Raw genomic sequence first — 57671 nt, forward strand, 5'->3', positions numbered from 1 at the left:
GATAACATCATCCACAACCTTCGCGTTGGTCAGCTTATCGCCGTACAGACGTACCGCTTCTTCGGTCAGCGTTTGCAGATCGAGGTTGAGGTTCTTCTCTACGATGATTCGCAGCACGCCCAGCGCAGCACGACGCAGCGCAAACGGGTCTTTATCGCCTTTCGGATGCTGACCGATACCGAAGATACCCGCCAGGGTGTCCATCTTATCGGCAATCGCCACGGCGCAGGCAACCGGGTTAGACGGCAGATCGTCACCGGCAAAGCGCGGCTGATACTGCTCGTTCAGGGCTACCGCCACGTCTTCCGCTTCGCCATCGTGACGCGCGTAGTGCATGCCCATCACGCCCTGGGTGTCGGTAAATTCGAACACCATGTTGGTCATCAGGTCGCACTTGGAGAGCAGGCCCGCACGGGTAGCGTGATTAACGTCGGCGCCAATTTCACGGGCAATCCAGCCGGACAGCTCCGCGATACGGTCGGTTTTGTCGCGCAGCGTACCCAGCTGCTGCTGGAACAGTACGGTTTGCAGACGCGGCAGGTTATCTTCCAGACGTTTTTTACGGTCGGTGTTGAAGAAGAACTCGGCATCCGCCAGACGCGGACGCACCACTTTCTCGTTACCGGAGATAATCTGGCTCGGATCTTTCGATTCGATGTTCGCCACGAAGATGAAGTTTGGCAGCAGCTTGCCGTCGTTGGCGTAAACCGGGAAGTACTTCTGGTCACCCTTCATGGTGTAAACCAGCGCTTCTGCCGGAACGGCCAGGAATTTCTCTTCGAATTTCGCGGTCAGTACAACCGGCCATTCGACCAGCGAGGTCACCTCTTCCAGCAGGCTGTCGCTCAGATCGGCATTACCGCCAATTTTGCGCGCCGCGTCTTCTGCGTCCGCTTTGATTTTGGCTTTACGCTGTTCGTAGTCAGCAATGACCTTGCCGCGCTCCAGCAGGATCTGCGGGTACTGGTCAGCATTGTCGATAGTGAACTCCGACTCGCCCATAAAGCGATGGCCGCGGATCACGCGATCGGACGCCACGCCCAGAATGGTCGCCGGGATAACGGTATCGCCCAGCAGCAGGGTCACGGTGTGAACCGGACGCACAAAGTGTACGTCGGACGCGCCCCAGCGCATCAGCTTAGGAATCGGCAATTTTGCCAGCGAGGTCGCGATCATGTCAGGCAGCAGCGCTTCGGCGCTTTCGCCTTTCACATGGGCACGGTACAGCAGCCATTCACCTTTGTCGGTGGTCAGACGCTCAGCCTGATCAACGGTGATGCCGCAGCCGCGCGCCCAGCCTTCTGCCGCTTTGCTCGGCTTGCCTTCCGCGTCGAACGCCTGAGCAATGGCCGGGCCACGTTTTTCAACTTCGCGATCCGGCTGGGACGCCGCCAGGTTTGCCACTTTCAGCGCCAGACGACGCGGCGCAGCAAACCACTCAATTTTACCGTGCGCCAGGCCAGCGTTATCCAGCTCAGCAGTGACGTTCGCAGCGAAAGATTCAGCCAGGCTGCGCAGGGCTTTTGGTGGCAGCTCTTCAGTGCCGATTTCCACCAGGAAAGTTTTCTCAGACATGGCCGCCTCTTATTTGTTTCGGTTGCACATCGGGAAGCCAAGGGCTTCACGGGACGCGTAGTAAGCTTCTGCAACGGCTTTGGTCAGGGTACGAATACGCAGAATGTAGCGCTGACGTTCAGTCACGGAGATCGCTTTGCGGGCATCCAGCAGGTTGAAGCTGTGGGCAGCCTTCAGAATACGCTCGTAGGCAGGCAGCGGCAGCGGAGTCTCCAGCGCCAGCAGCTGCTGGGCTTCTTTCTCATACTGCTCGAAGCAGGTGAACAGGAAGTCCACGTCCGCGTATTCGAAGTTATAGGTGGATTGCTCCACTTCGTTCTGATGGAACACGTCGCCGTAGGTGGTTTTACCCAGCGGGCCGTCGCTCCAGACCAGGTCGTAAACGCTGTCTACGCCCTGAATGTACATGGCCAGACGTTCCAGACCATAGGTGATTTCGCCGGTAATCGGTTTACATTCCAGACCGCCAACCTGCTGGAAGTAAGTGAACTGGGTCACTTCCATGCCGTTCAGCCACACTTCCCAACCCAGACCCCAGGCACCCAGCGTTGGGTTTTCCCAGTTATCTTCCACGAAACGAATGTCGTGAATGGTTGGATCCATACCCAGCTCTTTCAGTGACCCGAGGTACAGTTCCTGAATGTTGTCGGGTGATGGCTTAATCACCACCTGGAACTGATAGTAGTGCTGCAAACGGTTCGGGTTTTCGCCGTAACGGCCATCGGTCGGACGACGAGATGGCTGCACATAGGCGGTCGCCATTGGCTCTGGCCCTAACGCGCGCAGGCTGGTCATCGGGTGTGAGGTGCCTGCGCCAACTTCCATGTCCAAAGGTTGAACAATGGTGCAGCCCTGACGAGCCCAGTAATCCTGTAAGGTCAGGATCAGGCCCTGGAAGGTCTTGGTATCAAACTTTTGCATAGTATTTCGTGCTGGATACGTGTGGTTTTAAATGGAAGGGATCAGTATACCCGCTGGCTGCAAGATATACAGTACGAAACGGGGTTGTTTAGGGAAAATTGGGGAATAAGCCCTACAGCCAGAACCTGCGAAGGCTCTGGTTGCTGCTTATACGAGCAATTTAACGCATTGAGAGATGTAAAAACTGGCCGTCTGCATCAAAAGAGCAGACAAAGCCCTCTTTACGCGCCGTATAGCCTTTCAGTTCATAGCTGCCCTGAAAGCGCTCGAAGCCGTTTATATGAATTTTCTGTGCTTCGGAATTATAGCGGTGAGCCGCCTGATCCCTGCACAGCTGTTCCATATTCAGAGAACGCTCCGGGCTCATTTTCCCCTGCTGCGCTTTTTGGACAGGTATCTCCTCAGAAGCACTGCATCCTGTTAATAAGAGCAGCAGAAAGAGTGACACCCCACGCTTCATCATCATTTTTATTACCGCCCTGGTCAGTGGCTGTTATTTTTAGTAGCAACACGTTTATAGATTAAAGTCCGTCATTCTGCGAATCTCGCCAGCTCCCTACAAGTTAGCCTGGCTAAACTCAGAATTTTCCAAGGGAAAAGTTTTACACAATCGCAGTCACACTTTTTTTATCAGGAATACAGAGGAACTGATGCAGTCAAAAATTAACTGGATTGATAACCTGCGGGGAATAGCCTGTCTGATGGTGGTGATGATCCACACAACGACCTGGTATGTCACGAACGCGCACAGTATCAGCCCTGTTAACTGGGATGTCGCCAATATTCTGAACTCGGCCTCCCGCGTGAGCGTCCCGCTGTTCTTTATGATTTCCGGTTTTCTCTTTTTTGGCGAGCGTAGCGCACAGCCGAGACATTTCATCCGTATTGTCTCCTGTCTGCTGTTTTACAGCGCCATTTCGCTGCTCTATATCGTCCTGTTCACTTCAATTAACGCTGAACGTTCCCTGCTCAACTTGTTGCAAAAACCAGTGTTCTATCATCTGTGGTTTTTCTTCGCGATAATCGTTATCTATCTGGTGTCACCGTTAATTCAGGTAAAAAACGTCAGCGGTAAAATGCTGATGGCCTTGATGGTAATAATCGGGATCGTGGCCAACCCGAATACCGTTTCACAGAAAATTGATGGCTTTGAATGGCTGCCCGTTAACCTTTATATCACCGGGGATACGTTTTATTACGTGCTGTACGGCATGCTGGGGCGCGCCATTGGCATGATGGAGACGCAAAAGCGAGGAATAAACTGGCTATGCGCAGCCGCGTTTCTCGTCGGTGTGTTTATTATCTCTCGCGGGACGCTGCATGAGCTGCAATGGCGCGGCAACTTTGCCGATACCTGGTATCTCTACTGCGGGCCGATGGTCTTTATCTGCGCGATCTCTCTGCTGACGCTGGTTAAAAACACCCTGAATGCCCGCCCGCTTCCGGTGCTGGGGTTTATCTCTCGCCACTCGCTGGGCATTTACGGTTTTCACGCGCTGGTGATCCACGCCCTGCGCACCCGCGGCGTTGAGCTTAAAAGCTGGCCGGTGCTGGATATTGTCTGGATATTTACCGTTACGCTGGTTGTCAGCCTGCTGCTGTCAATGTTGCTGCAAAGAATCGATACGCGCAGGTTTGTAAGCTAACCCGGTTGAAGGCTGGTAGGCCGGGTAAGCGTTAGCGCCACCCGGCTCCTGTTTATGACATTAGCGGCAAAAGCTGCTGATAGATTTTGCGGAACACGTCTCGTCTTTCAGCATAGCGAGCATGATTTTTCGCATCAGGACGATGCTGCCGTTCAAGCGGCAGCTGGGGCAAAAGCTGGTGCAGTGGTTTATCCGGGTTCAGCGCAATTTGCGCCAGCCGTGCCGCACCGAGCGCCGGGCCGACATCGCCTCCCGTACGATAGTCCAGCTGCAACCCGCTGATATCGGAAAGCATTTGCCGCCAGTAGCTGCTTCGTGCACCGCCGCCAATTAACGTAATGCTGGATGGCGTCAGTCCACAGTCATGCACGACATCCATTCCGTCCGCCAGAGCATAGCCAACGCCTTCAAGCACCGCGCGCGCAAGCTCTGCCGGGCCGTGCTGATGGGTAAGACCGAAGAACACCCCTTTCGCTTCCGGGTTGTTATGCGGCGTCCGCTCGCCGGAAAGGTACGGTAAAAACCAGACCGCACCGGCATTATCATCTGCCTGCTGTGCCGCTGTGATAAGCGCCGGGACGTCCGCCATTCCGGTTAGCTTTGCCGCCCAGTCAAGGCAGGAAGCCGCGCTCAGCATCACCGACATCAAATGCCATTTACCCGGCAACGCGTGGCAGAAGCTGTGTACGGCGCTTCCCGGGTTGCTACGATACCCGTCACTGACGGCAAAATAGACGCCGGAAGTGCCGAGCGAGAGCATGGCCTGCCCTGCCTCGACCATCCCCACGCCGACCGCACCCGCCGCATTATCGCCGCCGCCGGCGACGACAGGTACGGCTGGCATGTTCCAGCGTTCAGCAACAGAAGGCTGCAAAGCGCCCGTGATTTCACTGCCTTCAAACAGCGCAGGCATATGGTCGCGCGTCAGCTGGCAGGCATCCAGCATCGCCTCGCTCCAGTCCCGTTTCGCCACGTCGAGCCACATCGTGCCCGCGGCGTCAGACATGTCGCTGGCAAAATCCCCCGTCATGCGAAAACGCAGGTAGTCTTTCGGCAACAGAACCTTCGCCACCTGACGAAAAATCTCAGGCTCATGACGCTGCACCCACAGGAGTTTTGGCGCGGTAAAACCGGGCATCATCAGGTTGCCCGTAATTTCGCGGGACGCAGGCACACGCTCCTCAAGGATCGCGCACTCTTCCGCACAGCGGCCATCGTTCCAGAGAATAGCCGGGCGCAGAACGCGATGCTGACTATCCAGCAACGTTGCGCCATGCATTTGCCCGGCAATGCCCAGCGCCTTCACGTCGCGCAGGCTGTGCTGCTCGCCTAAGGCTTTCATCGCACGCTCTGTCGCCTGCCACCACTGCTCCGGATCTTGTTCCGACCATAGCGGATACGGACGTGAAACCTGCAACTTTTCAGTCTGCGTGGCTAATACATCGCCCTGCTCGCTTAACAGGATGGCTTTCACCCCCGACGTGCCAAGATCGATCCCGATATACATGTGGTGACTCCTTTGACAGAAATGCCCGGTGGCGCTGCGCTTACCGGGCCTGGATGCTGTTATTTATCGAACAGGTAGTGATTGACCAGGTTTTCCAGCAGCTCCTGATGGCCGCTCTGATGCTGCGGCGCAAGCTGATGCTGTTCAGCGTACTTCGCGATCTCCGCAAGCGATAACTGACCTTTCAAAATTTGCTGGCCCAGCTCACTGTTCCAGCCGCTGTAGCGCTTCGCCACGCGCTTATCCAGCTCACCGTCTTCAATCATACGGGCCGCTACTTTCAGCGCCAGCGCCATGGTGTCCATCGCGCCAATATGCCCGTAGAACAGATCGTATTTGTCGGTGCTCTGGCGACGCACTTTGGCGTCGAAGTTCAGGCCGCCGGTGGTGAAACCGCCCGCTTTGATGATCTCGTACATCACCAGCGCATTCTCTTCCACGCTGTTCGGGAACTGGTCGGTATCCCAGCCCAGCTGTGGATCACCACGGTTAGCATCGACAGAGCCGAAGATGCCCAGTGCAATCGCAGAGGCAATTTCGTGATGGAACGAGTGGCCCGCCAGGGTAGCGTGGTTAGCCTCAATATTCACTTTGATCTCTTTTTCCAGACCAAACTGCTTCAGGAAGCCATACACGGTGGCGACATCATAATCATACTGATGCTTGGTTGGCTCCTGTGGTTTTGGCTCAATCAGCAGCGTGCCGCGGAAACCGATTTTGTGTTTGTGGTCCACAACCATCTGCATAAAGCGACCAATCTGCTCACGCTCCTGACGCAGGTCGGTATTCAGCAGCGTTTCATAGCCTTCACGACCGCCCCAGAGTACATAGTTCTCACCGCCCAGCTGATGCGTGGCGTTCATCGCGGTCACGACCTGGGTTGCCGCCCAGCTGAAGACTTCCGGGTCCGGGTTGGTTGCCGCACCCGCGCCATAGCGAGGATTGGTAAAGCAGTTAGCCGTACCCCAGAGCAGCTTCACGCAGCTTTGCTGCTGTTTTTCAGCCAGTACGTCGACCATCTGCGCGAAATTGTTCAGATACTCTTTCAGCGATGCCCCTTCCGGCGACACGTCCACATCGTGGAAACAGTAGTACGGCACGTTCAGCTTATGGAAGAACTCGAACGCGACGTCGGCTTTACGCTTCGCCAGCTCAATGGCCTCGCCCGGCTGTTGCCATGGACGGTCAAAAGAGCCCACGCCGAACATATCGGCACCGTTCCAGCAGAAGGTGTGCCAGTAGCAGGCGGCAAAGCGCAAGTGATCTTCCATGCGCTTACCCAGCACCAGCTCATCCGGGTTGTAGTGACGAAATGCTAAAGGATTGGTCGTTTTCGTGCCTTCGAAACGAACGCGATCGAGTTGGTCGAAATAAGCTTGCATATTGAGCTCCATAATCAGGGTATGCGGCGTGGTCTTGCTTCTGGAGTAATAGTGAATAGACATTGGAGGTTGCTCAATTACGTTATTTCACACTGCTATTGAGATAATGCGCAATTGTGCGCTGGCTCGCAAAATAATGCGCAGACAAACTATTTTTCGGCGCGCATTCCAGAATCAAATGTAATTAATAGGTTACGCTTTTTAAAATCCGATCGCGGTCATAAATTCAGAAATAAACCAAATATCGTAATGAGAAGATAAAAATCTGTAATTGCCAGCAGGCCTTTCCACGTTAAAAATTTGCTGCGTCTCAGCAGTGAACGTTTCTTTTATCTCAGCTACACATACCCCTACAAAAAGGCCTAATAATTATGAAGATAAAGAACCTGACCCTAACGCTCTGCACTACTCTCCTGCTTGCAAGCTTTGCCGGACATGCCAAAGAGGTCAAAATCGGCATGGCGATTGATGACTTACGCCTGGAGCGCTGGCAAAAAGATCGCGATATATTTGTTAAAAAAGCGGAATCTCTCGGCGCGGAGGTGTTCGTTCAGTCCGCTAACGGCAACGAAGAGACGCAAATGTCGCAAATCGAGAATATGATCAACCGTGGCGTCGATGTGCTGGTCATTATCCCGTATAACGGCCAGGTATTAAGCAACGTGGTGAAAGAAGCGAAACAGGAAGGGATAAAAGTCCTGGCTTATGACCGCATGATTAATAATGCCGATATTGATTATTATATTTCGTTCGACAATGAAAAGGTGGGAGAATTACAGGCTAAAAGCCTGGTCGCAAAAGTGCCTCAGGGAAATTATTTCCTGATGGGCGGCTCGCCTGTGGATAACAACGCCAAACTGTTCCGCCAGGGACAAATGAAAGTGCTGAAGCCGTATATCGACGAGGGCAAAATTAAAGTCGTCGGCGACCAGTGGGCTGACGGCTGGTTACCGGAAAACGCGCTGAAAATTATGGAAAACGCGTTGACCGCAAATAACAACAAAATCGATGCGGTGGTGGCCTCTAACGATGCCACTGCGGGTGGCGCCATTCAGGCGCTGAGCGCGCAGGGACTGGCCGGGAAAGTCGCTATTTCCGGACAGGACGCCGACCTTGCGGGTGTAAAACGCATCATCGCGGGTACCCAGACCATGACGGTGTATAAGCCCATTACCGAGCTTGCCAATACGGCCGCCGAAATTGCCGTTGAGCTGGGCAATGGCCAGCAACCTAAAGCAGACGCGACGTTAAATAACGGCCTGAAAGACGTACCTGCTCGCCTGCTTACCCCTATCGAAGTCAACAAAGAGAATATTGACGCCACCGTGGTGAAAGACGGTTTCCATAAGAAGAGTGAACTGTAATCCAGCGCAGCCCCTGCCCGGCAGGGGCGCATTGACCTGCCCTGTTCATCTGTTGGGCTATGCGGAGCAGTTATGTCTTATTTACTTGAAATGAAAAGCATCACCAAAGCCTTCGGGGCGGTGAAAGCAGTCGATAACGTAAGCCTGCGGCTGAATCCCGGCGAAGTGATGTCGCTGTGCGGTGAAAATGGCTCGGGAAAATCTACGCTGATGAAAGTGTTGTGCGGGATCTACCCGCACGGCAGCTACGAGGGCGAAATCGTTTTTGCCGGTGAGGTGCTCCAGGCCACGCACATTCGCGATACCGAACGTAAAGGCATCGCTATCATTCACCAGGAGCTGGCGCTGGTGAAGCACCTTACCGTGCTGGAAAATATCTTTCTCGGTGCCGAACTCTCACGCCACGGCGTACTGGATTACGACACCATGACGCTGCGCTGCGAAAAACTGCTGGCTCAGGTGAGCCTGGCTATCTCACCGGATACGCGCGTGGGCGACTTAGGTTTAGGCCAGCAGCAGCTGGTGGAGATCGCCAAGGCGCTGAACAAACAGGTGCGCCTGTTGATCCTCGACGAACCAACCGCTTCACTCACCGAACAGGAAACCGCCGTTCTGCTCAATATCATCCGCGATCTGCAAAACCACGGTATCGCCTGCATCTATATTTCGCACAAGCTCAATGAGGTGAAAGCCATTTCCGACACCATCTGCGTCATCCGCGACGGGCAGCACATCGGCACGCGTGAAGCAGAAGGCATGAGCGAGGATGACATCATAACCATGATGGTGGGTCGCGAACTCACCGCGCTGTATCCCAACGAACCGCACACCATCGGCGAAGAGCTCCTGCGCGTGGAAAACCTGACGGCGTGGCATCCCGTTAACCGCCATATCAAGCGCGTGGATAACCTCTCCTTCTCGCTGCACCGCGGCGAAATTCTCGGCATTGCGGGTTTAGTGGGTGCCGGAAGAACCGAGGCCGTGCAGTGTCTCTTTGGCGTCTGGCCGGGGCGCTGGGAAGGCAAAATTTATATCGACGGTCAGCCGGTAAAAATCGACAACTGCCAGCAGGCTATTGCTAAGGGTATTGCCATGGTGCCAGAAGACCGCAAAAAAGACGGCATCGTGCCGGTAATGGCGGTGGGAAAAAATATCACGCTGGCGGCGCTCAGCCAGTTTTCCGGCGCGCTGAGCAGCCTGGATGATGCCGCAGAACAGCAGTGTATTCTCCAGTCGCTTGCCCGGCTCAAGGTGAAAACCTCCTCGCAGGAGCTGGCGATAGGACGCCTGAGCGGCGGCAACCAGCAGAAAGCGATTCTGGCGCGCTGCCTGCTGCTTAATCCGCGCATTTTAATTCTGGACGAACCCACCCGCGGGATCGATATCGGCGCGAAGTATGAAATCTACAAGCTGATCAACCAGCTTGTGCAGCAAGGGATTGCCGTCATTGTTATCTCGTCCGAATTGCCTGAAGTGCTGGGGCTGAGCGACCGCGTGCTGGTCATGCATGAAGGGAAACTCAAAGCCAACCTGAACAACCAGAACCTGACGCAAGAGCAGGTGATGGAAGCTGCCTTAAGGAGCGAACGCCATGTCGAAAAGCAACCCGTCTGATATTAAAGTCGCTGTTCCGACGCCCGGTGCGTTCGCAGGACTTAAATCGCTGAATCTGCAAGTTTTTGTAATGATTGCCGCCATTATCGTGATCATGTTGTTCTTTACCTGGATGACCGATGGCTCCTATTTGAGCGCACGTAACGTCTCTAACCTGCTGCGTCAGACCGCCATCACCGGGATCCTGGCGGTGGGGATGGTCTTTGTGATTATCTCAGCGGAAATTGACCTGTCGGTAGGGTCGATGATGGGTCTGCTCGGCGGCGTGGCGGCAATTTTTGACGTCTGGCTCGGCTGGCCGCTGCCGCTGACGATTGCGGTCACGCTGGTGCTGGGTCTGCTGCTGGGGGCGTGGAATGGCTGGTGGGTGGCCTACCGTAAAGTCCCGTCGTTTATCGTCACCTTAGCGGGAATGCTGGCCTTCCGCGGCATTCTGATTGGGATCACCAACGGCACCACCGTCTCCCCGACCAGCGCCTCAATGTCCCAGATTGGCCAAAGCTACCTCTCTGATGGCGTCGGTTTTACGATCGGCGTGGTTGGGCTGATGGCGTTTGTCGCGTGGCAATGGCGGGGACGCATGCGTCGCCAGGCGCTGGGGCTGGCCTCGCCTGCTTCAACCTCGGTTGTCGGCCGTCAGGCGCTTACTGCGGTGATTGTGCTTGGCGCCATCTGGCTGTTAAACGATTATCGCGGCGTCCCAACACCCGTTCTGCTGCTGGCGCTGTTGCTGTTAGGTGGAATGTTTATGGCCACACGTACCGCATTCGGTCGCCGTATTTATGCCATCGGCGGCAACCTGGAAGCCGCGCGTTTATCTGGTATCAACGTCGAGCGAACGAAACTCACCGTCTTTGCCATCAACGGCCTGATGGTGGCCATCGCGGGGCTGATCCTCAGTTCGCGACTGGGGGCGGGCTCCCCGTCTGCGGGTAATATTGCCGAGCTGGACGCCATCGCCGCCTGCGTGATTGGCGGGACCAGCCTCGCCGGGGGCATTGGCAGCGTGGCGGGGGCGGTGATGGGCGCATTTATTATGGCTTCGCTGGATAACGGGATGAGTATGATGGACGTGCCGACGTTTTGGCAGTATATCGTCAAGGGTGCCATTCTTTTGCTGGCAGTCTGGATGGACTCTGCCACCAAGCGGCGCGCCTGATAACAGTATCGTGACTAATTTGGGATATGAGCCATGTTTGAAAAGCGTCACCGCATTACGTTGTTATTCAATGCCAACAAAGCCTATGACCGGCAGGTGGTTGAAGGGGTTGGCGAATATTTGCAGGCGTCGCAATCCGAATGGGATATTTTCATCGAAGAAGATTTCCGTACCCGTCTGGAGAACATCAAAGACTGGCTGGGAGACGGGGTCATCGCTGACTTTGACGACCCCGTGATTGAACAGTTGCTGAGTGGCGTCGACGTACCTATCGTGGGCGTTGGCGGCTCTTACCATACACCGGAACATTACCCCCCCGTACACTACATCGCCACGGATAACCATGCTCTGGTCGAGACCGCCTTCCTCCATTTAAAGGAGAAAGGCGTACATCGTTTTGCGTTTTACGGATTGCCCGCCACCAGCGGAAAGCGCTGGGCGATGGAGCGTGAATATGCCTTCTGCCAGCTGGTTGCCCAGGAGAAGTATCGCGGCGTCGTTTATCAGGGGCTGGAAACCGCGCCAGAAAACTGGCAGCACGCACAGAATCGCCTGGCTGACTGGCTGCAAACGCTGCCGCCCCAGACAGGGATTATCGCCGTGACGGACGCCCGCGCCCGCCACGTATTACAGGTGTGCGAACATTTGCATATTCCGGTGCCTGAAAAGCTGTGCGTGATTGGTATTGATAACGAAGAGCTTACGCGCTATCTGTCGCGCGTGGCGCTCTCATCCGTGGCTCAGGGTACCCGTCAGATGGGCTATCAGGCCGCAAAGCTGCTGCACAGACTGTTAGACAACGAATCCCTGCCGCTCCAGCGTCTGCTGGTTCCGCCCGTTCGCGTGGTCGAGCGTCGCTCAACTGACTACCGCTCCTTAAACGATCCGGCCGTGATTCAGGCGATGCACTACATTCGCAATCATGCCTGCAAAGGGATTAAGGTCGATCAGGTGCTCGATTCGGTCGGCATTTCACGTTCGAATCTGGAGAAGCGGTTCAAAGAGGAAGTCGGTGAGACGATTCACGCCGTGATCCATGCGGAAAAGCTGGAGAAAGCGCGCAGTCTGCTGATCTCCACCTCGCTGTCGATCAACGAGATTTCACAGATGTGCGGCTATCCGTCGCTTCAGTATTTCTATTCGGTGTTCAGAAAAGAGTATGACACCACGCCGAAGGAGTACCGGGAACGGTACAGTGAAGTCCTGCTCTAGAAAAAAGAACGCCTTCCAGGGGAAGGCGTTTTTCATTACATATGTGCGGCAATCAGACGCTGGTTATCCTGATACATGGAGAACAGGTAATTGTTATAACGCTGTCCCTGAGTGGAATAACCTTTCAGCTTGTGGATCATCGCCGTAGCCGTTACTTCCTGATCCGCCTTACGCAGCTGAGCGCGTGACTTACGGAACGAGGAGTAGGCCGGATGGGTGTTCAGGTTCACCACATAGGCATTCACGGAATCTTTCACCGATTCAAACTGTGAATAGCCCTTCACCTTGCCGGGTGCATTAGTACAACGACCTTTTGCGCATTTCATGCCAAACAGATTGTTGTTGTTGCGCGCCAGCTTCGAGGTGCCCCAACCGCTTTCGGCGGCGGCCATTGTCGCGACCATACTGCCTGGAATAATGTCCACACGCTCTAACAGAGTGTTCCACGGCACACGACGCGTGTTCCCGCTCCACTTCACTTTATAGCGTTTGGCGATGTCTTTCAGGCGAGTGCGCTCAGACGGCGACCAGCGGCTATCGTACTGTTTGGAGATCAGCCAGTTACGATCCGCAGTAATCGCGGCATTTTGACTTTTAATGTAAGGCATTACCGTCCGGAGAAACGCTTTTTTCCTTGGTGTCCCGGAAGGGTATTTTCGCAAATCAGGAAGTGAACTACTCTTTGCACTATTGCGAGAATACTCTTGTTTACTGCTAACCTTACTGCTTGTCGTCTTTATTACGTGGGCTTTCTTACTCGTTGTATCCGCGTGCGTCTTTGCAAGCACCTCACCTGAAAATGCCATGGTGAGTAACATGAGTATCGCGGCCCCATATCGTCGAATGGGAGTCGATATCATTAGGTCTCCTGGTCGGATATAAACATTCCAACACCTTATTTTCTTCAAAAATTTGAGAGCGGAATCTCAAATCATACCAAAAATAGTCCTCAAGAGCACGTATACAAATAGTCCAATTCCGAAACTATGTCATCCGGAACATGCTCATTAAAACAGCAATACTGGAAAAATGTGCGCGATATCGCAGATAACTGCCTAATTTTGCGCGGGATCACTCATCCCTTCGCGTCCTCCTGGCAGAAAGCCTCAGAGGAGGAGTTTTTCCCCTGAGCCGAGTGGCACACTGGTCAAAAATGCCGCGACAGGAAAATGGAATGAAACGCACTGCATTAGCTGTTCTGATGTTACCCGCATTCGCGCATGCCGACTGGTCATCGCCGGGATTTAACGCGTTTAGCGCTGAAGGTACCGGCGTCTTTACCAGCCAGGCAACGCTTGCGAAGGGTACCCGCCCGCTGACGTTGAGTCTTGACAACGCGTGCTGGCAGCCGACAGGTGCCATTAAGCTCAACGAGATGCTGTCGCTCAAACCGTGCGAAGGCGCCCCACCGCAGTGGCGGTTATTCCGTGACGGCGTTTACCAGATGCGTATTGATACGCGCTCTGGAACGCCGACGCTGATGTTGACGGTGCAAAGTGCGGCGCCACAGCCTGTCGCAAACGTCACCCGCCAGTGCCCGAAGTGGGACGGCAAACCGCTGACGATCGACGTCGTTAACACCTTCCCGGAAGGCACGGTAGTGCGTGATTTTTACAGCAAACAGACCGCGACCGTTCAAAATGGCAAAGTGACTCTTCAGCCAGCCGCCAACAGTAATGGCCTGCTGCTGCTTGAGCGCGCCGAGACGGACAAACCCGCGCCGTTCAGCTGGCAAAACGCCACCGTCTATTTCGTGCTGACCGATCGCTTCGTGAATGGCGACCCCACCAACGACAACAGCTATGGCCGTCATAAAGACGGTATGCAGGAGATTGGTACTTTCCACGGCGGCGATCTGAAAGGGCTTACCAGCAAACTGGATTACCTTCAGCAACTGGGCGTGAATGCGCTCTGGATAAGCTCACCGCTGGAGCAGATCCACGGCTGGGTTGGCGGCGGCACCAAAGGTGATTTCCCCCACTACGCCTATCACGGCTATTACACCCAGGACTGGACGAAACTCGACGCCAACATGGGCAACGAAGAGGATTTACGCCAGCTCGTCGACGACGCGCACAGGCGCGGTATCCGTGTCCTGTTTGACATTGTCATGAACCACGCGGGTTATGCGACGCTTGCAGATATGCAGGAGTATCAGTTCGGCGCGCTCTATTTGCAGGGCGATGAACTGAAAAAAACCCTCGGCGAGCGCTGGACTGACTGGAAGCCAGGCGCTGGTCAAAGCTGGCACAGCTTCAACGATTACATCAACTTCAGTGACAAAGCCGCATGGGAAAAATGGTGGGGTAAAAAATGGATCCGTACCGATATCGGTGATTATGACAACCCGGGCTTTGACGATCTGACCATGTCGCTGGCCTTCCTGCCGGATCTGAAAACGGAATCCAAGATCCCGTCAGGTTTGCCGAACTTTTATCAACACAAGCCCGACACCAACGCGAAAGTGATGACGAATTTCACGCCGCGAGATTACCTGACTCACTGGCTCAGTCAGTGGGTACGTGACTACGGCATCGACGGCTTCCGGGTCGATACCGCTAAGCACGTTGAGCCTGAAGCCTGGCAGCAACTGAAAAACCAGGCCAGCCAGGCGCTGGCCGCGTGGAAAGCCGCTAACCCGGACAAAAAACTCGACAATGCGCCATTCTGGATGACCGGTGAATCCTGGGGCCACGGCGTGATGCAGAGCGATTATTACCGCCACGGCTTCGATGCGATGATCAACTTTGACTATCAGGAGCAGGCGGCGAAAGCGGTGGACTGCCTGGCCGATATGGATTTGACCTGGCAGCAAATGGCAGAAAAGCTGCAAAGTTTTAATGTGCTGAGCTATCTCTCCTCCCACGATACGCGTCTGTTCCGTGAAGGGGGCCAGCGCGCCGCTGAGTTACTGCTGCTGGCGCCGGGAAGCGTGCAGATCTATTACGGCGATGAATCCGAGCGTCCATTCGGCCCGACGGGCTCCGATCCGCTACAGGGAACCCGTTCGGATATGAACTGGCAGGACGTCACGGGTAAACAGGCGTTAACTGTCGCCCACTGGCAGCTTCTGGGGCAGTTCCGCGCCCGTCATCCGGCGGTGGGTGAAGGCAAGCAAACCACGCTGTCACTGAAAGAAGGCTACGGCTTTGTGCGCGAGCACAAGGGCGATAAGGTGATGGTGGTGTGGGCGGGTAATCAATAGACCCCCTCACCCTAACCCTCTCCCCAGGGGCTGAGGGATCCCCAGTAATTTGAAAGCAAAAGCGATAACGTTGCCTCAGAATAACTGAGGGCTTTCAGCGATGCCTCGGTCCGGCTGTAAATCGCTGAGGCGTTTCCTGTAGGCCGGGGCGAGGCGCAGGGATGCGCCGAGAGGGCGGGCTTTACAGGGATGTTACCTCCGCCCGTCCCCGATAAGCCGGAAGGAATAAGCCGAAGGCACCGCGAAGCGGCGATTTACCGCCGGAAGCCCGGGTCGCCAGGGTGGTGGCGACTGAGCCACCCTGGCACGTTCACCGGTTATGTCGTGACAGAGTAGCAAGGAACATAACGTGAACGGAATGACCACCAGAGCCGTATGTTCCCCCTCACCCAAGCCCTCTCCCTCAAGGGAGAGGGGCCGTCTGTGCAGGCATTATTTTGTGGGGAACTCTCAGCCCCAGGGGGAGAGGGCCGGGGTGAGGGGCATTCACCAGAACAATTCACCACACAAATACAAACCCGCCACATAAAACAACAAATCCGACCACATCCGCCGATTTGCACCAACACGGTGCTGGCGTTATGGTTACTGCCTTTCATACTAAGCCCGACAGATCACCTGCTATGACGTTTTCACTATTCGGCGACAAATTTACCCGCCATTCAGGCATTACCCGCCTGATGGAGGACCTCAACGACGGGCTGCGCACCCCAGGCGCTATCATGCTTGGCGGCGGAAACCCGGCTCAAATTCCGGAGATGAACACCTACTTCCAGACGCTGCTGGCAGAGATGCTGGAAAACGGTAAAGCAACCGATGCGCTATGTAATTACGACGGCCCTCAGGGTAAAACAGAACTACTGACGCTTCTGGCGGCAATGCTGCGGGAAGCGCTGGGTTGGGATATCGAACCACAGAATATTGCACTGACAAACGGCAGTCAGAGCGCGTTTTTCTACTTATTCAATCTGTTCGCCGGACGCCGCGCCGACGGCACCACGAAAAAAGTGCTGTTCCCGCTGGCACCGGAGTATATCGGCTATGCCGATGCCGGCCTCGAAGAAGACCTGTTTGTTTCCGCACGTCCGAATATCGAGTTGCTGCCAGAGGGCCAGTTCAAATACCACGTCGATTTTGAACATCTGCATATCGGTGAAGAGACGGGCATGATCTGTGTATCACGTCCCACCAACCCGACGGGCAACGTGATCACCGACGACGAGCTGATGAAGCTGGATGCGCTGGCGAATCAGCACGGCATCCCGCTGGTGATCGATAACGCCTATGGCGTACCGTTCCCGGGGATCATCTTCAGCGAAGCGCGTCCGCTATGGAACCCGAATATCATCCTCTGCATGAGCCTCTCCAAGCTGGGCCTGCCGGGCAGTCGTTGCGGCATTATCATTGCTAACGAGAAAATCATCACCGCCATTACCAACATGAACGGCATTATCAGCCTTTCCCCTGGCGGCATCGGCCCGGCGATGATGTGCGAGATGATCAGGCGTAACGACCTGCTGCGCCTGTCGAATGAGGTGATTAAGCCGTTTTACTCTCAGCGCGTTCAGGAAACTATCGCCATCCTTCGCCGCTACTTACCCGAAGAACGCTGCCTGATCCATAAACCGGAAGGGGCAATTTTCCTGTGGCTGTGGTTTAAGGATCTGCCCATTACGACAGAGCTGCTTTATCAGCGTCTGAAAAAACGTGGCGTACTGATGGTGCCAGGGGATTACTTCTTCCCGGGGCTGGATAAGCCGTGGCCGCACACGCACCAGTGCATGCGCATGAACTACGTCCCGGACCCGGAAAAAATCGAAGCGGGTGTGAAAATTCTCGCCGAAGAGATTGAGAACGCCTGGCGCGAGGCCGGTTAATAAAACCTCAGGCCAGATTACGCAGCCGTTCCGCGCGTAATCTGGCGGGGTCTATGCAGCGCAGCGCGTGGGTGGGACAGGCTTCGACGCAGGCGGGACCGCCCTCGCGATGCGCGCACAAATCACATTTCAGCGCCTGAACGCGATCTTCCACGACCCGAACCTGCATTGCCCCGAACGGGCACGCCACCATACAGCTTTTGCAGCCGATACAGCGAGCCTGCTCAACGAGCCAGGCTCCCGCAGCGCGGTGAATGGCCCCCGTCGGGCAGACATTCGCGCAGGGCGCATCTTCACACTGGTGGCAGCCCACCGCCGTAGTGAAGGTTCCCCCCTTAACCACGCGGATCCGTGACGTAAACGCTTCTGGCGTGGCGCTGCTTTGATGCGACATCATGCACGCCACCTCACAGGTGCGGCACCCGATACATTTTTCTGGATCCGTCAGAATAAATCGGTTCATCAGTTACGCCTCGCGCACGTTAAACCCCAGTTCTTTCGAGATAGCTTCCGCCGTGTCACGCAGCGGTTTTAGCAAGTTTTTCTCACCCACCTGCTTCATGCGCGACGTCGACAGCGAAATGGAGATGGCATAGGGCACGCGCCCGTGAATATCAAAGACCGGCACGGCGATACATGACACACCCAGCTCGTTCTCTTCTTTATCCATCGCCATACTGTGATCGCGAATTTCCGCCAGCTCATCATACATCGCGCTCAGTTCGGTGATGGTGTTGCGGGTCAAAGGTTGGATCTGTTCCTGGTGGCTTTCCCAGTAGCTCGCCACGTAATCCTGATGGCCAAACGCCATATAGATTTTGCCCATCGCAGAACAATAGAGCGGCATGTGCTGGCCGATATATGCGCGCGTGCGCAGCATACCGGTTGTCGGCTCAAGCTTATAAATCAGGATCGCGTGGTCATCTTCACGGCTGGAGAAGTTGACCGTTTCGCCGGTGGCAATGTTCAGCGCCTCGAGGTGCGGCGCCGCCACGTGAATAATATTGAGCGATGAAAGCGCCTTTTGCCCGACGGCGATAAATTTGGTGGTCAGACGATAGCTCCCTGCCGCCGGTGCCGGCGTCACGTACCCGCACGACTGCAACCCCTGCAATAACCGGTGCACGGTGCTTTTATTCAGCCCCGCCAGTTCTGATAAATGCGCAAGCGGACACCCGTTCGGATAGTTACTGAGGATTTCAATCAGCATCAGGCCGCGAAACAAGCTCTGGCTACCTGCTGGCCTCTCTTTTTCTTGCGTCATTTCGCTCTCTTTTATGCTCATCAAATGGCTCCTGTTTATCGCGCCCTGATGGTAGCGCAAAGTGTGGTTTAGTTCACGATCTCAACAGAAAAAACACAACCATTTGATTTTAATCGATTTTGAAAAACGTGAATGTCGTTGATCTGACAAAATTTGATCGTTATATTTGAAATCAGATTTCGTATAGTGAAATTTAGCGATAAAAAAGCACTCGCACTTGCCCCTAGAAAAACAGGAGAACAGGGATGAAAGTGACCTTCGAAGAGTTGAAAGCGGCGTTCAATCGGGTTCTGCTCGATCGCGGTGTAAAAGCGGATACCGCTGACGCCTGCGCCGAGATGTTCGCCCGCACCACGGAGTCCGGCGTTTATTCGCATGGCGTCAACCGCTTCCCGCGATTTATTCAGCAGCTTGACGCAGGCGACATCATCCCTGACGCCCAGCCGAAACGCGTAACGACATTAGGCGCCATCGAACAGTGGGATGCCCAGCGTTCCATCGGCAACCTGACGGCAAAGAAGATGATGGACCGTGCTACCGAGCTGGCGTCCGATCACGGTATCGGCCTGGTGGCGCTGCGTAACGCTAACCACTGGATGCGCGGCGGCAGCTACGGCTGGCAGGCGGCGGAGAAAGGCTATATCGGCATCTGCTGGACCAACTCTATTGCCGTGATGCCCGCGTGGGGATCAAAAGAATGCTGCATCGGCACAAACCCGCTGATCGTAGCTATCCCGTCGAATCCAATCACCATGGTCGATATGTCGATGTCGATGTTCTCCTACGGCATGCTGGAGGTGAATCGCCTGGCCGGACGCGAATTACCGGTCGACGGCGGCTTTGACGATGAAGGCAATCTGACCAGAGAGCCGGGCGTGATTGAGAAAAACCGTCGCATTCTGCCCATGGGCTACTGGAAAGGTTCTGGCTTATCGATTGTGCTCGACATGATCGCCACCCTGCTCTCTGACGGCGCGTCCGTCGCGGAAGTGACCCAGGACAACAGCGACGAATACGGCGTATCGCAGATCTTTATCGCCATCGAAGTGGATCGCCTGATCGACGGTCCAACCCGCGATGCCAAACTACAGCGCATTATGGACTTCATCACCACCGCAGAACGCGCTGATGAAAACGTCGCCGTCCGTCTGCCAGGCCATGAGTTCACACGCCTGCTGGAGGAGAACCGCCGCAACGGCATCACGGTTGACGACAGCGTGTGGGCGAAAATCCAGTCTCTGTAAGGAGTGGGTCATGATATTCGGACATATTGCACAGCCAAATCCATGTCGCCTGCCGCTGGCGATTGAAAAGGCGCTTCATTTTCTGCGTACCACGGACTTCACCACCCTGGCACCGGGCGTGATCGAAATTGAAGGCCGCAACATTTTTGCCCAGGTTCTCGACCTCACCACAAAGGAACAGCACGAGAACCGCCCTGAAGTCCATCGCCGCTATCTGGATATCCAGTTTCTGGCCTGGGGCGAAGAAAAAATTGGTATTGCTATTGATACCGGGAATAACAAAATCAGCGAATCATTGCTGGAGCAACGGGATATTATTTTTTATCACGACAGCGAACATGAGTCGTTTATCGAAATGATACCTGGCAGTTACGCCATATTTTTCCCGCAGGATGTTCACCGTCCTGCCTGTATTAAAAACAAGGGATCCGCAATTCGTAAAATTGTGGTGAAAGTGGCCATCAGCGAATTAGATTAATTTTCTGATAAATACAGGAATGCGAAATGACCAACACCGGTTTTATTATTGGTGCGTACCCCTGCGCACCGTCGTTTCACCAGAAAGGGGAGCAGGAAGAACACGCCTTCTGGCGGGAACTTTCCGACACGCCAAATATTCGCGGGCTGGAACAACCTTGCCTTGAAAACCTCCATCCGTTTGGTGATGAATGGCTGTTTCGTCATACGCCGGGCGACTGGCAGATCGTTGTCACAGCCGTTATGGAAACCATGCGCCGCCGCGGCAGCAACGGCGCGTTTGGCCTGGCATCCGCGGACGAAGAACAGCGTAAAGCGTGCATTGAATATTACCGCCATCTGCATCAAAAGATTGATGCCGTTAATACCCGCTTTCCCGGGAAAGTGATCGCTCTGGAAATGCAGGCCGCACCGCAGGCGGGTAATGATTCTGTCGAGCAAGCGACAGAAGCATTCTCCCGCTCAGTACGGGAAATCGCGAGCTGGGACTGGGGCTGCGATCTGGTGCTGGAACACTGTGATGCGATGAATGGCCCGGCGCCGCGTAAAGGGTTCTTGCCCTTAGAGCAGGTGCTGGAGGTAGTGAAAGAGACCGATATCAGCGTCTGTATCAACTGGGCACGTTCGGCTATCGAAGGTCGCAATACCACCCTTCCACTGGAACATGTTCAGGCGGCACTCGCTGCCGGGAAACTGGGGGCGCTGATGTTTTCGGGCACGACTGCTCATGGTGAGTACGGAGAATGGCAGGATCTGCACGCGCCGTTTTCTTCGTTCTGCGCCGACAGTCTCATGTCCGCTGAACATGTAAAAACGCTATTTACTGCGGCGAGCGCCGCAACATTGAAATTCTCCGGTATTAAATTACTGGAAATAAATGCTAATGCTGACGTCAGCCATCGCATCGCTATTTTGCGCGACGGCATTAGCGCTATGAATAAAGCGTCACAATAAAAATAAAGAATACATTTTCCGGTTACCTTCACTGAGATATTAACTATGAATATTTCTTCTAATGCTCTACACGCGGACATTCCGCGCCAGCGCTGGCTAAGGATCATTCCCCCTATTCTTATCGCCTGCATTATTTCCTATATGGACCGCGTAAATATTGCCTTTGCGATGCCCGGCGGTATGGATGAAGAGCTGGGCATTTCCGCCACGATGGCGGGCCTGGCGGGGGGGATCTTTTTTATCGGCTATTTGTTCCTGCAAGTTCCCGGCGGCAAAATTGCCGTGCACGGCAGCGGTAAGAAGTTTATCGGCTGGTCGCTGGTTGCCTGGGCGGTGATCTCGGTTCTGACCGGGCTTGTGACCAACCAGTATCAGCTGCTGGTACTGCGCTTCTTACTCGGCGTGGCGGAAGGTGGGATGCTGCCCGTTGTGCTCACGATGATCAGTAACTGGTTCCCGGATGCCGAGCGCGGCCGCGCCAACGCGATTGTGATCATGTTCGTGCCCATCGCCGGGATCATCACCGCCCCGCTGTCGGGCTGGATTATTACCGCTCTCGACTGGCGCTGGCTGTTCATTATTGAAGGTCTGATGTCCGTTGTTGTGCTGGTGCTGTGGGCGTTCACCGTCTATGACCGGCCGCAGGAAGCACGCTGGATCTCTGAGGCCGAGAAAAACTACCTGGTACAAACGCTGGCGGCAGAGCAGCAGGCCATTGCGGGTAAAGAGGTGAAAAACGCCTCGCTCAGCGCGGTGCTGTCTGACAAAACCATGTGGCAGCTGATCGCCCTCAACTTCTTCTACCAAACTGGCATTTACGGTTACACCCTCTGGCTGCCCACCATTCTGAAAGAACTGACGCACACCAGCATCGGCCAGGTGGGAATGCTCGCCATTCTGCCTTACATCGGCGCCATTGCCGGCATGTTCCTGTTCTCTACGCTCTCTGACCGCACCGGCAAGCGCAAGCTGTTTGTCTCCCTGCCATTGATTGGCTTTGCGCTCTGCATGTTCCTCTCCGTGGCGCTGAAAGAGCACACCTGGCTGGCCTATGCCGCGCTGGTGGGCTGTGGCTTCTTCCTGCAATCCGCAGCGGGGGTGTTCTGGACCATACCGGCGCGTCTGTTCAGCGCTGAGATGGCGGGTGGCGCTCGCGGCGTGATTAATGCCCTGGGCAACCTCGGCGGGTTCTGCGGTCCTTATGCGGTAGGCGTACTGATCACCCTGTACAGCAAAGACGCAGGCGTTTACTGCCTGGCAGTTTCGCTGGCGCTGGCATCGCTGCTGGCCCTGCTGTTACCGGCGAAATGCGATGCCGGAGCAGAGCCCAACCCCACGGTGACTCCACATAAACGTGCGGCCTGAGGCCCTCACCTGACCCACTAAACCAAACCGTAGGCCGGGTAAGCGAAGCGCCACCCGGCAATTAAGCGAGAAGAAGATGAGTGAAAAAGAGCCCTTCTGGCTGGGTATCGATTGTGGCGGTACTTATCTGAAAGCCGGTTTATACAACAGCCAGGGCAAAGAAGTCTGTATTGAACGCCGCTCAGTGGCCACGCTCAGCCCCCGCGCCGGCTACGCCGAGCGGGATATGCACCAGCTCTGGCAGCACTGCCACAAAACCGTCGCCCTGCTGCTCAAAAATTCAGGCGCTGACGGCGGTGAGATCAAAGGCGTTGGCATTTCAGCACAGGGCAAGGGGCTGTTTCTGCTCGATAAACAGGATCGCCCCCTGGGTAACGCCATACTCTCCTCCGATCGCCGTGCGCTGGAGATCGTACAACGCTGGCAGCAGGACGGTATACCCGAAAAGCTCTATCCGCATACTCGCCAGACGCTGTGGACGGGGCATCCGGCCTCACTCCTGCGCTGGGTTAAAGAGAACGAGCCGCAGCGGTATCAGCAAATTGGCAGCGTGATGATGGCGCACGATTACCTGCGCTGGTGTCTGACCGGGGTCAAAGGCTGCGAAGAGAGCAACATCTCGGAATCCAATCTCTACAACATGAATACCGGGCAGTACGATCCGCAGCTCACGCGCTGGCTCGGCATCAGCGACATTGACGGTGCCCTGCCGCCTATTATCGGTTCAGCAGAAATTTGCGGGGAAATCACCGCTCAGGCAGCCGCACTGACCGGTCTCACGGCGGGTACTCCCGTCGTTGGTGGACTGTTTGATGTGGTTTCCACCGCGATCTGCGCCGGGCTGCATGACGAACATACGCTGAATGCCGTAATGGGGACCTGGGCCGTAACCAGTGGGATTGCCCACGGCATCCGCGACAACGAGCCTTTCCCCTACGTCTATGGCCGCTACGTCCATCCGCAGCAGTTCATCGTTCATGAAGCCAGCCCCACGTCGTCCGGCAACCTGGAATGGCTGACGGCCCAATGGGGCGATATGTCATTCGATGAGATTAACCACGCCGTGGCCAGCCTGCCAAAAGCTGAAAGCGATGTGTTCTTCCTGCCTTTCCTCTACGGCAGCAACGCCGGGCTGGAGATGACCAGCGGCTTCTATGGCTTGCAGGCGCTGCATACCCGCGCGCACCTCCTCCAGGCGGTTTATGAAGGGGTGGTATTCAGCCACATGACCCACCTCAACCGTATGCTCGAACGCTTTCCCCATGTGCAGGCCTTGCGTGTGACGGGCGGCGCAACCCATTCGGACGTGTGGATGCAGATGCTCGCAGACGTCAGCGGCCTGGCGATTGAACTCCCGCAGGTGGAAGAGACCGGCTGTTCCGGTGCGGCGCTGGCCGCGCTCGTCGGTACAGGCCTTTATCCCGATTTTTACGCCGCTCAGCGCGCCCTCAGGCATGACATCCGGATGATTGAACCTGACATGCGTGCCCATGCCGCCTACCAGCGCAAATATCACCGTTACCAGCTACTGATTTCAGCATTACAGGGCTATCACGCCCGTGTTAAGGAGTACGACCTATGAGCCGACCATTATTGCAGCTGGCGCTCGACCACACCTCGCTTCAGGCCGCGCAGCGCGATGTCGCGACGCTTTCCGATCACGTCGACATCGTCGAAGCCGGCACCATCCTGTGCCTGACCGAAGGGCTAAACGCCGTTCGCGCCCTGCGTGCGCAGTGTCCGGATAAAATTATCGTGGCGGACTGGAAAGTCGCCGATGCCGGAGAAACGCTGGCTGATCAGGCGTTTGGCGCAGGCGCAAACTGGATGACCATCATCTGTGCCGCCCCGCTGGCCACCGTTGAACGTGGCCACGAGGTCGCACTGCGCGGCGGCGGCGAGATCCAGATGGAGCTGTTTGGCAACTGGACGCTGGACGACGCGCGCGCGTGGCATCGCATCGGGGTGAAGCAGGCGATTTACCACCGCGGGCGCGACGCACAGGCCAGCGGCCAGCAGTGGGGTGAGGCGGATCTCAGCAAAATGAAGGCGCTGTCCGATATCGGTTTGCAGCTTTCTATAACTGGCGGTATCACCCCCGCTGACCTGTCGCTGTTTAAGCAGATCAACGTCAAAGCCTTCATTGCCGGGCGCGCGCTGGCAGGCGCCGATAATCCGCCGCAGGTGGCACAGGCATTCCATTCGCAAATCCGCGACATCTGGGGAGAGTAACCATGCGTCAGCATCCGTTAGGCATTTACGAAAAAGCGCTGCCAAAAGATCTCTCCTGGCCGGAGCGCCTGGTTCTGGCAAAAAGCTGCGGCTTCGATTTTGTGGAGATGTCGGTGGATGAGACCGACGAGCGTTTATCGCGCCTTGAATGGAGTACCACGCAGCGCGCCTCTCTTGTGGAAGCGATGCTGGAGACCGGCGTGGCCATCCCGTCGATGTGCTTGTCTGCCCATCGTCGCTTCCCGTTTGGCAGCCGCGATGAAATCGTGCGCGAACGCGCCCGCGAGATCATGACCAAAGCCATCCGGCTGGCCCGTGATTTGGGTATTCGCACCATCCAGCTTGCGGGTTATGACGTGTACTACGAGGAGCACGATGAGGGCACGCAACAGCGCTTTGCCGAAGGGCTGGCGTGGGCCGTAGAGCAGGCTGCCGCCGCGCAGGTAATGCTGGCGGTAGAGATCATGGACACTGCGTTTATGAACTCCATCAGCAAGTGGAAAAAGTGGGACGACATGCTCGCCTCGCCGTGGTTCAGCGTTTACCCGGACGTCGGCAACCTGAGCGCGTGGGGCAACGACGTCACCGCCGAGCTGACGCTGGGCATTGACCGCATCGCCGCTATCCACCTGAAAGATACCCGGCCCGTTACCGAGCAAAGCCCCGGACAGTTCCGCGACGTGCCGTTTGGCGAGGGCTGCGTCGATTTCGTTGGCGTGTTTAACACGCTGAATCAACTTAATTATCGCGGCGCATTTCTGATTGAAATGTGGACCGAGAAAGCCAAAGAGCCGGTGCTGGAGATCATCCAGGCGCGCCGCTGGATTGAAGCCCGAATGCAGGAAGGAGGCATGACATGTTAGAACAACTCAAAGCCGAGGTGCTGGCGGCAAATCTCGCCCTGCCCGCCCACCAGCTGGTGACGTTCACCTGGGGCAACGTCAGCGCGGTTGACCGTGCCAGCGGCATGATGGTGATCAAACCATCCGGCGTGGAGTACGACGTGATGAACGCAGAAGATATGGTGGTGGTAAATATCGCCACGGGAAAAGTGGTCGAGGGGAGTAAAAAGCCCTCCTCCGACACCCCGACCCATCTCGCGCTGTATCGTCGTTACCCGGAAATTGGCGGCATTGTGCATACCCATTCCCGCCACGCCACCATCTGGTCGCAGGCGGGGCAGGATTTACCCGCGTGGGGAACGACGCACGCGGACTATTTTTACGGTGCGATCCCCTGCACGCGGCTGATGACCACGGCTGAAATCGCGGGTGAATATGAATACCAGACGGGGGAAGTCATTATCAAAACCTTCGAGGAGCGCGACATAAGCCCGATGCAGGTCCCGGCGGTGCTGGTTCATTCTCACGGCCCGTTTGCCTGGGGCAAAGACGCTGCCGATGCGGTACACAATGCCGTGGTGCTGGAAGAGTGCGCCTATATGGGGCTTTTCTCGCGCCAGCTTGCACCTCAGCTTCCGGTTATGCAGCAGGAATTGCTGGATAAGCATTACCTGCGCAAGCATGGCGCAAATGCCTATTACGGCCAGTGATCATCCGGAATTAATATGCTCTTTACAGTACCGCCGTTTCCAGACGGCGGGCGTTAACCCGGTATGTTTTGAGAATATTTGCCGGAAATAACCCACGTCATTAAAACCGCACCGGGCGGCCACTTCAGTTAATGAGGCCGCATCGTTCAGCAGCAGTTTTTCAGCGGCCCTGACGCGCTGGCGGTGAATTGCCTCCGTCAGGGTTAAATGAAACGTCCGACGAAATACTCTCCCCAGGTAATCTGCGTTGCAGTGCAGTTCTTTCGCCAGCTGCGAAGTAGACAGGGGCAAATGAAAGTGCGTGCGGATAAGCTGCTTGGCCTTCCATGCCATTGCCGCGCCCGCATCATCCGCTTTATCTTCATATCCCGGCGAGAGCGATATCTGCTGCAAAATTAACAGCAAAATTATCTCCAGCGCCTGGCTACGCTGTAATTTTTCCTGCTCGCTTAAAAACTGACGGAATAACGCAATAACATATTGCGGATCCCGCACGCTACAGTGTTGCTCAATCGACAGCGGCGTCGCGCCTGGCAACACCGGCAAGCGTTCATCCACCTCAAAATGCAGCCAGTAAAATTTGAGATCGCCCGGAAAATCTTCCACGCCGACATGCCGCCGCTTCGGCCAAAGTAATAAACTCTCGCCAGCGTTTACCTCAAACAGCGTATTTTCCTCCTGGATCGTTAATGTCCCTTTTTCGACAAAAATTATCTCCCACGAAGATAATTTTCGTGCGGGATGACGGCCCACGCCCCGGGAGATAAATAACCCGCCATTTTGAACTCTAATCGGAAGTGCTATGGATAATTCAAGCATGGATATTCATTTTTCCGCTTTTTTGGTGGCTAATATTTTCTTTATCCCTTGATTATTAATAAATATCAGCAGAACGGCTCGATCAAACTCACAGTTTCACCATCAGGTCGGAATCGTCACCTTTTTATACTTTTCCCTTCCCTTGTTGGTCTGCCCGTTGAATGCAGAATAAATGGGGTACCTTGCACAAATACGATAAAAAATCGTTTATCGAGGAGTTACCCCATGACTTCCACACCGATTACAGACGCAGAAGTTGCAAAACAGGCAGCCGATGACCGGCTGTCAGTCCGCGAGAAAATTGGCTACGGCCTGGGCGACGCGGGCGGCACGGTAATTACCTGCCTGATCATGAACTTTCTGACCTTTTTCTATACCGATGTATTTGGCCTGACGCCCGCGCTGGTGGGCACGCTGTTTATTGCCCTTCGGGTATTTGACGCGATTTCCGATCCGGTGATGGGCGTGATTGCCGACCGCACGCAGAGCCGCTGGGGGCGTTTTCGTCCCTGGCAGCTGTGGGTCGCGCTTCCCATCGGGATCGTCGGCGTGCTGACCTTCACCGTCCCGGACGCCAGTATGGGCGTGAAAATCGCCTGGGCGTTCGGCACCTATCTGTTGCTTTCAGTGGGCTATACCGCCATCAACGTGCCATATTGCGCGCTGATCAACACCATGACCACCCGCCACAACGAGGTTATATCCTGCCAGTCCTGGCGCTTCGTACTGTGCGGCGTGGCGGGCTTTCTGGTCTCCGTTGGCCTGCCGTGGCTGGTGTCAGAGCTGGGACAGGGCAATACCGCCCGGGGTTATCAGCTGGGCGTCGGCGTGCTGTGCACCATCGCCGTGGTGATGTTCCTGTGCTGCTTCTTCTGGGTGCGCGAGCGCGTCCCGCTTGCGCTGATGGGTAAATTCACCCTGCGCGAGCACCTGGCGGGCCTGCGGAAAAACGATCAGCTGCTGTTGATGCTGGTGATGTCGTTTCTGCTGATCAACGTCTTCAACATTCGCGGCGGCGGATACATGTACTTCATCACCTACGTGCTTCAGGGCAGCACGGCGTACACCTCGCTGTTTTTCACCATGGTGACCTTTGCCGCTATTCTGGGCGCGGTGATCGTCAGTCCGCTGTCGCGGCGGATTGATACCGTCAAACTCTACTACTACACCAACCTGATACTCGCTGCGCTTGCGGTGGGAATGTGGTTCCTGCCGGGTGGCCCGGCGCACCAGACGCTCTGGTTGATCGTGATTTTAAGTAACGGCGTGATCCTGGGCTTCACCCTGCCGCTGCACTTCTCGCTGATGGCCTTTGCCGATGACTACGGCGAATGGAAAACCGGCGTGCGCTCATCGGGGATGAACTTCGCCTTCAATCTGTTTTTCATCAAGCTCGCGTGGGCATCCAGCGCTGGGATCATCAGCCTGGTGTTTATTGCCGTGGCCTATCAGCCAGGCGCAGGTAACCAGACACCCGCCTCATTGCAGGGCATCACCGCCATGGAGACGCTGCTTCCTGCCCTTTTCCACCTGCTGCTGGCGGTCGCTATCCGCTGGTGCAGGCTTAACAATCCCGTGATGTCGCGCATTGCCACCGATTTGCGCCAGCGTCATGTACAGTCCTGAGGAGAACGATATGACCATAATGGAAGCCGACCTGCATCAGCTGAAAATCAACGACCCGTTTCTTGGTCAGTACCAACGGCTGGTCCGCGATGTGGTGATCCCCTACCAGTGGGATGCGCTTAACGATCGCGTGGCGGAGGCCGAACCCAGCCACGCCATCGCCAACTTCCGCATTGCGGCCGGTCTGGAACAGGGGGAGTTCTACGGGATGGTCTTTCAGGACAGCGACGTGGCGAAATGGCTTGAAGCCGTGGCGTGGTCGCTGTGCCAGAAGCCGGATGCTGAACTGGAAAAAACCGCCGACGAGGTGATCGCGCTGGTCGCAGCGGCGCAGTGCGAAGGTGGCTATCTCAATACCTATTTCACGGTGAAAGCACCGGCCGAGCGCTGGACCAATCTGGCCGAATGCCACGAACTGTACTGCGCCGGACATATGATTGAAGCGGGCGTGGCGTATTTCCAGGGAACCGGAAAACGCCGCCTGCTGGACGTGGTGTGCAGGCTGGCGGATCATATCGACAGCGTGTTTGGCCCGGGCGAAAACCAGCTGCACGGTTACCCTGGCCACCCGGAAATCGAGCTGGCGCTGATGCGGCTGTACGACGTCACGCAGGAGCAACGCTATCTCAATCTGGTGAAATACTTTATTGAGGAACGCGGCGCGCAGCCTCACTTCTACGATATCGAATACGAGAAGCGCGGCAGAACGTCATACTGGAACACCTATGGCCCGGCGTGGATGGTCAAGGACAAAGCCTACAGCCAGGCGCATCTGCCCCTTGCGGAACAACAAACGGCCATCGGCCACGCCGTGCGTTTTGTCTATCTGATGGCGGGCATGGCACATCTGGCGCGCCTGAGCTGCGACGAGGGGAAACGTCAGGATTGCCTGCGGCTGTGGAACAACATGGCACAGCGCCAGCTGTACATCACCGGCGGGATTGGCTCCCAAAGCAGCGGCGAGGCGTTCAGCAGCGATTACGATCTGCCCAACGATACGGTCTACGCCGAAAGCTGCGCCTCCATCGGCCTGATGATGTTTGCCCGCCGGATGCTGGAGATGGAGGCGGACGGCCACTACGCCGACGTGATGGAGCGCGCGCTGTACAACACGGTGCTGGGCGGCATGGCGCTGGATGGTAAGCATTTCTTTTATGTGAATCCGCTGGAAGTGCACCCGAAAACCCTGGCCTTTAACCATATCTATGACCACGTCAAACCGGTGCGCCAGCGCTGGTTCGGCTGCGCCTGTTGCCCGCCGAATATTGCGCGCGTGCTGACCTCGCTGGGGCACTACATTTATACCGTTCGCCCGGACGCGCTGTTGATCAACCTGTACGTGGGGAACGACGTCGCCATTCCAGTTGGGGATAACATCCTCCAGCTGCGGATTAGCGGGAACTATCCGTGGCATGAGCAGGTGAAAATCGAGATTACCTCACCAGTTCCGGTGATTCACACGCTGGCCCTGAGGCTGCCGGACTGGTGTGCGGAACCGGCTGTTTCGCTCAATGGTCAGGCCATTACAGGCGAGGTCTCCCGTGGATACTTATACCTCAACCGAAGCTGGCAGGAAGGCGACACGCTGACGCTGACGTTACCGATGCCGGTCCGCCGCGTGTACGGCAACCCGCAGGTGCGCCAGCAGGCGGGGAAAGTCGCATTGCAGCGTGGACCGCTGGTTTACTGCCTGGAAGAAGCCGATAACGGCGCAAATCTGCATAACCTTTCTTTGCCCCAGGACAGCGCGTTTCGGGTTTTCGAAGGCAAAGGCATTTTCGCGCACAAGATGCTGATACAGGCGGAAGGGATCGGGTGTCAGGCGAAGGACACTGATGCCCTGTGGCAGTACGACCACTCGCCGGTAGAACGTCAGCCCCGGACGCTGACCTTTATTCCGTGGTTCAGCTGGGCAAACCGGGGAGAAGGGGAAATGCGGATATGGGTGGATGAAAGCTGAATAACTGCGGCCTGTTGCCCTCACCCCAGCCCTCTCCCACGGGAGAGGGTTAATGCTACGGCAGCACGCGACGTGCTGCCTCGGCCAGAAATGCGCTTCGATTGCCGAATTGAGGATGCTCGCTGACAAAGGAATCAATCTTCACCAGCAAACGTCGAGGCATCGTGATGTTGATGCGTTCGGCTCTGCCGTCGAATTGCTTCATATTAATATCCACCAGCAACCATTGCCCGCCTGTGAAGTCGTCAGGTTGATTTTCAAGGTGCACTTCGACACTACCCGGGAGAGGCAATGCTTCATCCATTTCAAACAGCGCTTCGAAGTGCGCCGTGAGCGCATCACGTGCATCCTGAAAAGCGTCATCAAGTGAATCCCCCGCAAAAAAACATCCCGGAACGTCGGGGAAGAAACCGCTGGCGCTACCGTCGGAATCAGAATGAATGTAAGCCGGATAAAACATAACTACTCCTGATATCAGTGTTTAATGCCCGCCTGTCGCCAGATCTGTGCGAGAGTGCCCGGTTTAATGTCCTTTTTAGGATGCGGAACGGTTACCAACCCTTTTTGCACTGGATGGCGAAACTGATGATGGCTTCCCTTCGTTCTTACACATTTCCAGCCATGGCTAACCAGAACAGCAATGATATCCGCACTTTTCACATCCCAACCCTTCCCTGATTATACACATGATACACACCACCACTACTGGATTGAATGACATTAGCGCATTAAAAAAGGCAGTGCAGCCAGGCTTTGTCGAAACAGGAAGAGGCGTCGAGAAAAGAAGAAGGAGGCATGTCATGTTGCAGATAAAAATGCGGACACTCTCGTAGGCCGGGTAAGGCGAAGCCGCCACCCGGCTTTAACCCGGCTCAGGTCACCCTACCCGGGACGACCTGAGCCCGGAGATTAAAACAGCCCCAGCGGTTTATCGGAGTAGCTGACCAACAGACATTTCGTTTGCTGGTAATGCTCCAGCATCATCTTATGGGTTTCACGCCCGATGCCCGACTGTTTGTAGCCGCCAAACGCCGCATGAGCCGGATAGGCGTGATAGCAGTTTGTCCATACGCGTCCGGCCTGAATGCCGCGGCCCATTTTATAGGCCAGATTACCGTTACGACTCCAGACGCCCGCCCCCAGGCCATACTGCGTGTCGTTGGCGAGCTCCAGCGCCTCGTCCATGGTTTTAAACGTGGTGACGGCCAGCACCGGTCCAAAAATTTCCTCCTGGAAAACGCGCATGTTGTTCTTACCGAACAGGATGGTCGGCTCAAGGTAGTAACCCTCCTGCAAATCGCCGCCCAGCACCTTACGACGACCGCCGGTCAACACATCGGCCCCCTCTTTTTTGCCGATATCAATATAGTTGAGGATGGTTTCCAGCTGGCCATGCGATACCTGCGCTCCCATCTGGGTGACGTTATCCAGCGGATTACCGCTGCGAATCGACTCCACGCGCCGGATCGCCCGCTCCATAAAGCGCTCATAAATGGATTCCTGCACCAGCGCGCGGCTCGGACAGGTGCAGACTTCACCCTGGTTGAACGCGAACAGGGCAAACCCTTCCAGCGCTTTGTCGAAGAAGGCGTCCTCTTCATCCATCACGTCGGCAAAGAAGATGTTCGGCGATTTCCCGCCCAGCTCCAGGGTGACCGGAATGATGTTCTGGGTGGCGTACTGCATGATCTGCTGACCCACTTCCGTTGAGCCGGTAAACGCCACTTTAGCAATACGCTTTGAAGTAGCCAGATATTCGCCGATCTCTCCCCCGGCCCCGTTGACCACGTTAATGACCCCCGGCGGCAACAGGTCGCCAATCACCTCCATCAGCAGCAGTACCGAAAGCGGCGTTAAGCGTGCAGGTTTCAGCACAACGCAGTTACCCGCCGCCAGCGCGGGCGCCATTTTCCAGCTCGCCATCAGCAGCGGGAAGTTCCACGGAATAATTTGCCCCACCACGCCGAGCGGCTCGTGGAAGTGATACGCCACGGTATCTTTGTCAACTTCACTTATTCCCCCCTCCTGGGCACGAATGCAGGACGCAAAATAGCGGAAATGGTCAATCGCCAGCGGCACGTCCGCCGCCATGGTTTCCCGGATCGGCTTGCCGTTGTCCCACGTTTCCGCGGTCGCCAGCAGCTCCAGATTCTGCTCCATCCGATCGGCGATTTTGAACAAAATGGCCGCTCTGTCCTGAACGGACGTTTGTCCCCACTTATCTTTCGCCTTATGCGCCGCATCCAGCGCTAAATCGATATCCCGCTTGCCCGAACTGGCAATTTCACACAGCGGCTGGCCGGTAACGGGCGTCAGGTTGGAATAGTACTCACCGTCGACGGGCGCCACCCAGTCGCCGCCGATGAAGTTGTCATAGCGGGGCTTCAGCTTAAGAGGAAAACCATACTCGCCTGGCTGGATACGCGATGAGGGAGGATTGTTTGTCATGACCGTCTCCTTGCAGTAGGTGTACAACAAGGGTAGTTCCGGCTGGTGATTTTCTCGCCAGTCGGTAACGGGTTTACGAGCCGTATCACGGATTACCGTACTTTACGTTTCGTTTCTGCCGCCGGAGCCATACTTAATAGCTCAGGGGCTCATGAGGAACAATGCAATGCAGCTATTTATCGGCTTTGACGTGGGCGGAACCCACATCAAACACGGCGTGATCAACGAAAACGGCGAAGAACTGACATCCGATGAATATGATACGCCTGACGATGAAAGCACCTTCAAACAGAAGTGGAAAGCGGTGGTGGATAAGTACCGCCAGGAGCATGAGATCGTCGGCATCGGCGTGAGTTTTCCGGGCCACATCAATCACCATACCGGCGAAGCGGCCAAGGCCGGGGCGCTGGATTACCTTGACGGTGAAAACCTGTGCGAGCTTTTCGCACAGCTGACCGATCTCCCCGTAACAACCGAAAATGACGCCAACTGCGCGGCGCTGGGCGAACGCTGGCAGGGCGCCGGTAAGGACTATGAGCATTTCGTCTGCATCACCATCGGCACCGGCATCGGCGGCGGTATCGTCATGGAGGGCGATCTCTACCGTGGGTCGCACTACCGGGCGGGTGAGTTTGGCGTGCTGCCCGTTGGCAACAACGGCGAGCCGATGCACGAAGTGGCGTCCGCCAGCGGCCTGATGAAAGCCTGCCGCCGCGCGCTGGCCGTGTCGGAAGATGAGATGCCTGATGGTGAGGAGCTGTTTAGACGCATGGACAGCGACGTGCATCTGCGTGAGGCCATAGAAGAGTGGGCGCATTTCCTCTCGCGCGGCATCTACAGCGTGATCTCCATGTTTGATCCGCAGGCGGTGCTGATTGGCGGCGGCATTAGCGAGCAGGAGAAAATCTATCTCCTGCTGGATAAATACCTACAGCGATTCGAGGAGTGGGAAGCGCTCCGGGTGCCCATCCTTCCCTGCGAGCTGGGTAACCAGGCGGGAAGGCTGGGCGCGGTCTGGCTGGCTAAGCAGAAGCAGGCGCGCAGCGCTTAACGCTTAGGGAAATAACTGCGCGTCGCGTAGCACATGGTCATTGCCACGACGACGCGTAAACCCGATGCGGTTGAAATACTCCAGGATCTGAATCGCCAGTTTGCGTCCCACGTTCAGCCGATCGCGGAAGTCTGCGGCGCAGGTTGATCCGCGCGCCTGATCCAGCTCCCGGATCAGGTTCGCAAATGCCACGATCCGATCGTTGCGGTAATAACGATCTTTCACGATCGCCACAATCATCCCCTGCTGCGCCGCATGGCGCAGTACCTGACGCATCAGCTGCTCATCGGTATTGGTTTCACGCGCCAGATCGCGCACCCACCACGGTTCATCGCCAAACAGCGCCGCCACTTTTTGCCAGACCGCGTCCTGCTCAGCGGTAAAACCGGCCTTGTGCTCCGGCAGGTGCAGCCAGCCGTGATGACTTGCAATCACGCCGCTTTCACGCATGTTTTCAATCAGCAACAGCACCAGCGCGTCGTCTTCCATGGGCAACGCCATGCGCCGCAGACGTTCACGGCCCGGGCCGGGCTCATCCTGATGCTGTTCATGGTAGGTCGCCAGCGTGCTCAGCACTTTGCGCTGCCAGCGCGCCGCCACCGGCGCGTTCAGCAGGCTGTTGCCGGCCTGAATAAAACCTGGCTCCTGCGTCAGAAGACGCAATCCTTCGCCGCTGAGCTGGCGCGCCCAGGCGAACGCCGCCAGATTCACCGCACCACGCTCAAGGTGGATATCTAACGCAGACTTATCATCGCGGGCCTGGGCCAGTGCGGCCAGCCACTGTAAATACTCGGGCTTACGCTTGCCGCGACGGGGCGGATCCAGCATGACCACGCGCGCGCCCGCCAGCGTTTCCCGCGCCGAAATATCGCGCAGAACCAGGCGGTCGTTATCCGCCAGCCAGAGCGGGGAGTCGAACACCAGTTCGGCGAGATCGTTTTCCAGCAGCGACACGCGTCCGGTGATGTGGCTGGCCGCGTGGTGGATATGCAGCGGCTGCCACTGGGTCAGCGGATTATGGGTCTGGAGAGAAACGATGATCCGTTCAGAAGGCTCCGGCGGTGCGTCGGCCAGCAGCCAGTCGCCGCGGTTAAGCTGGTCTTTTTCGGCATCACCGGCAATATTCAGCGCGATACGCTGCCCGGCGTGGGCCTGTTCCACCGGCTGGTTTTGCGCGTGAAGCCCGCGCACGCGCATCGGTTTGTTCACGCCCGTCAGCCACAGGGTATCGCCCACGTTCACTTCGCCGCTCAGCGCGGTGCCGGTCACCACCAACCCAGCCCCTTTCACGGTAAACGCCCTGTCTATCGCCAGACGGAAGCGGTGATGGCTGGCATGTTCACGAGACGGGATCTGCTGCAAATGGTCGCGAAGAGCGTCGATACCGCGGCCTTCTGTCGCCACGGTGACAAACAGTGCGGCATCCTTAAAACCGTACTCACTCAGCGCCGCCAGCACCTCTTCACGCACCTCGTCGATACGCGCCTCATCCACACGGTCCGCTTTGGTGAGGGCGACGGTCAACTGCGGGTTTCCCGTCAGCTGGAGGATCGCCAGATGCTCGCGCGTTTGCGCCATCACCCCGTCATCGCACGCGACCACCAGCAGAGCATGATCGATCCCGCCCACGCCCGCGAGCATATTGGACAGAAACTTCTCGTGGCCGGGCACGTCGATAAAGCCCAGCACGCGACCGTCGGGCTGCGGCCAGTAGGCGTAACCCAGGTCAATGGTCATGCCGCGCTTTTTCTCTTCCGGCAGGCGATCGGCATTCACGCCCGTAATGGCCTGCAATAACGTGGTTTTGCCGTGGTCAACATGACCGGCGGTGGCAATAATCATTTCAACATCATCTCCAGAAACCGCACTTCATCTTCCAGACAGCGTAAATCCAGCCACATGCGCCCGTCACCGATCCGGCCAATCACCGGCGTCGGTAATGCGCGCCAGCGCGCCGACAGCGCCTCAAGCTGGCTTCCGCGTCCGTCGCGCGGGGTGAACGTCAGCGCTTCGCTCGGTAACCTGTCCACCGGCAGCGAGCCGCTGCCAATTTGCGACAGGCAAGGCTCGTTACGAACGTCAAACTCAGGGTAATGAGGAGCAACCTGCGGCAGTAGCGCTTCCGCCTGCGCGCGAATGGAGGCCGCATCACGGCTCAGCAAACGCAACGTGGGCAGGCGATCAGCCAGTTTCTCCGGGTGGAGATAGAGCCGCAGCGTGGCTTCCAGCGCGGCCAGCGTCATTTTATCGGCACGCAGGGCGCGCTTCAGCGGATGCTGCTGTAGCTGCGCAATCAGCTCGCGCCTGCCGACGATAATCCCCGCCTGCGGCCCGCCCAGCAATTTATCACCGGAGAAACTGACCAGGCTTACGCCCGCGGCAACCATTTCCTGCACCATGGGCTCTTTCGGCAGACCGTACTGGCGCATATCCACCAGCGACCCGCTGCCGAGATCGGCAATCACCGGCACGTTTAGCTCGCGCCCAATGGCGGCCAGTTCGGCCTCTTCCACCGTTTTGGTGAAACCCTCAATGTGGTAATTGCTGGTATGCACTTTCATCAGCAGGGCGGTGTTTTCATTCACCGCCGCGCGATAATCTTTTGCATGGGTACGGTTGGTTGTGCCCACTTCATGCAGCGTGCAGCCCGCCTGGCGCATGACATCCGGAATACGAAACGCCCCGCCGATCTCCACCAGCTCGCCGCGAGAGACGACAACCTCTTTTCCGCTCGCGGTGGCCGCCAGCATTAACAGCACCGCCGCCGCGTTGTTATTCACAATGCAGGCATCTTCCGCGCCGGTGATCTGGCAGAGAAGATCCGCCAGTGCGCGATCGCGATGCCCACGCCCGGCGCCGTCCAGATCGTACTCCAGCGTCACCGGCGAGCGCATGGCACGGGTGACGGCCTCTGTTGCCTCTTCGGCCTGCTGTGCCCGGCCCAGATTGGTGTGCAGAACCGTGCCTGTCAGGTTAATAACCGGGCGCAACGCGCTTTGCCCGTGCTTGCTCAGCCTGCGTTCAACTTCCTGCTCCCACGCCACGCACCAGCCGGGTAGCGCGTTCTCAGCCTGAATATGGCGACGCGCATCGTCCTGAAGCTGGCGTAGCATGTCGACCGTTGCAGTATGGCCAAACTGCTCCAGCACCGCAGTGATGCGCGGGTCACGAAGCAGACGATCGGTAGCGGGGATCTGGCTGTAGAGGGAATGATGAGTAGTCATGAATGCGCCTGGCGAGTAAATATCTTCCCCCCTCCCGACGGGAGAGGGAGTTAACATGTGGGGGGATTGTACCGCCTCCCGCCAGTAAGTGTTATAACCCGCATCAAGCCTTTGGCGGTTCAGTCCGGGCAAAACTTTCGCGCTGGAAGAGCGTCTCCGCCAGTTTGACCAGCAGCGGACGATCCACGCACCAGCCCGGCGAGACGCGGCGGAAATTGAGGTAACCAATGGCGCAGGCGATGGCGATCGTCGCCAGATTCAGGCTATCGCTCTGAATTTTCCCGTCGCGGATCAGCTGTTCGCACATATCCAGGCTGCGGCTGATTTTTTCGCGCTGGCGCAGCAGCTCATTTTCTGACTGCTGGGCGGCGGGCCTTGCCTGCTCGCGTACGGACGTCAATGCCGCATCCATAATGCCATCCGCCAGGGCTTCAATTTGCTTCATCGCCAGCGCTGCTTTTGGATCCGCCGGCAGCATGGCTGGCGCAACGCCAAGCAGCTCGATGTACTCCGCAATGATCGGGGAATCAAACCAGTAGTCGCCCTCGTCCGTTACCAGCGCCGGGACTTTCCCCAGCGGGTTGTACTGCGCAACGCCGTTTTCTGCGTTGTAGGGCTGTTCATTCACGAATTCAAATTCAATCCCTTTCTCCAGCAGGAGAATCGAAATCTTACGCACGAAAGGACTGGTATAACTGCCGATGAGTTTCATTGCTTATCCTTAATGCCCACAAAGAGGTCAGTATGGATCAAGCCGCGGAAAAAGGCAGGTGTGCGTATCGCATTCCTGCCATGAGGGGATACGGGAGAAATCTGCATAAAAATATTTTGTGAATCAAATCACAATCTGGAAACAAACAGCCAACTTAACATTGTGATATAAATCACAAAACACCGTCCATTTTGGCGTATTTCTGAGCGATGTATTTTTTTTACACACTCATTATGTGATCGCGATCACTTCATTAATGTCCTCACCCCCTACATTCATGTGATTCAGATCACACAAAATTTCGCTGTCTGGACAGTTGAACGATTCAGTGCCAGATTTCACAGCATCAGAACAGGGCCCGGCTACCTCTGCCGCCGCACATTAACGATAAACCTCGGGCCACAAGCCTAAGCGTAAACATAAGAAGGGGTGTTTTATGTCATCCGATTTCAAGATCAAAGTGCAAAGCTTTGGTCGTTTCCTCAGCAACATGGTGATGCCAAATATCGGCGCGTTTATCGCGTGGGGTATTATCACCGCATTATTTATTCCGACAGGGTGGTTGCCTAACGAAACGCTGGCGAAACTTGTTGGCCCAATGATTACCTATCTCCTGCCGCTGCTCATCGGTTATACCGGTGGTCGTCTGGTGGGCGGTGACCGTGGTGGTGTCGTGGGTGCCATCACAACCATGGGTGTTATCGTCGGTGCGGATATGCCGATGTTCCTCGGTGCGATGATCGCCGGTCCTCTGGGCGGCTGGGCAATCAAGAAATTCGACGTCTGGGTTGATGGCAAGATCAAATCCGGCTTCGAAATGCTGGTGAACAACTTCTCTGCGGGCATCATCGGGATGATCCTCGCCATTCTGGCGTTCCTCGGCATTGGCCCGGCGGTTGAAGTGCTGTCCAAGCTGCTGGCGGCGGGCGTTAACTTCATGGTGGCGCACGACATGCTGCCGCTGGCGTCTATCTTTGTTGAACCAGCGAAAATCCTGTTCCTGAACAACGCCATCAACCACGGTATCTTCTCACCGCTGGGTATTCAGCAGTCACACGATCTCGGCAAGTCCATCTTCTTCCTGATTGAAGCGAACCCGGGTCCAGGTATGGGCGTTCTGCTGGCGTACATGTTCTTTGGTCGCGGCAGCGCGAAACAGTCTGCTGGCGGCGCGGCGATCATTCACTTCCTGGGCGGTATTCACGAAATTTACTTCCCGTATGTGCTGATGAACCCACGTCTGATCCTGGCCGTTATCCTTGGCGGAATGACCGGCGTGTTCACCCTGAGCGTACTGGGCGGTGGTCTGGTGTCTCCTGCTTCTCCAGGCTCTATCCTGGCGGTGCTGGCGATGACCCCGAAAGGCGCCTACTTCGCGAACATCGCGGCGATCTGTGCGGCCATGGCGGTCTCCTTCGTGGCCTCCGCTATCCTGCTGAAAACCAGCAAGGTGAAAGAAGACGACGATATCGAAGCGGCAACCCGTCGTATGCATGACATGAAAGCCGAATCCAAAGGCGCAACGCCGCTGGCGGCGGGTGATGTCTCTAACGACCTGAGCCACGTGCGTAAAATCATCGTGGCCTGTGATGCCGGTATGGGCTCCAGCGCAATGGGTGCGGGCGTACTGCGGAAGAAAGTGCAGGATGCGGGTCTGACCAACATCTCCGTCACCAACAGCGCGATTAACAGCCTGCCGCCGGACGTTGACCTGGTGATCACGCACCGCGATCTGACCGAACGCGCTATGCGTCAGGTACCGCAGGCACAGCACATTTCCCTGACCAACTTCCTCGACAGCGGCCTGTACGCCAGCCTGACCGAACGCCTGGTGGCGGCGCAGCGCCATGAAGATAACGAAGTGAAAGTGCGTACCAGCCTGCAAGACAGCTTCGACGAGAGCAACGCGCATCTGTTCAAACTGGGCGCTGAAAACATCTTCCTTGGCCGCACGGCGACCAATAAAGAAGAGGCCATTCGCTTCGCCGGTGAGCAGCTGGTGAAAGGCGGCTACGTTCAGCCTGAGTACGTTGAGGCGATGCTGGAACGCGAAAAGCTGACCCCAACCTACCTGGGTGAATCCATCGCGGTTCCGCACGGTACGGTGGAAGCCAAAGACCGCGTGCTGAAAACCGGCGTGGTGTTCTGTCAGTATCCTGATGGTGTGCGCTTCGGTGAAGAAGAGGACGACATCGCCCGTCTGGTGATTGGTATCGCCGCTCGCAACAACGAGCATATCCAGGTGATTACCAGCCTGACCAACGCGCTGGATGACGAAACGGTTATTGAGCGTCTGGCCAACACCACCAGCGTTGAAGAAGTTCTGGCCCTGCTGAACAAATAACAGCGCCTCTTCCCTCTCCCCCCGGGGAGAGGGCTAGGGTGAGGGGAAAACGTTCCTCACCCCAGCCCTCTCGGGTAAAAACATTGATGAAGGTTAACACTATGAAAGCATTACATTTTGGCGCAGGTAATATTGGTCGTGGCTTTATCGGTAAACTGCTGGCAGACGCGGGCATTACCCTGACATTCGCCGATGTGAATCAGGTGGTTCTGGATGCCCTGAATGCCCGTCATAGCTATCAGGTTCACGTGGTGGGTGAAAACGAACAGGTTGAAACGGTCTCTGGCGTCAACGCGGTAAGCAGCATTGGCGACGACGTGATTGACCTCATCGCGAGCGTTGATCTGGTCACCACCGCCGTGGGTCCGGTGGTGCTTGAGCGTATCGCCCCGGCGGTCGCGAAAGGCCTGGCGAAGCGTAAAGCACAGGGCGTTGAAACGCCGCTGAACATCATCGCCTGTGAAAACATGGTGCGCGGCACCACGCAGCTGAAAGGCCACGTTCTTGCGGCCGTCGCCGACGAAGATAAAGCCTGGGTTGAAGCGCACGTGGGTTTTGTGGATTCCGCCGTGGATCGCATCGTTCCGCCGTCAGCATCCGCCACCAACGACCCGCTGGAAGTGACCGTGGAAACCTTCAGCGAGTGGATCGTTGATAAAACCCAGTTTAAGGGCGCGCTGCCGACCATTCCGGGAATGGAATTAACCGATAACCTGATGGCATTTGTCGAACGTAAACTCTTCACGCTGAACACCGGGCATGCTATAACCGCGTACCTCGGAAAATTGGCCGGTCATCAGACGATTCGTGACGCGATCCTCGATGAGAACATCCGTGCGGTGGTCAAAGGGGCAATGGAAGAGAGCGGCGCGGTGCTGATCAAACGCTACGGTTTTGATGCTGATAAACACGCGGCATACATCCAGAAAATCCTCGGTCGTTTTGAAAACCCGTATCTGAAAGATGACGTTGAGCGCGTGGGTCGTCAGCCGCTGCGTAAACTAAGCGCGGGCGACCGCCTGATTAAACCGCTGCTGGGCACGCTGGAATACGGCCTGCCGCACGCTAACCTGGTGAAGGGCATCGCTGCCGCCATGCACTACCGCAGCGAGCAGGACCCGCAGGCGATTGAGCTGGCTCAGCTGATTGATGACAAAGGCGCGCAGGCTGCGCTGGCGCAGATCTCCGGTCTGGATGCCAACAGTGACGTAGTTGCGGAGGCGGTCAGCGCATACAACGCAACCAAATGATGCAGAGTCCGGCGCAGGTTAGCCTGCGCCCGAATAACAGATTGTCAGATATGCAGGCAATAATGGAACAAACCCAGGCCTTTGAAAATCGTGTGCTTGAGCGTCTGAATGCTGGCAAAACCGTACGGAGTTTCCTGATTGCCGCCGTCGAGCTGTTAACCGAGGCGGTGAACATTCTGGTGCTTCAGGTGTTTCGCAAAGACGACTACGCGGTAAAGTATGCTGTAGAACCGTTACTGGACGGAGACGGACCGCTGGGCGATTTATCGGTACGGCTGAAGCTGATTTACGGTCTTGGCGTGCTGAACCGCCAGGAGTATGAAGACGCCGAGCTGTTAATGGCGCTGCGCGAAGAGCTCAATCATGACGGTAATGAGTACACCTTTACCGATGATGAGATACTGGGGCCCTTCGGCGAACTGCACTGCGTATCCGCGCTCCCTCCCACACCTCAGTTTGATAACAGCGACCCTGATCTGTACGCGATGCAAAAGCTGCGTTATCAACAGGTTGTGCGCTCCACCATGGTGCTTTCCCTGACTGAGCTGATTTCTAAAATCAGCTTAAAAAAAGCGTTTCAGAAGTAAGCCCGCACACATTGGTGTATCCTTCCCTGTAAATTCCCCGTTTTCAGAGTTATTTGTCATGAAAGAAGTCGAAAAGAACGAAATTAAACGCCTGAGCGACCGTCTGGATCTGATCCGCCATCAGATGGCTGGCCTCTCCCTGGTCGATTCTGCCGAGAAATATGCCGAGCTGGAAAAAGAGTCCGTGAAGCTGGAGGCGGAAATTGAACGCCTGCGCGAAGTGAAAGGCCAGAAGCTGAGTAAAGAAGCGCAGAAGCTGATGAACATGCCGCATCGCCGCGCGATCACCAAAAAAGAGCAGGCCGACATGGGCAAGCTGAAGAAAAGCGTCCGTGGCCTGGTGGTGGTGCACCCGATGACTGAGCTTGGTCGCGAAATGGGCCTGAAAGAGATGACGGGTTTTTGTAAGACCGCGTTCTGATCGTCCTCCCCTGCCGCTGCGGCAGGGGAAACTCAGTTGTAAATCAGGTTAAACGTCGCCATCGCATCCGCTTTTCCCGCCGTCACGTTCTCTTCCGTCTGAAGGTAATGCGCATCAAACCAGAAGGTTTGCGTCTGGTTATCCCCCACTTGCCCAAATGCTGACACCTGTGGGGTGTTCCACGGTACCACCTGCCCCTGAACCGAACCGGTATTGTCACCGTAAAGCAGTTCGATCCCGACACCGCTGGCGCTATCCTCCTGCTTCGTCAACGCCAGCGCCCGATCGTTGCCCGGCGTGGTATCGCCAAAGAAACCCATCTTCACCGCCGTGTTATTTTCGCAGGTCACCGGAATGCTGAAGCGTCCGCCTCCGGCGCGGGAGCCTATGCCATGAAATTCACGCTGGCTCACGCTCCCCATGGGAACAAGAATGCTGCGAGAGCCCACTGAACAGCTGGTACGCCTGACGGTGAAGCTGGCGAGATGGATCTGTACCGGTGTCGCCACGTTGGTGGCGCTGGCTTGATTTTCTCCCGCCTGCAATATCAGCGATCCGACATTTTGCTCCTGGGAATTGGCGTTATCGTCAGGCATGGCGCTGGTCGTTGGAATTTTGTAAAACACCACCCAGAACTGCATTTTATACATTGAGGCGCTGGCAAAGGCGGGGTTTTGCGATGCGTCGCAAATGCGCCTGGACTCATTGCCATTCACCTGACTTGTGCCGTCAATATAGCGTACCGCATCGGCGCCGCAGTACTGCTGTTCCCGGAACCCCAGCGCATAGCCGATGCCGTCGATCTGAGTTTTATAGACGTGACGTGACGCGCCGTCTTCACCAACCACGGTGCCGACGGGGTTATCCACGTCGACAAAGCCGATACTACGCCAGGCATCATTCCCGCCATCACAGCTGTAGAAATCCGCCCCGGTAGACTGTATCGGCGCAGATATCGGCGTCCAGTCCGCCGTGCCGGGCGCATACCCTATGGCGTAGGGCACCTGAACGACCCACTGATCGCGCGTGGTGCGGCAAGATGAGGTCTGAGCATGGGCATGAAAACTCAGCATGCCAAAAAGCGAAAGAAGGCTCAGATAGAAAAACCAGTGAATAAAACGACGCATGATATTCCTCTAATGGCACTCAACGGATAGCGTGGCGATACCGGGGGCCATATGAGCTTTCCCCAGTCTGAAAGGTGTCTGGCATTGCTGCTGCTCCCCGTCCTGATACCAGCTGACGCGCAGGGTGCCGCGCTCTGGTACCCCGCTCAGGTAGGCCTGACCGCCGTCAGCGACCATGCTTCGGTTTGCAGAATGGCGGTTCTGCTCCACCACTTCAGCCTGCGCGCCAAACGGCAACGGTTCGCCGTGGTAGCGCAGGGAAAACAGAACGCGATAACCAATGTGGGTTTTGTAATTGGCCAGCACCACCGCGCCGCTGGTGGGAATGAGCGTCAGACCGCTCTGCTCAACGTCGACGTTCTCACCCAGCGTCGCCGTATCAAGGCTGACGGTATTTTTGCGATACGCCGAGAGCGTTGGCATGACCGCATAGCCGCGGCTGTCGGTATGGATCCCGTTGTAGCCCTCCGGCTCAACGTTCGCCGCGCCGGGCACGCGTAGCAGGGCGACGGTATCGCCCAGCGGCTGGCTAAGCGTGACGCCATACTGCGTGGCGATAACGCCTCCGGCGAGTCCGAGGCTCGCGTTGCTACCGCTTCGGCTGTGGTCATAACCGAGGCTGACGTTGCCGTAGCCACCGTTGTATTGCAGCGCCAGGCTGGTACTGCCGGCTTGTCCCTCGCTGGCCTTACTCTGCTGAACGCTGTAATTAAGGTTGCGATTCGCCAGCGCACTGCCGTTGAGTGACACCTGCTGCGTGGTCATCCCACGATTGTTGTGGTTGATGAAGTAACTGACCGAGCTGTCCGGTAACCAGTGACCAAGCGGAACATTGACGTTAAACGACACGGTACGATCGGGATGCTGCTCAAGCGCTGAGTCGGTGTAGTCATACCCCGCGCCCCAGGTAATGCCTCGCCAGCTGGTGTACCAGCCAATGTGGATGGTTTTATCCTGCCCGGACGTATGCCAGTAATCCTGCATCCATGCCGAGACGCTGAGGCTGCCGAACTGACCCAGCGTCTGTGAGAAGGTGACCTGCGAGCGGCTACGGCGATTATTGAGTTGCAGCTGTTGGCTGTCAGACTGATTCAGTTCACTGAATTCATAGTAATTGCGCGAGGCATAGCGATAACTCGCCAGGTTGAAGGCGGTGCCGGTAGCGCTGAAATCTTTCTGATACTGAATACGCCACGCCTGCCCCATCGCGCTTTTGCCATTGGGTAAACGGCTTTTTGCCAGCGTATCGTCAATGCCCAGCGAGCCAAATGCGCCAAACCCTCTGCCTACGCCAATTGCACCGGCCTGATAGTTGCTCGCCGTACGAAAACCGCCATACACCGTCATCCTGGAGAGCAGACCGTAGAAGAAAGCGCCTTCAACAAACTCAGGTGAACGCGCATCGCCGGAGCCGGAGTGAAATCGTCCGGCGTTGAGGCTGTATTTCAGGCTGCCCAGGCGTCGCATAAACGGCACCGCAGAATAGGGTTGGGTAAAGACGCGCGTTGAGCCGTCACTTTCCGTGACCGTCACCTGTAGATCGCCACTTTGTGCGCCGGGGAACAGATCGTTAATGATAAATGGCCCGGCGGCCACCCAGGTTTCATAGATCACATAGCCATTTTGCGAAACGGAGACTTTAGCGAAGCTGTGTGCGACGCCGCGGATGGTTGGTGCGAAGCCGCGCTGGCTGTCGGGCAACATGCTTTCGCTTGATGTAAGCTGTACCCCGCGAAACGCCACGCTATCGAAGACGTCGCCTGCGGTCCAGGCATCGCCGATCCGTAGCTGGCTGTTAAGACGGCGAATATCCCGGGTCAGCCAGCTACTTTGCGACTGAAAATGGTCGCCGCCCGCGTCGCTGTGGCTCCAGGCGGAGGTGTTGCGCAACCGCCACGCCCCCAGATTGATACCGTTACGCAGGCTTAGATAGCTGGATGTCGTGACGCCACGCTGATGATGTGCCTGGCCGCCCGACAGACTGTAATCAGTAAAGGCCGCCGGGATACCATCGTCCCACTGCGACTGCGGCACGTAGCCACGGCTGCGGTGTTTCATCGCCGCCTGCGGCAGGCTGAGAAAGAGACGCTGCTGGTTGAAATCATAGGAGGTTCGCGCTGCCGGAATGAAATCCGCGAGGTGCGTGAACGTTTCTCCCTCCCGCAACCGTGAGAATGCAGGAATGGCCCTGACATTTACCCCAAGCGCTTCCAGCAGCGATACGCTAAAAACGGGTTGCAGGCTGCCTTTCTCATTGACGAAGGTGATCTCCTGATGCCGCTCCTCGCGTCCGTTAATCTCCAGCGTCACGAGCCAGGTGCCTGGCATCTGCCCGCCCTTTTCAGAGAAATAGTGCAGATCCGCCGTTTTCTGTTCGGTAGAGGAAAGCTCCAGCGCGGCGGGATCAAAGTAATCCTCGGCCATCCCCGCGCGGCTGAAGCTAAGCAGCAACACCGAAAGCGGCGCGTAACGAAACAGGCGAAAAGACATGGTCTTAAAGAGGCTGGGTGTGGGTGGCGGTGATGGCACCAAAATCATTAATAGCCGACCAGCTTACGCCCCCGGAGGCGGACACAGGCCATTCGCGGATTTCGCCTGGACCGATCATGCCCGGCTGCTCAATTTTATGCCCGCCAACGGACAGTCGATAAAAAGAGACGTAGTATGGCGTCGGGTTGGCGGCCTTAAGCCCTTTTCCCGTCCGCGAAAACGTTATTTTCTGCCAGGCAGTGGCAGCGTCCCCTTTAAGGTTGTCCGGGCGGTAGAAAATTTTAAATTTCGATTTAACGTTAACTTGTAATTCGTTGCTGCTCTCTTTTGGCTTTGGCGCAATCGCTTTAATATCGAGCCAGAATACAGATTCACGATCTGTGGGCAGCGGAGCGCCGGTATATTGAATACGCAGCGTGTTGGTCTGCTCCGGATCAAGTCTGAACAGAGGTGGTGTGACAATAAATGGCGCAGCGTTATTTTTATCCTGCCCATCCCCTTCAACCCACGACTGAATAAGATAGGGAACCGCACTTTCCATATTAGAAACAGAAAATGCCACCTCCTTGCTGTGTTGTGGGTATACGATCCGTGTTCCCCCCATTACAACGCCAGCGGAAACTGACGCAGAACTAACCATTAATGCAGTGAGCATAATATACGATAAACGTTTCATCATTATTATCTCTGGAGGTGGCTGAGAGTGAAATCAGTTATAAACCATCAGGAAGTTGGAAACGGCATTGACGTCGCCCGCGTTAATTTCCGACCCGTCTTTGTCGAGAGAGGCATAAAACGTTAATTCAGCATTGCCTTCAGTATCCGGTGCGGTTGTTTCAGATACCGTACCCGGTTTAATCGCGGTGCTGCGATCGCTGTTATAAAGCTTCACGCCGACGCCCGTCGCCATACCTTCGCCTGGCGTAACCTGTAGCAGTGTGTCATTCACCGTATCTTTGGTTCCGTCAAACAGTACCGCAACCGATTCAACCGTCTCCGGGCAGTTCTCTACGTTGATTTTGAACTCACGCGGCGTCGTTTCGCTGTGATCGTCGAAGTAGCTTTTCGCCCACGCGCCGAGGTCTACCGTTTTGCTTTTTGACGCAGGGGTAATATCACAGGAAATAAGGGTGATTTTCCCGGTAAAGTTGATCACGCCGCCTGTGCTCTGCGAGCCAGCGCCTGTATCCAGGGAAGCATTAACACCAGAATCACTGCTTGCCAGTACTGATTGAGAAGATAACAGCAGCCCCGCCGCGGCAATCGCCAGCGCCACATTTTTGATTTTCATTTGGAACACTTTCCCCTCTGTAAATTAAACAGATATAGACTTGTTGTACCAGGTACAATAACCGCTATAAGGATTTAAAAACGCCACCAAAAGGGTTTTAGCAGAATGGGTGTCGCGACCTTATAGAATAAAGCAGGGTCCATCCCATGGTGATAATCCGTATATTTTCAGAAGGCCATACACAGATATCCTGCAACTGAGGAAATGACTTCTGGCCGAAAATAACACTGAATACGTTGTGGTTACTAATAAATTTAATGTCTTCTGTAACGTTGCTTCTGAATAAATAGTAAATCATATGCCTTTTAGCGTCTACGTATTGAAAAGCAGTACGCCGCGTCTGTAAACACTCTCGAATTAACACTCAGCTAACAAATTTAACCCCTTTCGATTGCCCTGATAATTATTAATTTGCTTTTAATACCGTAACTAAATTACAAGAGAGCCAACTGATCATTGTTTGATCAATTTATTTCAGAATATTATTAGCCAAAAAATGTCACTTCAGCAAAAAATTCTTGCCCTTTATCCTGAAAAATCACGGTTAAACAGGATATTTCTTTATCGATCAGCAATTGATCGTTTGTAATACACTGTTAAAATCTATATGTGAAATTTACCTTAATTAAAATTTTTTGCTACAGCTTAGATTTCGCATTTTTAACCAAAAAAAATTTTATTTATAGGAAATAAATCACTCTGCTCACATATATACAGCTTTTCAAAAACACAAATAAAGCAAACAAACCTCATTCAATTCACGTAATATTATCACCTCCCCATTTTATTCAACATCTTTTACGCGCCGTATCTGCTCAAAAGGCGAAAGTAATGCCCTCCACCTGACTACCGCTCCCAACGCACACGGTGAGTTGATTTTGCGATTTTGGTCCTACCAATCATGCGCAAAGCTATCCATCGTTCACAGTTTTGATGCTCCACTTCACAAAACCATTGCCGAATAGCAACACTTGGTTAACCATTTATTGCCATTAACCCTACATCACAATATTGGATGGACCACTTTTACACTAAGTGTGACGCTGAGATGAGCAGAGACTCACCCGACGAACACCTGTGTGGTCCTCAGGAGACCTGCATGAGCCTCTGGCAACAAAACTACGATCCGGCCGGGAATATCTGGCTGTCGAGCCTGATCGCATCGCTACCGATCCTGTTCTTCTTCTTTGCGCTGATAAAGCTCAAGCTGAAGGGCTACCTTGCCGCAACGTACACCGTTGCCATCGCCCTGCTGGTGGCGCTGTTCTTCTATAAAATGCCGGTCGATCGCGCGCTGGCCTCCGTGGTGTATGGTTTCTTCTACGGCCTGTGGCCGATTGCTTGGATCATCATCGCCGCCGTCTTTGTCTACAAAATCTCGGTCAAAACCGGGCAGTTCGACATTATTCGCTCGTCGATTCTCTCTATTACACCGGACCAGCGTTTACAGATGCTGATTGTCGGTTTCTCCTTCGGGGCGTTCCTTGAAGGGGCGGCAGGATTTGGCGCGCCGGTGGCGATCACCGCCGCTCTGCTGGTCGGGCTGGGCTTTAACCCGCTGTATGCCGCTGGCCTGTGCCTGATTGTGAACACCGCCCCGGTGGCGTTTGGCGCGATGGGCATTCCGATTCTGGTGGCGGGCCAGGTGACCGGGCTGGACAGCTTCGAGATCGGCCAGATGGTAGGTCGCCAGCTGCCGTTCCTGACCATTATCGTGCTGTTCTGGATCATGGCGATTATGGACGGCTGGCGCGGCGTGAAGGAGACCTGGCCTGCGGTGATGGTAGCGGGCGGTTCGTTCGCCATTGCCCAGTATCTCAGCTCCAACTTCCTCGGCCCGGAACTGCCGGACATCATCTCTTCCCTGGTGTCGCTGGTCTGTCTGACGCTGTTCCTGAAACGCTGGCAGCCGGTGCGCATCTTCCGCTTTGCTGACATGGGCGCATCGCACGTGGATCAGACGCTGGCGCGCACCGGCTATACCGCCGGACAGATTGTGCGCGCATGGTCACCGTTCCTGTTCCTGACCGCCACCGTGACGCTGTGGAGCATTCCGCCGTTTAAAGCACTGTTCGCCCCGGGCGGCGCGCTGTACGACATGGTGATTAATATCTCCGTGCCGTTCCTCGACAAAATGGTCGCCCGTATGCCGCCGGTGGTGCACGACGCCACGCCGTATGCGGCAGTGTTTAAGTTCGACTGGTTCTCAGCCACCGGCACGGCCATCCTGTTTGCCGCTATCCTTTCCGTAGTGTGGCTGCGCATGAAGCCTGCCGCCGCGGTGCAGACCTTTGCGGCGACGATAAAAGAGCTGATGCTGCCGATTTACTCCATCGGCATGGTGCTGGCGTTCGCGTTTATTTCGAACTACTCCGGCCTGTCGTCGACGCTGGCGTTAGCGCTGGCGCATACCGGCCACGCGTTTACCTTCTTCTCGCCGTTCCTCGGCTGGCTGGGGGTGTTCCTGACCGGTTCAGATACGTCATCTAACGCCCTGTTTGCCGCCCTACAGGCCACGGCTGCGCAGCAGATTGGCGTCTCGGACGTGCTGCTGGTCGCCGCGAACACCACCGGCGGCGTGACCGGGAAGATGATCTCGCCGCAGTCCATCGCCATTGCCTGTGCCGCGGTGGGGCTGGTAGGCAAAGAGTCGGATCTGTTCCGCTTTACCGTGAAACACAGCCTGATATTTACCTGCATGGTGGGCGTGATCACCACATTGCAGGCCTATGTCTTAACCTGGATGATTCCATGATAGTGATGCCCAGACGCCTGTCCGACGAGATTGCCACTCGCGTACGGGCGCTGATAGAAGAACAACAGCTGGAAGCGGGCATGAGATTGCCCGCCGAGCGTCAGCTTGCCGCTCAGCTTGGCGTGTCGCGCAACTCACTGCGCGAGGCGCTGGCGACGCTGGTTAGTGAAGGGGTGCTGCTGAGCCGTCGCGGCGGCGGCACCTTCGTGCGCTGGCAGCATGACGACTGGTCCGAACAAAACATCGTGCAGCCGCTGAAGACGCTGATGGAAAACGACCCGGACTACAGCTTCGACATCCTCGAAGCGCGTCACGCCATCGAAACCAGTACAGCGTGGCACGCGGCGATGCGGGCAACCGACGCCGACAAAGAGAAGCTCAAAGCCTGTTTTGAAGCCACGCAAAGCAGCGACCCGGACATCGCCTCCCAGGCGGATGTGCGGTTCCATCTGGCGATTGCCGAGGCCTCGCACAACGTGGTGCTGCTGCAAACCATGCGCGGGTTCTTCGACCTGCTGCAATCCTCCGTGAAGCAGAGCCGCCAGCGCATGTATCTGGTCCCGCCGGTGTTTGCTCAGCTGACCGAACAGCACGAGGCGGTGCTCAACGCCATTCTGGCCGGTGATGCCGAGGCCGCGCGCAAGGCGATGATGGCGCATCTCGGCTTCGTGCATACCACCATTAAACGATTCGATGAAGATCAGGCCCGACAGGCGCGTATTACCCGTCTGCCTGGCGAGAGTGATATTTCCAGGGAGAACAAAGCATGATTATTTCAGCAGCCAGTGATTATCGCGCCGCGGCGCAGCGCATTTTGCCCCCGTTCCTGTTCCACTACATTGACGGCGGGGCGTATGCCGAATACACCCTGCGCCGCAACGTGGAAGACCTGTCGGAGGTGGCCCTGCGCCAGCGCGTGCTGAAGAATATGTCTGACCTGAGCCTTGAGACGAAGCTGTTTAACGAAACGCTCTCCATGCCGGTAGCGCTCGCACCTGTCGGTTTATGCGGCATGTATGCCCGTCGCGGTGAAGTGCAGGCCGCCGCCGCCGCAGATGCCAAAGGCATTCCGTTTACCCTTTCCACCGTGTCCGTCTGCCCGATTGAAGAAGTCGCCCCGACCATCAAGCGCCCGATGTGGTTCCAGCTGTACGTCCTGCGCGATCGCGGTTTTATGCGCAACGCACTGGAGCGCGCCAAAGCGGCGGGCTGCTCAACGCTGGTCTTTACCGTCGACATGCCGACCCCCGGCGCGCGCTACCGCGACGCCCACTCCGGCATGAGCGGCCCTAACGCGGCCCTGCGCCGTTACTGGCAGGCGGTGACGCACCCGCAGTGGGCGTGGGATGTGGGCGTGAACGGCCGTCCGCACGATCTGGGCAATATTTCGGCCTACCTGGGTAAACCGACCGGGCTGGAAGATTACATCGGCTGGCTGGCGAACAATTTCGATCCATCTATCTCATGGAAAGACCTGGAGTGGATCCGCGAATTCTGGGACGGCCCGATGGTGATCAAAGGGATCCTCGACCCGGAAGATGCCCGCGACGCGGTACGTTTTGGCGCCGATGGGATCGTGGTCTCTAACCATGGTGGCCGCCAGCTTGACGGGGTGCTCTCCTCCGCCCGCGCCCTGCCGGCCATTGCCGATGCGGTGAAAGGCGATATTGCGATCCTGGCCGACAGCGGCATCCGTAACGGGCTGGACGTGGTGCGCATGATCGCCCTGGGCGCGGACAGCGTGCTGCTGGGCCGTGCTTACCTGTACGCGCTGGCCACCAGCGGCCAGGCGGGCGTGGCGAATCTGCTGAACCTGATCGAGAAAGAGATGAAGGTGGCGATGACGCTGACCGGTGCGAAAACAATCGGTGAAATCAGCAAAGACTCTCTGGTGCAGGAGCTCAGTAAGCTGCCTGCGGCGCTGGCCCCTCTTTCTCAGGGAAACGCGGCCTGATCTCCCCCGGTTAGCCTCCCCTTCTTCCGCGCCCGACTTCCCCCTCGGGCGCTTTTTTTGTCGAAAATAACACCTGCGTAACATTCTGGATAAGAAAATTTGACATCCACCTGCCGTCCGCAATTGTATAGACAAGCAAATACAAGAACACAAAAACAACATCAGATCGGAGTGGAGCGTATGGCGTATTCAGGTAAGGTGGATATTCAGCAGGTGATCGATGAAAGTCCTTTTTCAGGGTTTCACTGGCTTCTAATTGTGCTGGGCTTTCTGGTGCTGGCGATTGATGGGTTTGATACCGCAGCGATGGGTTACATTGCGCCTACGCTGTCGACGGAGTGGGGAATACATAAACAGGATCTGGGGCCGGTGCTGAGTGCGGCGCTGCTGGGGCTGTCGCTGGGTGCCCTGATTGCAGGTCCGGTATCGGACCGGATGGGACGCAAGCGCGTACTGGTCTTTTCGTGTCTGTTCTTCGGCCTGGCGAGCCTGGGCACGGCCTGGGCGCAAAGTCTGAATACCCTGACGCTATGGCGATTTCTGACAGGCCTCGGCCTCGGCGCTGCCATGCCTAACGCCATCACGCTGATCTCCGAGTTTGCCCCCCAGCGCTGCCGCGCCATGGCAATTAACACCATGTACTGCGGCTTCCCTCTGGGTGCGGCGGGCGGCGGAGCAATCTCGTCCTGGCTTATCCCTCACCATGGCTGGCGAAGCGTGCTGCTGACCGGCGCGATTGCGCCGCTGATTTTAACGGTGCTGCTGGCGCTGCTGTTGCCGGAGTCGGTGAAGTTTCTGGTGCAGCGCGGGAAAGACGTCGCCCAGGTTCGCCGCATCGCCAGCCGGTTCGCCCGCAGCACGCTGGATAGCGTCACGGGCTTTTTCCTCGCGGAGGAGAAAGTCGCGTCGAAAAAAGGCAGCGTGTCGCAGCTGTTTTCCATGCCCTGGCTGCCCGGCACCCTGATGCTGTGGGTCACCTATTTTATGGGGCTGGTGATTTATTACGTCCTGCTGAGCTGGATGCCAACGCTGATGCAGGGGATGGGATATGCGCTGGCGGAATCCGCCTGGCTTACCTCGCTGTTCACCTTCGGCGGCACCGCTGGCATTTTGCTCGCGGGCTGGATGATGGATCGCTGGGAAGCGCACAAGGTGGTCGCGTGTGGTTTCGTGCTGACGATGGGCCTGATTCTTTTACTCGGCATTGAGCATAACCATATCGCCCTGTTTGGCGGGTTAATTTTCCTGATGGGGATCGCGATGAACGGCGCGCAGTCGGGCATGCAGACCCTGGCCGCCACCTTTTACCCTACCGAGTGCCGTGCGACGGGTATCGCCTGGATGCAGGGGATCGGCCGCTTCGGCGGCGTAGCGGGCACCATGACCAGCGCCCAGCTTCTTTCCATGCAGTGGCAGGCGGACAGTATTTTAATGATCCTCAGCGTACCTGCTCTCGTGGCTGCGGCGGCAACCGTCTACAAAATGCTGTATAGCCGCGCGCAGGAGCCGAGCGTCGCCTAGTCCCTCTCTTTTCTGCTATTCTGCCCCCGCAATTAAGGGGGCAGCATGCTTAACATCGTCTTATTCGAACCAGAAATTCCGCCGAACACCGGCAATATTATCCGCCTGTGCGCCAACACCGGTTTTCGTCTGCACATCATTGAGCCGATGGGCTTTACGTGGGACGACAAACGTCTGCGCCGTGCGGGGCTGGACTACCATGAGTTTACCGCCGTCGTTCGTCATCACGATTACGCCGCGTTTCTGGGATCCGAAAAACCACAGCGCATGTTCGCCCTGACCACCAAAGGTACGCCAGCGCACAGCGCCGTACGCTATCAGGACGGGGATTATCTGATGTTTGGTCCGGAAACCCGCGGCCTGCCGGCCACCATTCTGGATGCCCTGCCCGCTGAGCAGAAAATTCGTATTCCGATGATGCCGGACAGCCGCAGCATGAACCTGTCGAATGCGGTGTCGGTGGTGGTGTATGAGGCGTGGCGCCAGCTGGGTTATCCCGGCGCGATATTGCGTAGCTAAAACAGTTCGGGTGGCTTACGCCACCCGATTCGTCGTGTTTAGCCTGCTACCGCGATACGTTTCATATCGGTCATGTAGCCACGCAGTTTCTGGCCCACTTTCTCGATTTCGTGGCTGCGAATCGCTTCGTTGACGTCACGCAGCTGCGCGTTATCAACCGCTCCTTCCGCAATCGCCTGGCCCAGATCGCCCGCTTGCAGGGTGGTCATGAACTCTTTCAGCAGCGGTACGCAGGCGTAAGAGAACAGATAGTTACCGTACTCGGCAGTATCGGAGATCACCACGTTCATCTCATACAGACGTTTACGGGCGATGGTGTTTGCGATCAGCGGCAGCTCGTGCAGCGATTCGTAGTACGCAGATTCTTCAATGATGCCCGAATCCACCATGGTTTCGAACGCCAGCTCAACGCCCGCTTTCACCATCGCGATCATCAGGACGCCTTTATCGAAGTACTCCTGCTCGGTGATCTTGCCGTCATACTGTGGTGCGGTTTCGAACGCGGTTTTACCGGTCTCTTCGCGCCAGGTCAGCAGTTTCTTATCGTCATTCGCCCAGTCCGCCATCATGCCGGAAGAGAACTCGCCGGAGATAATGTCGTCCATGTGTTTCTGGAACAGCGGTGCCATGATGGTTTTCAGCTGTTCAGACAGCGCGTAAGCACGCAGTTTTGCCGGGTTGGACAGACGGTCCATCATCAGCGTAATGCCGCCCTGCTTCAGCGCTTCGGTGATGGTTTCCCAGCCGAACTGAATCAGTTTTTCCGCGTATGCCGGATCGGTGCCTTCTTCCACCAGCTTGTCGAAGCACAGCAGAGAGCCGGCCTGGAGCATGCCGCACAGGATGGTCTGCTCGCCCATCAGGTCAGATTTCACTTCCGCAACGAAGGAAGATTCCAGCACGCCCGCACGATGGCCGCCAGTGGCCGCAGCCCAGGCTTTGGCAATCGCCATGCCTTCGCCTTTCGGATCGTTTTCCGGGTGAACGGCGATCAGCGTCGGTACGCCGAAGCCACGTTTGTACTCTTCGCGCACTTCGGTGCCCGGGCACTTCGGTGCCACCATCACCACGGTGATGTCTTTACGGATCTGCTCGCCCACTTCAACAATGTTGAAGCCGTGGGAGTAACCCAGCGCGGCGCCGTCTTTCATCAGCGGCTGTACGGAACGCACAACGTCAGAGTGCTGCTTGTCCGGCGTCAGGTTAACCACCAGATCCGCCTGCGGGATCAGCTCTTCGTAGGTGCCCACTTTGAAGCCGTTTTCGGTCGCTTTACGCCAGGAAGCACGCTTTTCGGCAATCGCTTCTTTACGCAGGGCGTAGGAGATATCCAGCCCGGAGTCACGCATGTTCAGGCCCTGGTTCAAACCCTGTGCGCCACAGCCGACAATGACCACTTTTTTACCCTGAAGGTAGCTCGCGCCATCAGCAAATTCATCGCGCGCCATGAAGCGGCATTTGCCCAGCTGCGCCAGCTGCTGGCGCAAGTTCAGTGTATTAAAGTAGTTAGCCATGGGTGATACCTCGTGATGTTGTGTGTCTTATTGTTCGGTTCGCGTTTCAGCGAGAATGTACCCACATTACAACAGGAAATTTATTGCGGAAATTGATATATTCACAACGTCACATTGCAATTTATGCAATGTAAAAAGAGGGAGTGGAATCGGTGGATTTACGCGATCTGAAAATGTTCCTGCACCTGGCGGAAAGCCGTCACTTTGGCCGTAGCGCCCGGGCGATGCACGTCAGCCCCTCCACGCTGTCGCGCCAGATCCAGCGCCTTGAGGAAGACCTCGGCCAGCCGCTGTTCGTGCGCGATAACCGCACCGTCACCCTCACGGAAGCAGGTGAAGAGCTGCGCATCTTTGCTCAGCAGACGTTATTACAGTATCAGCAGCTGCGGCACACCATCGACCAGCAGGGGCCGTCGCTTTCCGGCGAGCTGCATATTTTCTGTTCCGTGACTGCTGCCTACAGCCATCTTCCCCCCATTCTCGACCGCTTCCGCGCGGAACATCCGTCGGTTGAAATTAAGCTCACCACCGGCGATGCCGCCGACGCGATGGAAAAAGTGGTGACGGGCGAAGCGGATCTCGCCATTGCCGGGAAACCCGAAACGCTGCCGGGGGCGGTGGCGTTCTCGATGCTGGAGAATCTGGCGGTAGTGCTGATTGCCCCGGCGCTGCCCTGCCCGGTGCGCAACCAGGTTTCGGTGGAGAAACCGGACTGGTCCACGGTGCCGTTTATCATGGCCGATCAGGGGCCGGTGCGCCGCCGCATTGAGCTGTGGTTCCGCCGCCAGAAGATCAGTAACCCGTCGATTTACGCCACGGTCGGCGGCCATGAGGCGATGGTATCGATGGTGGCGCTCGGCTGCGGCGTAGCGCTGCTACCGGAAGTGGTGCTGGAAAACAGCCCAGAGCCGGTGCGCAATCGCGTGATGATACTGGAGCGCAGCGACGAGAAAACGCCGTTCGAGCTCGGCGTGTGCGCACAAAAAAAGCGGCTGCATGAGCCGCTTATTGATGCGTTCTGGACGATATTGCCGAACCACTAAAGCCGGGTGGCGCTGCGCTTACCCGGCCTACACGCAGTTCAAACCTTAGAACGTAGGCCTGATAAGCGCAGCGCCATCAGGCATTTTCCCGAACAACCTAACCCGCCAGGAAGAAACGGAACGCCGGGTTGTGGGTTTCGTCATGGCACTCATAGCCCAGCTCGTTCAGGCGCGTTTCGAAATCCGGCTCGTGCTCGCCCAGCTCGAACGCCGCCAGTACGCGGCCATAGTCGGTGCCGTGGCTGCGGTAGTGGAACAGAGAGATGTTCCAGTGCGTGCCCAACGTGTGCAGGAACTTGAGCAGCGCGCCCGGCGATTCCGGGAACTCGAAGCTGAACAGGCGTTCCTTCAGCGGCTTGGATGGACGGCCGCCGACCATGTAACGCACGTGCAGCTTCGCCATCTCGTCGTCGGAGAGATCGACCACGCTGTAACCGCCGTCATGCAGCAGGCTGAGGATCTCTT

Annotated in this window: 49 protein-coding genes (2 of these 49 running past the window's edge); 28 read left to right on the top strand and 21 right to left on the bottom strand. The window is 56.4% G+C overall.

What is annotated here, in order from left to right; genetic code table 11:
• The 3 genes from glyS to ACQG0T_RS22200 all read right to left on the bottom strand — a co-directional run.
• Positions 1 to 1575, bottom strand: partial view of a glycine--tRNA ligase subunit beta gene (gene glyS, locus ACQG0T_RS22190; RefSeq protein WP_015572740.1) — the 5' portion only. Its footprint begins 495 nt before the window's first position; the window shows 1575 of its 2070 coding nt (coding positions 1–1575); the start codon lies at positions 1573 to 1575; the stop codon falls past the left edge of the window.
• Between the two features lie 9 nt (positions 1576 to 1584).
• Positions 1585 to 2496, bottom strand: a complete 912-nt coding sequence (gene glyQ / locus ACQG0T_RS22195) for a glycine--tRNA ligase subunit alpha (RefSeq protein WP_003860141.1) — start codon at positions 2494 to 2496, stop codon at positions 1585 to 1587.
• A gap of 160 nt (positions 2497 to 2656) precedes the next feature.
• Positions 2657 to 2962 (bottom strand): YsaB family lipoprotein, encoded by a 306-nt coding sequence (locus ACQG0T_RS22200; protein WP_017693801.1) that lies wholly within the window; start codon positions 2960 to 2962, stop codon positions 2657 to 2659.
• A gap of 184 nt (positions 2963 to 3146) precedes the next feature.
• Between ACQG0T_RS22200 and ACQG0T_RS22205 the strand changes: the two genes are divergently transcribed.
• A complete protein-coding gene (locus ACQG0T_RS22205; protein ID WP_232959693.1) occupies positions 3147 to 4142 on the top strand; it encodes an acyltransferase in 996 nt (331 codons plus the stop codon).
• Between the two features lie 52 nt (positions 4143 to 4194).
• Here ACQG0T_RS22205 and xylB read toward each other — a convergent pair whose 3' ends face one another.
• Together xylB and xylA are read right to left on the bottom strand one after the other, a co-directional pair.
• Positions 4195 to 5649: a xylulokinase gene (xylB, locus tag ACQG0T_RS22210; protein WP_032669007.1), complete on the bottom strand. Its 1455-nt coding sequence runs from the start codon at positions 5647 to 5649 to the stop codon at positions 4195 to 4197.
• A gap of 59 nt (positions 5650 to 5708) precedes the next feature.
• A complete protein-coding gene (xylA, locus tag ACQG0T_RS22215) occupies positions 5709 to 7031 on the bottom strand; it encodes a xylose isomerase (protein ID WP_048220425.1) in 1323 nt (440 codons plus the stop codon).
• Positions 7032 to 7402: 371 nt separating this feature from the next.
• On the opposite strand from xylA, the gene xylF reads away from it, so the two are divergent.
• The 4 genes from xylF (at position 7403) to xylR (ending at position 12380) form a co-directional block, all read left to right on the top strand.
• Positions 7403 to 8395, top strand: coding sequence for a D-xylose ABC transporter substrate-binding protein (gene xylF / locus ACQG0T_RS22220; protein WP_006808602.1), 993 nt, complete (start codon positions 7403 to 7405; stop codon positions 8393 to 8395).
• Positions 8396 to 8467: 72 nt separating this feature from the next.
• Positions 8468 to 10009 (top strand): xylose ABC transporter ATP-binding protein, encoded by a 1542-nt coding sequence (locus ACQG0T_RS22225; protein WP_271040487.1) that lies wholly within the window; start codon positions 8468 to 8470, stop codon positions 10007 to 10009.
• A complete protein-coding gene (gene xylH / locus ACQG0T_RS22230; protein ID WP_058685992.1) occupies positions 9987 to 11168 on the top strand; it encodes a xylose ABC transporter permease XylH in 1182 nt (393 codons plus the stop codon). The genes ACQG0T_RS22225 and xylH overlap by 23 nt, the downstream gene beginning before the upstream one ends.
• Positions 11169 to 11201: 33 nt before the next feature.
• On the top strand, positions 11202 to 12380 hold the full coding sequence (gene xylR / locus ACQG0T_RS22235) for a D-xylose utilization transcriptional activator XylR (protein ID WP_003860152.1): 1179 nt from the start codon (positions 11202 to 11204) through the stop codon (positions 12378 to 12380).
• A gap of 35 nt (positions 12381 to 12415) precedes the next feature.
• Here xylR and ACQG0T_RS22240 read toward each other — a convergent pair whose 3' ends face one another.
• On the bottom strand, positions 12416 to 13240 hold the full coding sequence (locus tag ACQG0T_RS22240) for a protein bax (protein ID WP_023295596.1): 825 nt from the start codon (positions 13238 to 13240) through the stop codon (positions 12416 to 12418).
• Between the two features lie 314 nt (positions 13241 to 13554).
• Between ACQG0T_RS22240 and ACQG0T_RS22245 the strand changes: the two genes are divergently transcribed.
• Both ACQG0T_RS22245 and avtA read left to right on the top strand, forming a co-directional pair.
• Positions 13555 to 15585: an alpha-amylase gene (locus ACQG0T_RS22245; RefSeq protein WP_023295597.1), complete on the top strand. Its 2031-nt coding sequence runs from the start codon at positions 13555 to 13557 to the stop codon at positions 15583 to 15585.
• A gap of 623 nt (positions 15586 to 16208) precedes the next feature.
• Positions 16209 to 17462, top strand: a complete 1254-nt coding sequence (gene avtA, locus ACQG0T_RS22250; protein WP_015572749.1) for a valine--pyruvate transaminase — start codon at positions 16209 to 16211, stop codon at positions 17460 to 17462.
• 7 nt (positions 17463 to 17469) lie between these two features.
• Here avtA and ACQG0T_RS22255 read toward each other — a convergent pair whose 3' ends face one another.
• Together ACQG0T_RS22255 and yiaJ are read right to left on the bottom strand one after the other, a co-directional pair.
• Complete coding sequence (locus ACQG0T_RS22255) at positions 17470 to 17925, bottom strand: 4Fe-4S dicluster domain-containing protein (protein ID WP_032620465.1); 456 nt, start codon at positions 17923 to 17925, stop codon at positions 17470 to 17472.
• 3 nt (positions 17926 to 17928) lie between these two features.
• A complete protein-coding gene (gene yiaJ, locus ACQG0T_RS22260) occupies positions 17929 to 18747 on the bottom strand; it encodes an IclR family transcriptional regulator YiaJ (protein ID WP_015572751.1) in 819 nt (272 codons plus the stop codon).
• Positions 18748 to 18971: 224 nt separating this feature from the next.
• Here yiaJ and yiaK point away from each other — a divergent pair, with 224 nt between their 5' ends.
• The 8 genes from yiaK to araD all read left to right on the top strand — a co-directional run bounded on the left by yiaK (position 18972) and on the right by araD (position 26550).
• The gene (gene yiaK / locus ACQG0T_RS22265) at positions 18972 to 19970 is read left to right on the top strand and encodes a 3-dehydro-L-gulonate 2-dehydrogenase (protein WP_015572752.1); all 999 of its coding nucleotides are present in this window, start codon (positions 18972 to 18974) and stop codon (positions 19968 to 19970) included.
• A 10-nt stretch (positions 19971 to 19980) separates the two neighbouring features.
• Complete coding sequence (locus ACQG0T_RS22270; protein WP_064489862.1) at positions 19981 to 20448, top strand: YhcH/YjgK/YiaL family protein; 468 nt, start codon at positions 19981 to 19983, stop codon at positions 20446 to 20448.
• A 26-nt stretch (positions 20449 to 20474) separates the two neighbouring features.
• On the top strand, positions 20475 to 21401 hold the full coding sequence (locus ACQG0T_RS22275) for a DUF4862 family protein (protein WP_064489863.1): 927 nt from the start codon (positions 20475 to 20477) through the stop codon (positions 21399 to 21401).
• Between the two features lie 45 nt (positions 21402 to 21446).
• Positions 21447 to 22766 carry an MFS transporter gene (locus tag ACQG0T_RS22280; protein WP_017693796.1) on the top strand — a complete coding sequence of 440 codons (1320 nt, stop codon included), beginning with the start codon at positions 21447 to 21449 and terminating at the stop codon, positions 22764 to 22766.
• A gap of 76 nt (positions 22767 to 22842) precedes the next feature.
• Entirely contained in the window at positions 22843 to 24348 is a 1506-nt protein-coding gene (locus ACQG0T_RS22285; protein ID WP_064489864.1) for an FGGY-family carbohydrate kinase, read from the top strand.
• Positions 24345 to 24998, top strand: coding sequence for a 3-keto-L-gulonate-6-phosphate decarboxylase UlaD (gene ulaD / locus ACQG0T_RS22290; RefSeq protein WP_015572757.1), 654 nt, complete (start codon positions 24345 to 24347; stop codon positions 24996 to 24998). Before ACQG0T_RS22285 ends, ulaD begins: the two co-directional genes overlap by 4 nt.
• A 2-nt stretch (positions 24999 to 25000) precedes the next feature.
• Positions 25001 to 25861: an L-ribulose-5-phosphate 3-epimerase gene (locus ACQG0T_RS22295; RefSeq protein WP_017693794.1), complete on the top strand. Its 861-nt coding sequence runs from the start codon at positions 25001 to 25003 to the stop codon at positions 25859 to 25861.
• Complete coding sequence (araD, locus tag ACQG0T_RS22300) at positions 25855 to 26550, top strand: L-ribulose-5-phosphate 4-epimerase (RefSeq protein WP_015572759.1); 696 nt, start codon at positions 25855 to 25857, stop codon at positions 26548 to 26550. Before ACQG0T_RS22295 ends, araD begins: the two co-directional genes overlap by 7 nt.
• Here the strand turns inward: araD and ACQG0T_RS22305 are convergent, their stop codons facing one another.
• On the bottom strand, positions 26551 to 27369 hold the full coding sequence (locus tag ACQG0T_RS22305) for an AraC family transcriptional regulator (protein WP_032649828.1): 819 nt from the start codon (positions 27367 to 27369) through the stop codon (positions 26551 to 26553).
• A gap of 225 nt (positions 27370 to 27594) precedes the next feature.
• Here ACQG0T_RS22305 and ACQG0T_RS22310 point away from each other — a divergent pair, with 225 nt between their 5' ends.
• Positions 27595 to 28995, top strand: a complete 1401-nt coding sequence (locus ACQG0T_RS22310; RefSeq protein ID WP_017693791.1) for an MFS transporter — start codon at positions 27595 to 27597, stop codon at positions 28993 to 28995.
• Positions 28996 to 29005: 10 nt separating this feature from the next.
• Positions 29006 to 30955: a glycoside hydrolase family 127 protein gene (locus ACQG0T_RS22315; protein WP_058685868.1), complete on the top strand. Its 1950-nt coding sequence runs from the start codon at positions 29006 to 29008 to the stop codon at positions 30953 to 30955.
• Between the two features lie 55 nt (positions 30956 to 31010).
• Here ACQG0T_RS22315 and ACQG0T_RS22320 read toward each other — a convergent pair whose 3' ends face one another.
• From ACQG0T_RS22320 to aldB, 3 genes are all read right to left on the bottom strand, one after another.
• Positions 31011 to 31415 carry a type II toxin-antitoxin system HicB family antitoxin gene (locus tag ACQG0T_RS22320; RefSeq protein WP_023295606.1) on the bottom strand — a complete coding sequence of 135 codons (405 nt, stop codon included), beginning with the start codon at positions 31413 to 31415 and terminating at the stop codon, positions 31011 to 31013.
• 14 nt (positions 31416 to 31429) lie between these two features.
• Positions 31430 to 31615 carry a type II toxin-antitoxin system HicA family toxin gene (locus ACQG0T_RS22325; RefSeq protein ID WP_071788668.1) on the bottom strand — a complete coding sequence of 62 codons (186 nt, stop codon included), beginning with the start codon at positions 31613 to 31615 and terminating at the stop codon, positions 31430 to 31432.
• Positions 31616 to 31864: 249 nt separating this feature from the next.
• On the bottom strand, positions 31865 to 33403 hold the full coding sequence (aldB, locus tag ACQG0T_RS22330) for an aldehyde dehydrogenase AldB (RefSeq protein WP_006808612.1): 1539 nt from the start codon (positions 33401 to 33403) through the stop codon (positions 31865 to 31867).
• 166 nt (positions 33404 to 33569) lie between these two features.
• Between aldB and ACQG0T_RS22335 the strand changes: the two genes are divergently transcribed.
• Entirely contained in the window at positions 33570 to 34454 is an 885-nt protein-coding gene (locus ACQG0T_RS22335) for an ROK family protein (protein ID WP_015572761.1), read from the top strand.
• A 3-nt stretch (positions 34455 to 34457) separates the two neighbouring features.
• Here ACQG0T_RS22335 and selB read toward each other — a convergent pair whose 3' ends face one another.
• The 3 genes from selB to ACQG0T_RS22350 form a co-directional block, all read right to left on the bottom strand.
• Positions 34458 to 36296 carry a selenocysteine-specific translation elongation factor gene (gene selB, locus ACQG0T_RS22340; RefSeq protein ID WP_023295607.1) on the bottom strand — a complete coding sequence of 613 codons (1839 nt, stop codon included), beginning with the start codon at positions 36294 to 36296 and terminating at the stop codon, positions 34458 to 34460.
• Entirely contained in the window at positions 36293 to 37678 is a 1386-nt protein-coding gene (gene selA / locus ACQG0T_RS22345) for an L-seryl-tRNA(Sec) selenium transferase (RefSeq protein WP_017693787.1), read from the bottom strand. The genes selB and selA overlap by 4 nt, the downstream gene beginning before the upstream one ends.
• Positions 37679 to 37781: 103 nt before the next feature.
• The gene (locus ACQG0T_RS22350) at positions 37782 to 38390 is read right to left on the bottom strand and encodes a glutathione S-transferase (RefSeq protein ID WP_015572763.1); all 609 of its coding nucleotides are present in this window, start codon (positions 38388 to 38390) and stop codon (positions 37782 to 37784) included.
• 436 nt (positions 38391 to 38826) lie between these two features.
• Between ACQG0T_RS22350 and ACQG0T_RS22355 the strand changes: the two genes are divergently transcribed.
• From ACQG0T_RS22355 to ACQG0T_RS22370, 4 genes are all read left to right on the top strand, one after another.
• Complete coding sequence (locus ACQG0T_RS22355; protein WP_015572764.1) at positions 38827 to 40734, top strand: PTS mannitol transporter subunit IICBA; 1908 nt, start codon at positions 38827 to 38829, stop codon at positions 40732 to 40734.
• Between the two features lie 101 nt (positions 40735 to 40835).
• Positions 40836 to 41984 carry a mannitol-1-phosphate 5-dehydrogenase gene (gene mtlD / locus ACQG0T_RS22360; protein WP_017382581.1) on the top strand — a complete coding sequence of 383 codons (1149 nt, stop codon included), beginning with the start codon at positions 40836 to 40838 and terminating at the stop codon, positions 41982 to 41984.
• Positions 41981 to 42571, top strand: coding sequence for a mannitol operon repressor MtlR (mtlR, locus tag ACQG0T_RS22365; protein ID WP_017382580.1), 591 nt, complete (start codon positions 41981 to 41983; stop codon positions 42569 to 42571). Before mtlD ends, mtlR begins: the two co-directional genes overlap by 4 nt.
• A gap of 58 nt (positions 42572 to 42629) precedes the next feature.
• On the top strand, positions 42630 to 42992 hold the full coding sequence (locus ACQG0T_RS22370; protein ID WP_015572767.1) for a YibL family ribosome-associated protein: 363 nt from the start codon (positions 42630 to 42632) through the stop codon (positions 42990 to 42992).
• Between the two features lie 32 nt (positions 42993 to 43024).
• Here the strand turns inward: ACQG0T_RS22370 and ACQG0T_RS22375 are convergent, their stop codons facing one another.
• The 4 genes from ACQG0T_RS22375 to ACQG0T_RS22390 are packed head-to-tail and all read right to left on the bottom strand — an operon-like array spanning position 43025 to position 47900.
• On the bottom strand, positions 43025 to 44119 hold the full coding sequence (locus tag ACQG0T_RS22375; RefSeq protein WP_015572768.1) for a fimbrial protein: 1095 nt from the start codon (positions 44117 to 44119) through the stop codon (positions 43025 to 43027).
• A gap of 9 nt (positions 44120 to 44128) precedes the next feature.
• Entirely contained in the window at positions 44129 to 46609 is a 2481-nt protein-coding gene (locus ACQG0T_RS22380; protein ID WP_032103929.1) for a fimbria/pilus outer membrane usher protein, read from the bottom strand.
• A 4-nt stretch (positions 46610 to 46613) separates the two neighbouring features.
• Positions 46614 to 47288, bottom strand: coding sequence for a fimbrial biogenesis chaperone (locus ACQG0T_RS22385; protein WP_023295610.1), 675 nt, complete (start codon positions 47286 to 47288; stop codon positions 46614 to 46616).
• Positions 47289 to 47318: 30 nt separating this feature from the next.
• Positions 47319 to 47900, bottom strand: a complete 582-nt coding sequence (locus tag ACQG0T_RS22390) for a fimbrial protein (RefSeq protein ID WP_110871357.1) — start codon at positions 47898 to 47900, stop codon at positions 47319 to 47321.
• 1099 nt (positions 47901 to 48999) lie between these two features.
• Here ACQG0T_RS22390 and lldP point away from each other — a divergent pair.
• The 5 genes from lldP (at position 49000) to trmL (ending at position 54649) form a co-directional block, all read left to right on the top strand.
• Positions 49000 to 50655 (top strand): L-lactate permease, encoded by a 1656-nt coding sequence (gene lldP / locus ACQG0T_RS22395; RefSeq protein WP_003860175.1) that lies wholly within the window; start codon positions 49000 to 49002, stop codon positions 50653 to 50655.
• Positions 50652 to 51425, top strand: a complete 774-nt coding sequence (gene lldR / locus ACQG0T_RS22400) for a transcriptional regulator LldR (RefSeq protein WP_006808630.1) — start codon at positions 50652 to 50654, stop codon at positions 51423 to 51425. Before lldP ends, lldR begins: the two co-directional genes overlap by 4 nt.
• On the top strand, positions 51422 to 52609 hold the full coding sequence (gene lldD / locus ACQG0T_RS22405; RefSeq protein ID WP_015572772.1) for an FMN-dependent L-lactate dehydrogenase LldD: 1188 nt from the start codon (positions 51422 to 51424) through the stop codon (positions 52607 to 52609). The genes lldR and lldD overlap by 4 nt, the downstream gene beginning before the upstream one ends.
• Positions 52610 to 52789: 180 nt before the next feature.
• Positions 52790 to 54130 (top strand): MFS transporter, encoded by a 1341-nt coding sequence (locus tag ACQG0T_RS22410; protein ID WP_214586816.1) that lies wholly within the window; start codon positions 52790 to 52792, stop codon positions 54128 to 54130.
• 45 nt (positions 54131 to 54175) lie between these two features.
• A complete protein-coding gene (gene trmL / locus ACQG0T_RS22415) occupies positions 54176 to 54649 on the top strand; it encodes a tRNA (uridine(34)/cytosine(34)/5-carboxymethylaminomethyluridine(34)-2'-O)-methyltransferase TrmL (protein WP_017693778.1) in 474 nt (157 codons plus the stop codon).
• Positions 54650 to 54687: 38 nt separating this feature from the next.
• Here trmL and ilvC read toward each other — a convergent pair whose 3' ends face one another.
• Positions 54688 to 56163, bottom strand: a complete 1476-nt coding sequence (gene ilvC, locus ACQG0T_RS22420) for a ketol-acid reductoisomerase (protein ID WP_023295615.1) — start codon at positions 56161 to 56163, stop codon at positions 54688 to 54690.
• 152 nt (positions 56164 to 56315) lie between these two features.
• On the opposite strand from ilvC, the gene ilvY reads away from it, so the two are divergent.
• Positions 56316 to 57206: an HTH-type transcriptional activator IlvY gene (gene ilvY, locus ACQG0T_RS22425; RefSeq protein ID WP_017693777.1), complete on the top strand. Its 891-nt coding sequence runs from the start codon at positions 56316 to 56318 to the stop codon at positions 57204 to 57206.
• 97 nt (positions 57207 to 57303) lie between these two features.
• Here ilvY and ilvA read toward each other — a convergent pair whose 3' ends face one another.
• On the bottom strand, positions 57304 to 57671 hold the end of the coding sequence (gene ilvA / locus ACQG0T_RS22430; protein WP_026094330.1) for a threonine ammonia-lyase, biosynthetic. It continues 1177 nt past the right edge of the window; 368 of the gene's 1545 nt are visible here — the last part of the coding sequence; its start codon lies off the right edge, out of view; it ends in the stop codon at positions 57304 to 57306.

The organism is Enterobacter cloacae complex sp. 302F9 (assembly GCF_050030335.1).
GTDB classification, from domain to species: Bacteria; Pseudomonadota; Gammaproteobacteria; order Enterobacterales; family Enterobacteriaceae; genus Enterobacter; species Enterobacter hormaechei_C.

Coding starts and splice junctions, on each gene's coding strand:
- ACQG0T_RS22200 (WP_017693801.1), bottom strand. CDS start 2,962: ATGATGATGAAGCGTGGGGTGTCACTCTTTCTGCTGCTCTTATTAACA.
- ACQG0T_RS22270 (WP_064489862.1), top strand. CDS start 19,981: ATGATATTCGGACATATTGCACAGCCAAATCCATGTCGCCTGCCGCTG.
- ACQG0T_RS22380 (WP_032103929.1), bottom strand. CDS start 46,609: ATGTCTTTTCGCCTGTTTCGTTACGCGCCGCTTTCGGTGTTGCTGCTT.
- ACQG0T_RS22410 (WP_214586816.1), top strand. CDS start 52,790: ATGGCGTATTCAGGTAAGGTGGATATTCAGCAGGTGATCGATGAAAGT.
- ACQG0T_RS22320 (WP_023295606.1), bottom strand. CDS start 31,415: ATGTTTTATCCGGCTTACATTCATTCTGATTCCGACGGTAGCGCCAGC.
- avtA (WP_015572749.1), top strand. CDS start 16,209: ATGACGTTTTCACTATTCGGCGACAAATTTACCCGCCATTCAGGCATT.
- ACQG0T_RS22240 (WP_023295596.1), bottom strand. CDS start 13,240: ATGATATCGACTCCCATTCGACGATATGGGGCCGCGATACTCATGTTA.
- xylH (WP_058685992.1), top strand. CDS start 9,987: ATGTCGAAAAGCAACCCGTCTGATATTAAAGTCGCTGTTCCGACGCCC.
- mtlD (WP_017382581.1), top strand. CDS start 40,836: ATGAAAGCATTACATTTTGGCGCAGGTAATATTGGTCGTGGCTTTATC.
- glyQ (WP_003860141.1), bottom strand. CDS start 2,496: ATGCAAAAGTTTGATACCAAGACCTTCCAGGGCCTGATCCTGACCTTA.
- xylR (WP_003860152.1), top strand. CDS start 11,202: ATGTTTGAAAAGCGTCACCGCATTACGTTGTTATTCAATGCCAACAAA.
- araD (WP_015572759.1), top strand. CDS start 25,855: ATGTTAGAACAACTCAAAGCCGAGGTGCTGGCGGCAAATCTCGCCCTG.
- ACQG0T_RS22310 (WP_017693791.1), top strand. CDS start 27,595: ATGACTTCCACACCGATTACAGACGCAGAAGTTGCAAAACAGGCAGCC.
- xylA (WP_048220425.1), bottom strand. CDS start 7,031: ATGCAAGCTTATTTCGACCAACTCGATCGCGTTCGTTTCGAAGGCACG.
- ilvC (WP_023295615.1), bottom strand. CDS start 56,163: ATGGCTAACTACTTTAATACACTGAACTTGCGCCAGCAGCTGGCGCAG.
- ACQG0T_RS22275 (WP_064489863.1), top strand. CDS start 20,475: ATGACCAACACCGGTTTTATTATTGGTGCGTACCCCTGCGCACCGTCG.
- xylF (WP_006808602.1), top strand. CDS start 7,403: ATGAAGATAAAGAACCTGACCCTAACGCTCTGCACTACTCTCCTGCTT.
- ACQG0T_RS22295 (WP_017693794.1), top strand. CDS start 25,001: ATGCGTCAGCATCCGTTAGGCATTTACGAAAAAGCGCTGCCAAAAGAT.
- lldD (WP_015572772.1), top strand. CDS start 51,422: ATGATTATTTCAGCAGCCAGTGATTATCGCGCCGCGGCGCAGCGCATT.
- ACQG0T_RS22285 (WP_064489864.1), top strand. CDS start 22,843: ATGAGTGAAAAAGAGCCCTTCTGGCTGGGTATCGATTGTGGCGGTACT.
- lldR (WP_006808630.1), top strand. CDS start 50,652: ATGATAGTGATGCCCAGACGCCTGTCCGACGAGATTGCCACTCGCGTA.
- ACQG0T_RS22355 (WP_015572764.1), top strand. CDS start 38,827: ATGTCATCCGATTTCAAGATCAAAGTGCAAAGCTTTGGTCGTTTCCTC.
- ACQG0T_RS22305 (WP_032649828.1), bottom strand. CDS start 27,369: ATGCTTGAATTATCCATAGCACTTCCGATTAGAGTTCAAAATGGCGGG.
- ACQG0T_RS22350 (WP_015572763.1), bottom strand. CDS start 38,390: ATGAAACTCATCGGCAGTTATACCAGTCCTTTCGTGCGTAAGATTTCG.
- aldB (WP_006808612.1), bottom strand. CDS start 33,403: ATGACAAACAATCCTCCCTCATCGCGTATCCAGCCAGGCGAGTATGGT.
- yiaJ (WP_015572751.1), bottom strand. CDS start 18,747: ATGAGCATAAAAGAGAGCGAAATGACGCAAGAAAAAGAGAGGCCAGCA.
- selB (WP_023295607.1), bottom strand. CDS start 36,296: ATGATTATTGCCACCGCCGGTCATGTTGACCACGGCAAAACCACGTTA.
- lldP (WP_003860175.1), top strand. CDS start 49,000: ATGAGCCTCTGGCAACAAAACTACGATCCGGCCGGGAATATCTGGCTG.
- yiaK (WP_015572752.1), top strand. CDS start 18,972: ATGAAAGTGACCTTCGAAGAGTTGAAAGCGGCGTTCAATCGGGTTCTG.
- mtlR (WP_017382580.1), top strand. CDS start 41,981: ATGATGCAGAGTCCGGCGCAGGTTAGCCTGCGCCCGAATAACAGATTG.
- trmL (WP_017693778.1), top strand. CDS start 54,176: ATGCTTAACATCGTCTTATTCGAACCAGAAATTCCGCCGAACACCGGC.
- ACQG0T_RS22225 (WP_271040487.1), top strand. CDS start 8,468: ATGTCTTATTTACTTGAAATGAAAAGCATCACCAAAGCCTTCGGGGCG.
- ACQG0T_RS22385 (WP_023295610.1), bottom strand. CDS start 47,288: ATGATGAAACGTTTATCGTATATTATGCTCACTGCATTAATGGTTAGT.
- ACQG0T_RS22370 (WP_015572767.1), top strand. CDS start 42,630: ATGAAAGAAGTCGAAAAGAACGAAATTAAACGCCTGAGCGACCGTCTG.
- ACQG0T_RS22255 (WP_032620465.1), bottom strand. CDS start 17,925: ATGAACCGATTTATTCTGACGGATCCAGAAAAATGTATCGGGTGCCGC.
- ACQG0T_RS22315 (WP_058685868.1), top strand. CDS start 29,006: ATGACCATAATGGAAGCCGACCTGCATCAGCTGAAAATCAACGACCCG.
- selA (WP_017693787.1), bottom strand. CDS start 37,678: ATGACTACTCATCATTCCCTCTACAGCCAGATCCCCGCTACCGATCGT.
- ACQG0T_RS22280 (WP_017693796.1), top strand. CDS start 21,447: ATGAATATTTCTTCTAATGCTCTACACGCGGACATTCCGCGCCAGCGC.
- ACQG0T_RS22335 (WP_015572761.1), top strand. CDS start 33,570: ATGCAGCTATTTATCGGCTTTGACGTGGGCGGAACCCACATCAAACAC.
- ACQG0T_RS22375 (WP_015572768.1), bottom strand. CDS start 44,119: ATGCGTCGTTTTATTCACTGGTTTTTCTATCTGAGCCTTCTTTCGCTT.
- ACQG0T_RS22390 (WP_110871357.1), bottom strand. CDS start 47,900: ATGAAAATCAAAAATGTGGCGCTGGCGATTGCCGCGGCGGGGCTGCTG.
- ACQG0T_RS22245 (WP_023295597.1), top strand. CDS start 13,555: ATGAAACGCACTGCATTAGCTGTTCTGATGTTACCCGCATTCGCGCAT.
- ACQG0T_RS22205 (WP_232959693.1), top strand. CDS start 3,147: ATGCAGTCAAAAATTAACTGGATTGATAACCTGCGGGGAATAGCCTGT.
- ulaD (WP_015572757.1), top strand. CDS start 24,345: ATGAGCCGACCATTATTGCAGCTGGCGCTCGACCACACCTCGCTTCAG.
- xylB (WP_032669007.1), bottom strand. CDS start 5,649: ATGTATATCGGGATCGATCTTGGCACGTCGGGGGTGAAAGCCATCCTG.